The 46,108-nt window shown below is 62.1% G+C and carries 43 protein-coding genes, 1 tRNA gene and 2 pseudogenes; 25 read left to right on the forward strand and 21 right to left on the reverse strand.

All coding sequences use genetic code 11. From position 1 onward, the window contains the following. Positions 1 to 78 precede the first annotated feature (78 nt). Positions 79 to 660: pseudogene (locus tag NH195_RS10655) on the forward strand (transposase); the annotation flags it as partial. Between the two features lie 279 nt (positions 661 to 939). Here NH195_RS10655 and NH195_RS21875 read toward each other — a convergent pair. Beyond that, positions 940 to 1,023, reverse strand: a complete 84-nt coding sequence (locus tag NH195_RS21875; protein ID WP_081423884.1) for a topoisomerase DNA-binding C4 zinc finger domain-containing protein — start codon at positions 1,021 to 1,023, stop codon at positions 940 to 942. A gap of 128 nt (positions 1,024 to 1,151) precedes the next feature. Between NH195_RS21875 and NH195_RS10660 the strand changes: the two genes are divergently transcribed. Next, positions 1,152 to 1,367, forward strand: a complete 216-nt coding sequence (locus NH195_RS10660; protein ID WP_066706576.1) for a hypothetical protein — start codon at positions 1,152 to 1,154, stop codon at positions 1,365 to 1,367. Between the two features lie 65 nt (positions 1,368 to 1,432). Here the strand turns inward: NH195_RS10660 and NH195_RS10665 are convergent, their stop codons facing one another. From NH195_RS10665 to NH195_RS10675, 3 genes are all read right to left on the reverse strand, one after another. Beyond that, the gene (locus tag NH195_RS10665) at positions 1,433 to 2,737 is read right to left on the reverse strand and encodes a type II toxin-antitoxin system HipA family toxin (RefSeq protein WP_066706579.1); all 1,305 of its coding nucleotides are present in this window, start codon (positions 2,735 to 2,737) and stop codon (positions 1,433 to 1,435) included. Continuing rightward, on the reverse strand, positions 2,737 to 2,982 hold the full coding sequence (locus NH195_RS10670; RefSeq protein WP_066706583.1) for a helix-turn-helix domain-containing protein: 246 nt from the start codon (positions 2,980 to 2,982) through the stop codon (positions 2,737 to 2,739). Before NH195_RS10670 ends, NH195_RS10665 begins: the two co-directional genes overlap by 1 nt. 132 nt (positions 2,983 to 3,114) lie before the next feature. Further along, positions 3,115 to 3,405: a hypothetical protein gene (locus tag NH195_RS10675; protein ID WP_066706586.1), complete on the reverse strand. Its 291-nt coding sequence runs from the start codon at positions 3,403 to 3,405 to the stop codon at positions 3,115 to 3,117. 190 nt (positions 3,406 to 3,595) lie between these two features. Here NH195_RS10675 and NH195_RS10680 point away from each other — a divergent pair, with 190 nt between their 5' ends. Further along, complete coding sequence (locus NH195_RS10680; RefSeq protein ID WP_066706589.1) at positions 3,596 to 5,032, forward strand: UbiA family prenyltransferase; 1,437 nt, start codon at positions 3,596 to 3,598, stop codon at positions 5,030 to 5,032. Then, positions 5,029 to 5,451, forward strand: a complete 423-nt coding sequence (locus tag NH195_RS10685) for a GtrA family protein (RefSeq protein WP_066706590.1) — start codon at positions 5,029 to 5,031, stop codon at positions 5,449 to 5,451. Before NH195_RS10680 ends, NH195_RS10685 begins: the two co-directional genes overlap by 4 nt. A 3-nt stretch (positions 5,452 to 5,454) precedes the next feature. On the opposite strand, the gene NH195_RS10690 is transcribed toward NH195_RS10685, so the two are convergent. The 5 genes from NH195_RS10690 to NH195_RS10710 form a co-directional block, all read right to left on the reverse strand. Beyond that, positions 5,455 to 6,858 (reverse strand): dihydrolipoyl dehydrogenase, encoded by a 1,404-nt coding sequence (locus NH195_RS10690; protein WP_066706592.1) that lies wholly within the window; start codon positions 6,856 to 6,858, stop codon positions 5,455 to 5,457. Positions 6,859 to 7,012: 154 nt separating this feature from the next. Continuing rightward, positions 7,013 to 7,945 carry a putative B6 ABC transporter permease subunit 1 gene (locus NH195_RS10695; RefSeq protein ID WP_066706594.1) on the reverse strand — a complete coding sequence of 311 codons (933 nt, stop codon included), beginning with the start codon at positions 7,943 to 7,945 and terminating at the stop codon, positions 7,013 to 7,015. Position 7,946: 1 nt separating this feature from the next. Next, positions 7,947 to 9,014: a putative B6 ABC transporter permease subunit 2 gene (locus NH195_RS10700; RefSeq protein ID WP_202906499.1), complete on the reverse strand. Its 1,068-nt coding sequence runs from the start codon at positions 9,012 to 9,014 to the stop codon at positions 7,947 to 7,949. Between the two features lie 11 nt (positions 9,015 to 9,025). Beyond that, the gene (locus tag NH195_RS10705; protein ID WP_066706598.1) at positions 9,026 to 10,609 is read right to left on the reverse strand and encodes a putative B6 ABC transporter ATP-binding protein; all 1,584 of its coding nucleotides are present in this window, start codon (positions 10,607 to 10,609) and stop codon (positions 9,026 to 9,028) included. 78 nt (positions 10,610 to 10,687) lie between these two features. Beyond that, a complete protein-coding gene (locus tag NH195_RS10710; protein WP_202906500.1) occupies positions 10,688 to 11,725 on the reverse strand; it encodes a putative B6 ABC transporter substrate-binding protein in 1,038 nt (345 codons plus the stop codon). A gap of 105 nt (positions 11,726 to 11,830) precedes the next feature. On the opposite strand from NH195_RS10710, the gene NH195_RS10715 reads away from it, so the two are divergent. The 8 genes from NH195_RS10715 (at position 11,831) to NH195_RS10750 (ending at position 20,300) form a co-directional block, all read left to right on the forward strand. Next, on the forward strand, positions 11,831 to 12,316 hold the full coding sequence (locus tag NH195_RS10715) for a hypothetical protein (protein ID WP_066706600.1): 486 nt from the start codon (positions 11,831 to 11,833) through the stop codon (positions 12,314 to 12,316). Between the two features lie 598 nt (positions 12,317 to 12,914). Beyond that, entirely contained in the window at positions 12,915 to 14,408 is a 1,494-nt protein-coding gene (locus NH195_RS10720) for a 4-hydroxyphenylacetate 3-hydroxylase N-terminal domain-containing protein (protein WP_066706602.1), read from the forward strand. 63 nt (positions 14,409 to 14,471) lie between these two features. Then, positions 14,472 to 14,873 carry a nuclear transport factor 2 family protein gene (locus NH195_RS10725; protein WP_066706607.1) on the forward strand — a complete coding sequence of 134 codons (402 nt, stop codon included), beginning with the start codon at positions 14,472 to 14,474 and terminating at the stop codon, positions 14,871 to 14,873. Positions 14,874 to 14,876: 3 nt separating this feature from the next. Continuing rightward, a complete protein-coding gene (locus NH195_RS10730) occupies positions 14,877 to 16,316 on the forward strand; it encodes an amidase (RefSeq protein ID WP_066706608.1) in 1,440 nt (479 codons plus the stop codon). Continuing rightward, entirely contained in the window at positions 16,313 to 17,617 is a 1,305-nt protein-coding gene (locus tag NH195_RS10735; RefSeq protein WP_066706610.1) for an amidase, read from the forward strand. Before NH195_RS10730 ends, NH195_RS10735 begins: the two co-directional genes overlap by 4 nt. Continuing rightward, positions 17,614 to 18,735: an AbrB family transcriptional regulator gene (locus tag NH195_RS10740; RefSeq protein WP_066706614.1), complete on the forward strand. Its 1,122-nt coding sequence runs from the start codon at positions 17,614 to 17,616 to the stop codon at positions 18,733 to 18,735. The genes NH195_RS10735 and NH195_RS10740 overlap by 4 nt, the downstream gene beginning before the upstream one ends. Then, on the forward strand, positions 18,732 to 19,250 hold the full coding sequence (locus NH195_RS10745) for a flavin reductase family protein (protein WP_202906501.1): 519 nt from the start codon (positions 18,732 to 18,734) through the stop codon (positions 19,248 to 19,250). The genes NH195_RS10740 and NH195_RS10745 overlap by 4 nt, the downstream gene beginning before the upstream one ends. A 12-nt stretch (positions 19,251 to 19,262) precedes the next feature. Then, on the forward strand, positions 19,263 to 20,300 hold the full coding sequence (locus NH195_RS10750) for a 2,5-dihydroxypyridine 5,6-dioxygenase NicX family protein (protein ID WP_066706617.1): 1,038 nt from the start codon (positions 19,263 to 19,265) through the stop codon (positions 20,298 to 20,300). A gap of 64 nt (positions 20,301 to 20,364) precedes the next feature. Here the strand turns inward: NH195_RS10750 and ppaT are convergent, their stop codons facing one another. Then, positions 20,365 to 21,549, reverse strand: coding sequence for a pyridoxamine--pyruvate transaminase (gene ppaT, locus NH195_RS10755; RefSeq protein ID WP_066706618.1), 1,185 nt, complete (start codon positions 21,547 to 21,549; stop codon positions 20,365 to 20,367). Between the two features lie 268 nt (positions 21,550 to 21,817). Here ppaT and NH195_RS10760 point away from each other — a divergent pair, with 268 nt between their 5' ends. Then, positions 21,818 to 22,480 (forward strand): FadR/GntR family transcriptional regulator, encoded by a 663-nt coding sequence (locus NH195_RS10760; protein ID WP_066706620.1) that lies wholly within the window; start codon positions 21,818 to 21,820, stop codon positions 22,478 to 22,480. Continuing rightward, positions 22,470 to 24,026, forward strand: a complete 1,557-nt coding sequence (locus NH195_RS10765; protein WP_066706623.1) for a GMC family oxidoreductase — start codon at positions 22,470 to 22,472, stop codon at positions 24,024 to 24,026. The genes NH195_RS10760 and NH195_RS10765 overlap by 11 nt, the downstream gene beginning before the upstream one ends. A 58-nt stretch (positions 24,027 to 24,084) precedes the next feature. Here NH195_RS10765 and NH195_RS10770 read toward each other — a convergent pair. Next, positions 24,085 to 24,161, reverse strand: a tRNA-Arg gene (locus NH195_RS10770). A gap of 71 nt (positions 24,162 to 24,232) precedes the next feature. Then, entirely contained in the window at positions 24,233 to 24,544 is a 312-nt protein-coding gene (locus tag NH195_RS10775; protein ID WP_066706626.1) for an ETC complex I subunit, read from the reverse strand. Between the two features lie 400 nt (positions 24,545 to 24,944). Here NH195_RS10775 and uvrB point away from each other — a divergent pair, with 400 nt between their 5' ends. Next, entirely contained in the window at positions 24,945 to 27,140 is a 2,196-nt protein-coding gene (uvrB, locus tag NH195_RS10780) for an excinuclease ABC subunit UvrB (RefSeq protein ID WP_066706629.1), read from the forward strand. A gap of 14 nt (positions 27,141 to 27,154) precedes the next feature. On the opposite strand, the gene NH195_RS10785 is transcribed toward uvrB, so the two are convergent. From NH195_RS10785 to NH195_RS10795, 3 genes are all read right to left on the reverse strand, one after another. After that, complete coding sequence (locus NH195_RS10785; protein WP_066706633.1) at positions 27,155 to 27,700, reverse strand: NYN domain-containing protein; 546 nt, start codon at positions 27,698 to 27,700, stop codon at positions 27,155 to 27,157. A 109-nt stretch (positions 27,701 to 27,809) separates the two neighbouring features. Further along, entirely contained in the window at positions 27,810 to 28,418 is a 609-nt protein-coding gene (locus NH195_RS10790) for a rhodanese-like domain-containing protein (protein WP_066706636.1), read from the reverse strand. Next, entirely contained in the window at positions 28,418 to 28,735 is a 318-nt protein-coding gene (locus tag NH195_RS10795; RefSeq protein ID WP_066706639.1) for an antibiotic biosynthesis monooxygenase family protein, read from the reverse strand. Before NH195_RS10795 ends, NH195_RS10790 begins: the two co-directional genes overlap by 1 nt. Positions 28,736 to 29,154: 419 nt before the next feature. Between NH195_RS10795 and NH195_RS10800 the strand changes: the two genes are divergently transcribed. From NH195_RS10800 to NH195_RS10810, 3 genes are all read left to right on the forward strand, one after another. Further along, positions 29,155 to 29,847, forward strand: a complete 693-nt coding sequence (locus tag NH195_RS10800) for a response regulator transcription factor (RefSeq protein WP_066706642.1) — start codon at positions 29,155 to 29,157, stop codon at positions 29,845 to 29,847. Positions 29,848 to 29,953: 106 nt separating this feature from the next. Then, positions 29,954 to 30,838 (forward strand): type IV pili methyl-accepting chemotaxis transducer N-terminal domain-containing protein, encoded by an 885-nt coding sequence (locus tag NH195_RS10805; protein ID WP_066706651.1) that lies wholly within the window; start codon positions 29,954 to 29,956, stop codon positions 30,836 to 30,838. Positions 30,839 to 30,961: 123 nt separating this feature from the next. Then, a complete protein-coding gene (locus tag NH195_RS10810) occupies positions 30,962 to 31,459 on the forward strand; it encodes a HugZ family pyridoxamine 5'-phosphate oxidase (RefSeq protein ID WP_066706654.1) in 498 nt (165 codons plus the stop codon). A gap of 51 nt (positions 31,460 to 31,510) precedes the next feature. Here NH195_RS10810 and NH195_RS10815 read toward each other — a convergent pair whose 3' ends face one another. Next, positions 31,511 to 33,799: a glycosyl hydrolase family 28-related protein gene (locus NH195_RS10815; protein ID WP_066706658.1), complete on the reverse strand. Its 2,289-nt coding sequence runs from the start codon at positions 33,797 to 33,799 to the stop codon at positions 31,511 to 31,513. Between the two features lie 276 nt (positions 33,800 to 34,075). Between NH195_RS10815 and NH195_RS10820 the strand changes: the two genes are divergently transcribed. Then, positions 34,076 to 34,963: a CHAD domain-containing protein gene (locus NH195_RS10820; RefSeq protein WP_066706661.1), complete on the forward strand. Its 888-nt coding sequence runs from the start codon at positions 34,076 to 34,078 to the stop codon at positions 34,961 to 34,963. A 64-nt stretch (positions 34,964 to 35,027) separates the two neighbouring features. Here NH195_RS10820 and NH195_RS10825 read toward each other — a convergent pair whose 3' ends face one another. After that, complete coding sequence (locus tag NH195_RS10825; protein ID WP_066706664.1) at positions 35,028 to 36,671, reverse strand: lysine--tRNA ligase; 1,644 nt, start codon at positions 36,669 to 36,671, stop codon at positions 35,028 to 35,030. 113 nt (positions 36,672 to 36,784) lie between these two features. On the opposite strand from NH195_RS10825, the gene NH195_RS10830 reads away from it, so the two are divergent. Together NH195_RS10830 and NH195_RS10835 are read left to right on the forward strand one after the other, a co-directional pair. Continuing rightward, on the forward strand, positions 36,785 to 37,219 hold the full coding sequence (locus tag NH195_RS10830) for a tellurite resistance TerB family protein (RefSeq protein ID WP_066706667.1): 435 nt from the start codon (positions 36,785 to 36,787) through the stop codon (positions 37,217 to 37,219). A gap of 8 nt (positions 37,220 to 37,227) precedes the next feature. Then, complete coding sequence (locus NH195_RS10835) at positions 37,228 to 38,676, forward strand: class I adenylate-forming enzyme family protein (RefSeq protein ID WP_066706671.1); 1,449 nt, start codon at positions 37,228 to 37,230, stop codon at positions 38,674 to 38,676. Between the two features lie 67 nt (positions 38,677 to 38,743). Here the strand turns inward: NH195_RS10835 and NH195_RS10840 are convergent, their stop codons facing one another. The 3 genes from NH195_RS10840 to NH195_RS10850 form a co-directional block, all read right to left on the reverse strand. Beyond that, positions 38,744 to 39,358, reverse strand: coding sequence for an outer membrane protein (locus NH195_RS10840; protein WP_066706674.1), 615 nt, complete (start codon positions 39,356 to 39,358; stop codon positions 38,744 to 38,746). A gap of 108 nt (positions 39,359 to 39,466) precedes the next feature. Next, entirely contained in the window at positions 39,467 to 40,966 is a 1,500-nt protein-coding gene (dacB, locus tag NH195_RS10845) for a D-alanyl-D-alanine carboxypeptidase/D-alanyl-D-alanine endopeptidase (RefSeq protein ID WP_066706677.1), read from the reverse strand. 103 nt (positions 40,967 to 41,069) lie between these two features. Then, positions 41,070 to 41,675, reverse strand: a complete 606-nt coding sequence (locus NH195_RS10850) for a nicotinate-nucleotide adenylyltransferase (RefSeq protein ID WP_066706680.1) — start codon at positions 41,673 to 41,675, stop codon at positions 41,070 to 41,072. Positions 41,676 to 41,795: 120 nt separating this feature from the next. On the opposite strand from NH195_RS10850, the gene NH195_RS10855 reads away from it, so the two are divergent. Then, positions 41,796 to 42,671, forward strand: coding sequence for a helix-turn-helix domain-containing GNAT family N-acetyltransferase (locus NH195_RS10855; RefSeq protein ID WP_066706683.1), 876 nt, complete (start codon positions 41,796 to 41,798; stop codon positions 42,669 to 42,671). Between the two features lie 35 nt (positions 42,672 to 42,706). Here the strand turns inward: NH195_RS10855 and NH195_RS10860 are convergent, their stop codons facing one another. Next, positions 42,707 to 43,078 carry a helix-turn-helix domain-containing protein gene (locus tag NH195_RS10860; protein WP_066706685.1) on the reverse strand — a complete coding sequence of 124 codons (372 nt, stop codon included), beginning with the start codon at positions 43,076 to 43,078 and terminating at the stop codon, positions 42,707 to 42,709. On the opposite strand from NH195_RS10860, the gene NH195_RS10865 reads away from it, so the two are divergent. The 3 genes and pseudogenes from NH195_RS10865 to NH195_RS20825 form a co-directional block, all read left to right on the forward strand. Beyond that, on the forward strand, positions 43,077 to 43,607 hold the full coding sequence (locus tag NH195_RS10865; protein ID WP_162265868.1) for a lecithin retinol acyltransferase family protein: 531 nt from the start codon (positions 43,077 to 43,079) through the stop codon (positions 43,605 to 43,607). The two genes, NH195_RS10860 and NH195_RS10865, sit on opposite strands and share 2 nt — an antisense overlap. Positions 43,608 to 43,699: 92 nt before the next feature. Then, positions 43,700 to 45,355: an energy-dependent translational throttle protein EttA gene (gene ettA / locus NH195_RS10870; protein WP_066706690.1), complete on the forward strand. Its 1,656-nt coding sequence runs from the start codon at positions 43,700 to 43,702 to the stop codon at positions 45,353 to 45,355. A 244-nt stretch (positions 45,356 to 45,599) separates the two neighbouring features. After that, positions 45,600 to 46,108 (forward strand): annotated as a pseudogene (locus tag NH195_RS20825) (transposase); the annotation flags it as partial.

Below are 46,108 nucleotides of genomic sequence, written 5' to 3' on the forward strand. Positions count from 1 at the left end.
TATTTTGTTGAAAAACTCGTGCTTGATCGGTGTGTGATCTGCTGTTTCAATTCTTCCAACGGACGGGAGGATTGACCGATGATGGGTCCGAGGCAGGAAGCGCAGGCATCGCTGTTTTACGAGTTCTCGCTTGAGGATCACGTCCCTCAGGATCATTTGCTGCGGTCGATTGATCGGTTCGTCGACTTGGGCAGCATCCGTGCTCATCTTGCTGAGTTCTACAGCCGCACGGGCCGGCCTTCCGTTGACCCCGAGCTGCTGATCCGGATGCTTCTGGTCGGCTATTGTTTCGGCATCCGGTCGGAGCGGCGGCTCTGCGAAGAGGTGCATCTGAACCTCGCCTATCGCTGGTTCTGCCGCCTCGATCTGAACGACCGGGTGCCTGATCATTCGACGTTTTCGAAGAACCGGCACGGTCGTTTCCGCGAGAGCGAGCTGCTGCGCCATCTATTTGAGACAACGGTGGCGCGCTGCATCGAAGAAGGCCTGGCGAGTGGCCAGCGCATGGCGGTGGATGCCAGCCTGATTGAGGCAGATGCGAACAAACAGAACTCGACGTCAAAGGAAGACTGGGATGCTTCAACCATCGAGCCCGCTGATGCGCCTCGTGCCGTACGCGAGTATCTCGACACCCTTGATGAGGCTGCATTTGGCGCATCGCGCCGGAACGCATCGCCGATGTGGTGGCCTTCGCGCTCTCTCTGCCGGAAGATACGACGGTAAATGAATTCACCGTTGGACCTGCCAATCAACCTTGGTGAGCGGGTATCGCCGGACTTGTGATAGAGTCACATATGCTCTGACTTTGCAGTCGAGAATTGGGCGCGCGGTCTGTTCGTGCGCCCAAAAATCACTGTGCCGATAAAACGTTGTTCTTCCTGTCGTTCGAAACCGACCTTCGCTGCCTTATCGGCAAACGACAGCTATGGGCCGAAATGGTTACTTCCGCGTCCCTCGGCACTTAGGATAGCGCGAGCATCCCCAAAATTTCTCACCATTTTGTCGGTTCGTGCGCTCAACCATTGCCGAGCTGAAGGCACGGGTGCGAGACTGGGCACATCTCAATCAGGCCGCAGAGGAGTTCGTGAACGGCGCGCCATGAGCGGCTGTGCTCGCTCTTCGAACTTCAGTTGTTGCCAGGCAGGACCAATATGTCGAAAGCCAACCCCGACAAACCGTTCCGGGTGAAATGCACGCTCTGCGGCACCATCGCTGAAAGCTGGCACTATGCAGCTAAAGCGCCGAAAGGGGCGAACAAAGGCATGGCGTCTTGCGAATGTGGCAACATCACCGTCGATAGCTTGGGCTACAAGAAGCTCGGGCGGGTTTTCGAAAAGCAACCAGGCACAGCAGAAGGCGTAGAGTGATCCGCTATTCTCCGCATCTGGTGCGGAGAATAGGCCGCGTAATCTCCGCACCCCGCCCAACAGGGTCACAAGTCGAAACTGGCTACCCGCGCCCGAATGCAATTTGCGAGAACCTCAATTAGCACGGAGGGGAAGTCCTTGGGCAGCGCGGCCTGCGTTTCCGCCAGCGCCCCCTCCACACGCCCGGCAACCTCTGCCAATACCTCTTCCGCCAGCGCCACGCCAAACCCCGCCGCTTTGGCGGCTTGCAGGAAGTGACGCGGCACCACCTCGTTGATCCGGTAGTGCCCATCCACCGCCATGGCGAGGCGCATCCGGTTTTGGCGGATCTGCCCGCCATCCACGGCCCTTTGCGCGCTCAGCACATCGTAGAGCGGCGTCATGCGGAAACCGCCGGGGCGCAGCGCGATGCTGAAATTCTTGGCATGGCCGTCCGTCGCGCCCAAAAGCCAGAACAGAACCTGCGCGCGGAAGAAAGCGCGTTGATCGGCCAGCGCATCATCGCTGCCTGCCAAAAGGCCGATACCCTCGATGATCCCCGGCCCGCCATCCATCTGGTATTTCTGACTGGGCGGCACCGAAAGCGCCTGACAAAAATCCTCCTGTGGCAGGCGGATCAGCCGCCCGTCAGCGGTCCAGCGCCGGTCAAACCGTGTCACCACAAGACTGCGCACATCCTCGAAATCGACGATCTCGACCTCGGCCACATCCGCCCCCATGGCGCGACAGAAGCTCATGCAGAAGAACTCATTTTCGACGCTGTCCGATAAGTTGATCCCGTTCGGCAGTACGCCAAGCTGGGTTTTCAATATATGGGTTGTGGGCGTCAGACCCGAGGGTCGAATCCATTCGCCGTTATGACGTAAAAGCGCGGTTTTCTCCTGCGCACCGGCAATGGAAATGCGGAAATCGTCGTCCTCGTCGAGGCCAAGCGGGGCGCTCGCCAGATTGCGCAGCAGGGTGGCGATCTGAGCATCCGTGACCGGCTCGCCCTCCAGCCCGCCTGCCTCGGGCACCTCACCCGAGACGAATTGCAACGCCCCCACACAGTCGCGCCCGATCTTCTCCAGCATGTGCCAGGCATCCGTGCCGCCCGCGCGCACCCGCGCCGCCACACGCTCGCGGATCGCCTGATTGTCAGGCAGCAGGTTTTCCAGATAAGCGATGACCGGCGCGCCCTGATGTGCCTCTTCGCGCAGGGGCAGCGACAGCGAGATCGGTATGGCATGTTCCCACGCCAGCCAGCCCAGATCATAGGCGAAACTGATCGCGCCAGAGCTGGCAAGGCGCAGATGCCCCACCAGCCGCCCGTTCAAAAGCACCTGCATTGTGCCGCTGCGCCCGCGCCGGTTTGATTTTTTGCGGGCCATCAGAAGATGTCCTCAATCTCAACCGAGCCGCCGCGCTCAACCAGCCGGAACTCCAACCCGAGTGCTGCCATAACAGCCAAAAGCGTCGCCAGTTTGGTACCCGCATCGCCGTTTTCCAGCGATGAAATCGTCGCGACGCGCAGGTTGGTGCGCGCGCTGATATCGCCCTGTGTCCAACCGCGCGCCTTTCGCGTGCGCCGGATCGCTTCACCGATCTGTTCGGCAGTTCTCGCTGAGAGGTCCATGATGCGGCTCCTTTTACTGCAAAGCGTAAATCAAAACGAATTACGCCTCAACGTAAATTTTCAATATTTACGCTAAAGCGTAACTGCCCGATTAGATGACCGGCGAAAGCTATCCCGTCGCTCAACGCCCGCTTAGTCTGCTTGCAACACCCGAAACATCCGCCCATTGTAGCGGGCGAGATTCGACAGGCCGGGGGCACTCCAGCGGGTGATGGTTTCACCTTGCGGCACCACGATCACCACGCGGTTGCGGTAGGGGACCAGATCGAACCCGATTTGCTGCCGCAGCTCTGCAAAGTGTTCCAGATCGGCGCGCGCTGCATCGCGGTCGGCACCAAGCTGCGCCAAATCGGCACCCATCGCCTCGATATTGGCGGTCAGCACGGCCTCACGGCTTGCCAGCCGATCTGCGAGGGCCTGCAAAGCTGCTTCGCCTTCGGCCCGCGCCTCGGCAATCTCCTGGGCGTTCTCGGTGCGGATGTGGGCGGCCTCGGTTTGTGCTTCATGGACTATGCGGCTGGCATCCGCCTCCGCGTCCCCGTTGCGGCATTGACATGCTTCCTCCCCGCCTTCAGTCTCGGCGCCAACTCCTCTCGTTGCCCGGAAAAGCTTTTTGGAACAAGCCCCTCAGCTCCCTATCCAGACCCTCGCCGTCGATCTCGACGGCACAGTTCTGCGCTCGGACATGCTGCATGAAACCTTCTGGTCCGGCTTTGCCCGGGACTGGGCTTTGCCGTTTCGGGCGCTCGGGGCGCTCACCCAGGGCAAGGCGGCGCTCAAACGGATTCTGGCGGAGCGCTCCGATGTCGATGTCACGACCCTGCCCTATGACGAAACCGTCTTGCAGCGCCTGCGCGACTGGCGTGCACAGGGCGGGCGCACCGCGCTTGTGACCGCAAGCGATCAAAGGCTCGCGGACCGCATCGCGGAACACCTCGGGCTATTCGATCTGGTGATCGGGTCCGACGGCACCGACAACCTCAAAGGTCCGGCCAAGGCGGAGCGTCTGATCTCGGAATTCGGCGCGGGCAATTTCATCTACATGGGCGATCATGCGGCGGACCTGCCGGTCTGGCAGGTGGCGGGCGGTGCGATCACGGTGAATGCCAGACCGGCACTACAGGCGGGCGTCGCCTGCAACGGGCCGGTCGAACATCTGACGCCCTACAACCGCGACCTGCGCCCCTATGCCAAGGCGATCCGCCCGCATCAGTGGCTCAAGAACCTGCTCGTCTTCGTGCCGATGCTGGCCGCACATGACCTGAGCTTCGGGGTGTTTTTCCTTGCCTGCGTCGCCTTCATCTCCTTCAGCCTCATCGCCTCATCGGTCTATGTGCTGAACGATCTTCTCGACCTGAAAGGCGACCGGGCGCATCCCCGCAAGCGGCTCCGGCCCTTTGCCGCAGGCACGATCCCCATCGCGCGCGGCACTGTGATGGCGGCCTCGCTGCTGATCGCGGGGCTGATCCCGGCAATCCTTCTTGGGCCGCATTTTCTCGCGATCATGATGGTCTATTACGTGCTGACCATGGCCTATTCGCTCTGGCTGAAACGACAATTGGTCATCGACATTTTCGCACTCGCCGGACTTTACACCCTCCGCATTCTGGCGGGCGGCACCAGCGCGAGCATTCCGATGTCGGTCTGGCTGCTGGCTTTCTCGATCTTCTTCTTTTTCTCGCTCGCCGCCGTGAAACGTCAGGCCGAGCTGGTCGACGGCCGCAATTCCGGCAAGCTCACGGCCCATGGCCGCGGCTATCATGTCGCGGACGTGCCTATCGTGACGATGATGGCGCTGGCTTCCGGCTATGTCTCCGTCCTCGTCATGGCGCTTTATATCAGCGCGCCGCATGTTCTGGAGATGTATCCGCAGCCGGGCTTTCTCTGGGGGGCCTGTCTGGTGCTGCTCTACTGGATCAGCCGCATGGTGATGACCACCCATCGCGGTCAGATGAACGACGATCCGGTGCTTTATGCCGCGAGAGACAGCGTCAGCCTGATTTGCTTTGGCCTCATCTTCGCCCTCGGGGTCGCCGGCACCTTGCTATGAGCGCGACACCGCTGCCCCTGCCCGCGCTATTTTTACGCTATGGGACCTTTGCCGCCCTTGCCACGCTTGCCAATCTCGGGGTGCAGCGGCTCGCGCTTGTGCTGTGGCCCGGCCCCGGCGCGCTGCTTGTGGCGCTCATCGCGGGCACCGGCATCGGGCTCGTCATCAAATACCTGCTCGACAAGCGCTGGATCTTCTATGACCGGGAGACCGGCGCGCGGGCGCATGGCCGCAAATTCGGACTTTACACCGCCATGGGGCTGATCACGACGGCGATTTTCTGGAGCATGGAGGTCGGGGCCTGGGCGCTCTGGCACAGCACGGCTGCCCGCGAGGCCGGTGCAATCCTCGGCCTCGCCATTGGCTATGTGATCAAGTTTCAGCTCGATCGGCGCTATGTGTTCCGGTCGAACCAATAAACCTTAAGCGAGCGTCAGGCCCGGCGGGTGCGGCAGTTTATGCCCGCTATTCGCCAGACAGCTCATCAGCGCATCCTGCAAGGTTTCTTCGAGCACCGGGTGATAGAACGGGCTTTCGAGACAGGCGTCCACCGTCAGCCCCTGTTCGATCGCCAGCGCCAGCCAATGCGCCATATGCTCGCCCGCGCCAATCGCCAGGGTCGCGCCCAGAAGTTTCAGCGAGCTCTTGTCGGCATAGACCCGGATCGTGCCTGCCGTCTCGGCCTTGACCTTCGAACGCCCGTTGCCCTCCGCCGAGGCGACGCCGATGGCGATCTGCTCCGGATCGAGCGTGTCGAAAGACGCACCCACCGTGGCGATCTGCGGGCTGGTGAAGGCCACGCCCAGCGGCACGCGGCGGCGGAAGGGTTTGCGGCTGCCTGCGATAATATTGAGCGCGGCGATCTTGCCCTCGTCCTTGGCCTCATGCAGCAGCGGCCGGTCCGCGTTGGCATCCCCCGTCAGATAGACCGGCAGATCGCCGATCTGTAGCGTTTCGCGGTCGTAAGCGGGCATGCCGTGGCCGTCCAGCTCGACACCGAGCGCCTCAAGGCCCAGACCGGTGACATTGGGGCGTCGCCCGATGCTTGCGAGCACGCGCTCGACATTCACCGTCTTGCCGCCCGCCGTGATCGTCACAGTGCCATCGGCTTCGAGCTTCGGCTCGACGCTCGCGCCCAGGGTGATCGACATATCCCGCCCAAGCCACTCGGCAGCGGCTTCCGCCACCACCGGGTCCTTGATCCCGGCAATCACCGGCGCGGCGTCAAAGCCGTGCACCTCGACACCCAGACGACCCAGCGCCTGACCGATTTCGCAACCGATCACACCAAGACCCACGACCGCGATGGATTTCGGCAAATCCGGTTGTTCGAAAAACGTATCCGTGGTGACCAACGCCTCGCCCAGCGCGCGAAACGGCGCGGGCAGAACCGGGGTCGATCCGGTCGCGATGAGGATCGCCCCGGCCTCGATCTCCTCACCATTCACCTCGACACGGTTCGGGCAGAGGATCGTGGCGTGACCGTCGATGAACTGGGTCTCGTCGAGATGTTTGTGGGTGCGCGTGATGAAGCCGTTCACCAGCTTGTCGCGGATCGCCCGCACCCGCGCCATAACCGCAGGCCCGTCGACGGCAAGCGCCTCCGTGCCGCTCAGGCCGAACGCCTTCTGGCGCTCCCGGTCATGATAAAGCGTCGCCACCTCGATCAGCGCTTTCGACGGCATGCAACCGACCCGGGCGCAGGTGGTGCCTTCCGGCCCGGAATTGATCAGAACGACGCTCTTGCCCGCCCTGAGCAAGGTGAAAAGCGCCGTCACACCGGCGCTGCCGGCCCCGAGAATGGCCACATCGACTTTGCGTGTCATGAATCATGTCCTTTATATGCTTCTGCGAAACCGCACAGAGACCGGGGTCTCCGCACGGCTTCGCTCAACCTGATGATGTCATAACATGTATCTGTCGCGGAACAATCGTCGCGCCACGCGACAAGACGACACCCGTGCGCCCTCTCCCGGTATCTTAGCGCTCCCCCCGCACATAGGCCGCCCCCAGAGCGGCGGGCAGTTTGGCGTTGCGCCCGGCGATCAGCAGCACCAGCATGACCGCCACGAAAGGCAGCATCTGCACCACATCGGTCGGAATATCGACACCTGCGACCTGAAGCGCGGTGGCCGCCGACAAGCAGGCGCCGAACAGCACCGCCCCGAACAGCACCCAAAGCGGACGCCCGCGCGCCAGCATCGCCAAAACGATGCCAATGAAGCCGTTGCCATGGGTCATGAAGGGTACGAACACCCCGGCCCCGACGATGGACATGAAAGCCCCGCCAAGCCCGACCATCGCGCCACAACCCAGAACGGCAAAGCTGCGAATGGCCAACACGCTCTGGCCTGCAGAATCGAGCGCCGCCGGTTTATCCCCAGCCGCTTGCACCGCAAGGCCCAGATGGGTGCGACGATAAACATAGACGAGGATCGGCACCAGCGCGACGGCCAGATAGACCACGGGTTCGCGGTCGAACAAGGCCGGGCCGATGATCGGAATATCGGCCAGACCGGGAATGCGCCATGTGGCGACATCGGAAAGACGCGGGTAAAGACGGCTGAACTGCACATGATGCAAAAGCGCCGTCGCCCCCTCGGCCCCGAGCGTCAGCGCGATCCCGATGACGATCTGGTTGAGCCCCATGCGCACGCAAAAGAGCACCATGAGAGAGGCAACCAGCATCCCGCCCAGAATGCCGCCGAGAAACCCGAGCCCGGTGCTCTCCGTCGCCCAGGCGATGTAAAATCCGAGATAGGCACCGCCGAGCATCATGCCTTCGATGCCGACATTGAGCACGCCGGCTTTCTCGGAAAGCTGTTCGCCAAGGCCCGCAAGCAGGAGCGGCACGCCCGCCGCGGCGATCCCTGCGATCAGGGCGATCAGGAAAGTGTCCGTGAACAGGGTCATGTCAGGCTCCCGCTTTCTGGCGCTTGGCGCTGTAATATTCGGAGACCGCGAGCATCACGAGCAAAATGCCGATGGTCACGAGGGTAAAATAATTCGGCACGCCTGTGCGCCGCGCCGCACTTTCCGCACCGATCGAGAGGATCGAAAACAGGCCGACAAAACCGATGGCGGCAAAGCCGTTGAACCGCGCGAGGAACACCAGAGGCACGATGGACAGCGAATAGGCCGGATTCCAGTCGGCGCGCACATTGCCGTATTGGCCGAGGATCGCGACCCCGCCCGACAGCCCCGCCAGACCGCCCGAAATGGCAAAGACCGCGATGGTCAGAAGCGGCACGGCAAGGCCCGCGTGCACCGCCGCACTGGCATTGCCGCCCACGACCCGAAGGCGCAGCCCGAAAGCCGTGCGGGTCATCATGAAATGCACCGCCAGAATGGCGACAAGCCCGATGATCAGCCCGCTCGAAATCGTCGTCCCGAACAGTGTCGGCAAACGGTCCTCGACGGCAAGGGTGCGGGTCTGCGGCACGGTGGTGGCCGGGTCGAGGAAGACGAGTTTGACCAGAACCGAGGCCAGGGAAATGCCGAGGAAGTTCATCATCAGCGTGGTGATGATCTCGTTGAGCCCCTGATAGGCACGCAGGAAAGCGGGCACCAGCGCCCAGAGCGCGCCGAATATGGCCGAAATTGCTGCGCCTGCCAGAAGACCGAGCCAGATCGGCACATGCGGCGCCATCAAAGGCGTGGCCGCGGCACAGAACACCGCACCGACCAGAAATTGCGCGTCCCCGCCGAGGTTCCAGATCCCCGCCCGAAAAGCGACGATCAGCGCCGCAGCGATCAGCAGGAGCGGCCCCATGCGCGTGAGCGTCGCCTGCACACCCGTCGGCGACAAAAGCCCGCGCCCGAAGACATAGCCGTAATAGGAAAACGGGTTCACCTTGAGGATCAGAAGGATGACGCCCGAGAGGAGAAAGGCCATCAGGACCGGCCCGAGGCTCATCATCAAAACGCCGCCGATGGCACGCAACCTCTGGCCTGCATCGGTGGTTTGAACTGTGTCTGTCATGCTCTGTGTGCTCATTTTGCGGCCCCGCTCATCAAGGCCCCGATGGTGTGGCGGGCGCCGTCTTCATTCTCGACGATGCCCGCGATCCGGCCCTGATCCATCACGGCGATGCGGTGGCTCAGCGCCAGCAACTCGTCGAGTTCGGTGGAAATCAGGATCACCGCCGCCCCGCTTTTGGCCGCCTCACGGATGCGCATCTGGGTCGCGGCGATATTGGCGAGATCGAGCCCGTAGGTCGGTTTCTCGAAAATCACCACCCGGGAGCTGCCCGCCAGCTCGCGTGCCAAAAGCACCTTCTGGATATTGCCGCCCGACAGCTTGCCCACCGGCGTGTCGATGGAAGGCGTGCGGATGTCGAAGTCCGTCACCTTCCGGCGGGCGTTTTCGCGGATCGCCTCGGGCTGCTCAAGACCGCCGCGCCAATAGGGGGCCTGTCCGATTTCCTTGAGCAAGAGATTGATCGACATGGGAAACGTGCCCACGGTTCCCTCGCCCAAGCGGTCGTCGGTCACGTAACGCACCCCCTTTTCCCGGCGCTGACCGATGGTCATCCTGTCGATGTAAGCCCCGTCCAGAACGATGCGCCCGTCCGACACCGGCGCCTGCCCGGAAATGGTTTCCGCCAGTTGTTTCTGGCCATTGCCGTCGATCCCGGCGATGCCGAGAATTTCCCCCGGCCAGACCTTGAATTCGATATTCTGAAGCGGTACGCGCCCGGCTTCGGCATAAACGGCCAGAAGTTCGAGCGTCGGTTTCGCGGCGCGGTCGACGGTCGTGCTGTCGGGATGCGCCTCTTCCGCGCCCGAGGCGTCGCGCGTGCCGAACATCAGCCGCACCACCTCATTGGTGGCCTCCTGAGGATCGAGCGTTTTGAGCGCGTCAGGCGCGAGCCCGCCGACCTTCTTGCCGAGGCGCAGCACAGAGATCCGGTCGCCGTAAGCCACCGCCTCGTTGAGTTTATGGGTGATGAACACCACCGCCATACCCTCCGCTGCCAGACGCCGCATCAGCTCGCCCAAACGGGCGGCATCGTTGGGCGTCAGCATCGCGGTGGCTTCGTCGAGAATGAGGAAACGAGCCCCCCGCATCAGGGCGCGGGTGATCTCCGCCTGCTGGCGTTCGCCAAGGGACAGATCGCCGGTCACGGCCATGGGATCGAGGTTCACGCCAATGCGTTCGGCGGCGGCCTTCATCGCCTCCGCTGTGCCCGCGCGATCCGGCTTCTGCCACCATTTTCGCCCAAGCGTGGCATTTTCCACCAAGGTCAGGCTGGGCACCAGCATGGAGTGTTGAAACACCGTCGAAATCCCGATTTCCAGCGCCTCCGACGGCGAACCGATGGGCCGTTCGACACCGTCGATCAGGATGCGCCCGCCGTCGGGCTGTTGCAGGCCTGAGAGCATGGAGACGAGGGTCGATTTGCCCGCGCCGTTCTCGCCCAGAAGCACATGCACCTCGCCCGCGCGGAATTCCATGTCGATGCTGTCATTGGCGATGATGCCCGGATAGCGTTTGGTCACCCCTTCAAAGGCGACAATCGGCGGGGCCTCCGTGCCGGAAGGGCGGGCGGTTGCGCGGGTCTGTGCGTCTAACATATCGGTCTCCAGAGTTCTGGACGGACCCTCGACGGGCCCGCCCGATCATTTCCAAGCGTCGGTTTAAACGCTTACAGGTCACTCTCCGGTGACGAGCGCATGCACCGATTCCGCATCGAAATGCGGCTCGACCACCAGCGCGCCGGACACGATCTCGTCCTTGACCGCCATCACCTCGGCCCAGACATCCTCGGGGATATAAGGCGATTTCAGCAGCGCCACGGAGCCATCGGCCAGATTGATGCCGTAGTTCCGGGTGCCGAACGTATCGGCACGGATGTCTTCGATCATTGCCTCATAAACCGGTGTCAGGTTCCAGAGCACGGAAGACAAGAGGTAGCCCTTGTCGATCGGGGTCTTGTCGCCAATCACGTCGATGAACATGACCTTGCCACCATCGGCGGCGGGCGTGGTTTCCACAGCCTGCAACATGCCAAAGGACGAACCGTTGCCCTGACCGAAGATGATGTCCGCCCCTGCAGCAATCAGGGATTCGGTCACGCGCTTGCCGCCCGCAGCGTCGGAGTAAGCAGCCGGGCCAATTACCGCATAACGGATCACCAGCTCCGGGTTGGTCGCCTTGACGCCCTCGGCGAAAGCGGCGGATTGCGAGTTCCATGACGGCGGCTCACCGGAGGTGACGATGCCAACGGTGCCGGACCGGGTCATCTTCGCGGCAAGCACGCCAGCGAGATAGGCGCCTTCGTGGCCGGAGGCGGTGTAATCGACCACCGCACCTTCGCTCAGCGCGCTCGGGCTGTCGACGATGGCGACTTTGACACCGGTTTCGGCACCGATCTCGGGGGCGGCCGTGTTGTAACCGCTGGCATGGGCGATAATCAGGCCCGGCTCTTCTTCCGCCAGTTCGCGCAGGGTCGGACGCACATCGCCATAGCCGAGGTTCTCGGCCACGATCACCTCGACGCCCATCGCCTCTCCGGCGGCTTTCGCGCCGTCGATGCCTTGCTGGTTCCAGCCGTAATCCGTCCCGGTTTCCGGCGTCAGAATGGCCATGGAAGTGATTTCTTCGGCCAGCACGGCGGTGCTCATGCCCGCCGTGAAAGCGAGCGCGGTCATCAGCCGCAATGCCCCTTTCGTCGTCTTTGTCATCGTCATATTTCGCTCCATCTGTTGACAAATTTTATTTTTAGTCTTCCGTTTCCGGCACACTCGCCGTGCTCTTGCACCGCGAATTTCTCTCCCCCAACCGAGGATTCCATCGTGTCCCATCTCCCCCGCACGCTCGCGCCCACAGCTCTTTGCCTGTCGCTTTTCGCCTCTGTTTTCAGTGGCATGTCTGCTAGCGCACAGGGCCACGGCCCGACGCCGAAACGTGGCACCGACGGGCTTTCGCCTGTGGCCTTCGAGATTGCGAACACCGGGGAGATCGCGCTGTCGTGCAGCGTGAAGCTGGCACATTGGTATTCTCTGGAGCTTGGCCAGGCCGCCCATGGCGTCTCGCTCTCTGCGATGCTCTGGTCGAACCCGGAGACCGGCGAGGTCTTCATGCTCAACCCGATCGGCGACCAGATGCCGGTGGAGCGGTTGTGGTGCGGGGTGAGCGGGCGTAGCTGGGACACCCGGTTCGAAATGCCGCTGCTGCGGACCGCCGGGCGCGCCGAACCCGATCTGCGCTTCGATTGCGCCGCCGATCCGCTGGGTGCCGTCCCCGAAGAGGCAAGCGCAACGCTTTGCACAGCGCGGTAATCTGGCCCATCACTTGGCACGGCCCCGTCCGCCTCCCCCAAACGGGGAGGTGACCGGCCCCAAGCGTTTCTACGGTCCACCAGCCTCTGGTTCACCATCGACATCCCTGCCATTCGCGTTCCTGAAAAATCCGGACACCGAGCCATTGGCCAAGCCACCGGAATGTGCGTGGGCTGGCTGTTCTGCCTGTCGCCTCTCTGCGGAGCGATCACGCGCCGGGACAACCCGACCAAAACAACCAATCTCGACTCAACCATAACGCCGATCAAACAGCCGTCAACAAATCTCAACCGTTTTATTGGTTGTTTTCTCAACCAAACCAAACCAAGCCACCCAAAAGCACAAATTTCAGACGAACGGTGCAAAATTCGCTGTATTTAGGGTATTTTTTCGGCATCTTGCGAAAAAATACTGCTTATCCCTGCTGATATTCTACGCAACCCACTCCAAAATTTTTAAAAATATGACTCAACCATTCTTTTTTGGTTGCGCATAGTTGGTTGCGCGATCTAGCGTAACTCATCAGTCGGCGGTCCGAAACATCTCGACTCGGATGACAACGCCAGCAGCCCCACCAACAGGGACTTCAGGAGAAGCAATGACAGTGCAAGATACATCCACCACGGCGAGCAAACCCGCGCACCGGCTCAAGACCGGCGCCGAGTTCAAAGCCTCGCTCGATGACGGTCGCAACATCTGGATCGGCAAGCGCAAGCTCGACAAGGTCACCGACGAACCCGCGCTCGGCGCCGGTGTCGACCTTCTGGCCGAGATGTTCGACGATCAGTTCAAACCGGAATTCGAGGATGCGACCACCTATCTCGACCCCAAATCCGGCGAGATCGTCAGCCGCGCCTGGCAGGTGCCGACCACCATCGAAGAGCTGGCCGACCGCCGCAAGATGATCGAATACACCAGCCTCAAAACCGCTGGTACCTTTGGCCGCCCGCCGGACCTTTCGCCCGCAATCGTCGCGGGTCTCATGGCCTATCAGGATGTTTTCAAACAGAAAAAATCCATGATCGACGGCTGCAACCCGGATTTCGCGGAAAATATCGAAGCCTATATGGACTTTGGTCGCAACACCAACCTCACCGCCTCCGAGAGCCTCGCCGGTCCGCAGACCGACCGCTCGAACCCGAAGGCGGCGGAGATGGCCTTCCTGCGTGTGACCAAGGCGCAAGCCGACGGCATCTATGTCTCCGGCGCGAAAACCGTTGGCTCGATCGCGGCGCAGGCCAATGACATTTTCTTCACCAACCTCGGCGGTCTGACCACCACCCCGCCGGAGGCCTGTGTCTGGGGCGCCGTTCCGATCAATGCCGATGGCATCACCATGATCTCGCGCGAGATGGTGTCGCAACCCGGTGCCAACAAGTTCGACCATCCGGTCTCCTCCATGGGCGAAGAGGCCGACCAGTTCATCGTCTTCGACAATGTCTTCGTGCCGAAAGAGCGCATCTTCAACCTCGGCGATCCGGACGGCATGTCCTGGTATGGCCGCGCCACGGTGTTCGCACACTGGCATGTGCTGACCCGCATGGCGGTGAAATCCGAGCTTTTCGTCGGCGCCGGTCAGATGGTGCTCGACGTGCTCGGCACCGGCAATATCCCCGCCGTACAGCAGATGCTGGGCGAGCTGATCCAATATGCCCAGACGCTCCGCGCTTTCGTGATCGCCGCTGAAGCCAAAGCGACGCAGCTCGCCTCCGGCGTTGTCACCCCCGATGTGTCGATGCTGACCGCCGGTCGCCTCTACTCGATCGAACATTACCCGCGGATCATTCATATCCTTCAGGAAATGTGCGGTCAGGGTCTCGTCATGCGCTTCGGCAAAGACGCGTTTGAGAACCCCGAAATCGGTCATTACCTCAATGACTTGCTGCCGGGTCACGGCGTCTCCGCCATGCAGAAAGAACTGTTGATGAACTTCATCTGGGACATGACCAGCGGGTCGCTTGCGGGTCGCGTGGCGCTCTTCGAGAACGTCAACTCCTCGCCCGCCCCGCGTCTGCGTGCCCGCCTCTTCGACGAAGTGAGCCGCGAGGCCTTCGTCGATCAGGTGAAAACCATCGCCGGCATGGACTGGTAACCCCGTCCCCTACGGGCGCGCCTGCCCTCTTCCGGGCGCGCCCTCCTTCACAAGAGCAGACTGATGACCGATTGCCCCCTCATCGACGCGTTTTACGCCGCCTATAACCGCCACGACGCCGAGGCCGCCACCCGGCTTTATGCGACAGAGGGGCGCCATGACGAAATCGCCATGGGCAAGAGCCGCACGGGGCATGAGGCCCTGCGCGACGGGCTGACCGGGTTCTTCAACATGCTCCCGGATGTGACATGGACCCCGCACCAGACCGTGCGCTCGGCGGATCACATCGCGGTATTCTACCATATGACCGGCACGTTCACGCCGCGCCCCAGCGACAAGGCCCCGGACCCCGCCCCGAAACCGGTGGCGCTCGACGGGATGCATCTTTTCCAGCGCGCGGGCGATGAGATCGTGCGGACACAGGACTATTGGGACAAGGACGCGTTCCTGGCCCAGATCGGATAAGACATGCGAGACGAGTACGACAGGCTGGACGCCACCGCGATCGCCGGATTGGTGCAAAGTGGCGAGGTCAGCGCCAAGGAGGTGTTCGACGCCGCCATGACCCGGATCGAGGCGCTTGAGCCACATCTCAACACCATCGTGCATCCGCATTTCGATCTGGCCGAAGCGGATATCGACGCGGGCCTGCCCGACGGTCCGTTCAAGGGCGTACCCTTCCTGATCAAGAACACCGGCATCGCCGTGCGTGGCATGGAAATGTCCACCGGGTGTCGGCTGTTCAAAGGCCATGTGGATCAGACCGATTGCACCCTCGTGGCGCGCTACCGCGCGGCGGGGCTGGTGATCCTTGGCAAATCCAACACGCCGGAATTCGCGCTGAGTTTCGCCACCGAACCGCGCGACTATGGGGTCACACGCAACCCGTGGAACCTCGATCACGGCCCCGGCGGCTCCTCGGGCGGCTCGGCGGCGGCGGTGGCCGCAGGGCTTGTGCCCTTTGCCAACAGTTCGGACGGTGCGGGGTCGACCCGCCTGCCCGCCGCGCACACCGGACTGTTCGGGTTCAAGCCCAGCCGGATGCGCAACCCGCTTGGCCCCGTCGCCGTTGAGGGCATCGCGGGCATGTCCACGCCCCATGCGCTGACCAAATCCGTGCGCGACAGCGCGGCGCTTCTGGACATTTCCGGCGGTGCGGACATCGGCGATCCCTATGCGCAGCCGGTGAAAACCGAGAGCTATCTCATCTCCGTCGGGCGTGATCCGAAACCGCTCAAAATCGGTCTGACCCTCGCTTCGCCTCTGGGCACGCCGGTCGATCCGGAGATCCTTGCCCGCACCGAAGAGGCCGCCAAGCTGATGGAAAGCCTCGGCCATCATGTCGAGATCGTCGAAAGCGCGGGCTATGACGCCGAGGCGCTCAAGACCGCGTGGCAGGTCATTCCCGGCGTCAACGTCGCCACCGCCGTTCTGGCCCGCGGCAAGGCTTTGGGGATCAAAGATCCGATTGCCGAGTTGGAACCCGCCAACGCGGAATGGATCCGCAAGGCTCTGACCCTCACCGGCATGGATTACCTCGCCTCCGTCAACCAGCTTCACGCCACCGCGCGCGGGCTTGGCCGCTTCTTCGAGCGTTTCGACATTCTGATGAGCCCGACCAGCGCCGAATTGCCGCCGAAACTCGGAACGATGTCGAGCCAGACCCAGAGCCTTGACGCCTTCTACGATCAATTCTGGGCGCACAGCCCTTTTACCTGCGCTTTCAACGCCTCGGGTTTCCCGGCGATGAGCCTGCCCTTTGGCCTCTCGACATCCGGCCTGCCGATCGGCGTCCATTTCGGCGCGGCTCTGGGCGGGGAGAACCTTCTGTTCTCGCTCGCCGGTCAGGTTGAACGCGCCGCCCCCTGGGCCGATCTGCGCCCCGATCTTTCGGAGTTTCTGTCATGAGCGATCTCATTCAATACGATGCGACGGATCTGATCGCGAAAGTCTCCTCCGGTGCGGTGAGCCACCGTGAAGTGGCTGAGGCCTATCTCGAACGGATCGCCGAAAAAGACGGCGAAATCGGCGCCTATATCCATTGCGACCCGGAGCTGGTGCGCCGCACCGCCGATGCCCGCGACAAGGCGGGCGCAGGGCCGCTTGCCGGTCTGCCCGTGGGGGTCAAGGATGTGATCGACACGGTCGACATGCCGACGGGCTATGGCTCTGCCGCCTATGAGGGGTGTCAGCCCTATTGGGACGCGCCCTGTGTGACGCAATCCAAAGCCGCCGGTGCGCTGATCATGGGCAAGACGGTTTCGACCGAATTCGCCATGGCCAGCTCCGGCAAGACCCGCAACCCGTGGAACCTTGCCCATACGCCGGGAGGCTCCTCCTCGGGGTCCTGTGCCGCCGTCGCCGCGGGCATGGCGCTGATGGCCTTCGGTACCCAGACCGCAGGCTCGATCATCCGCCCGGCCTCCTATTGCGGCGTGGTCGGTTACAAGCCCTCTTTCGGGCTTCTGGAGCCCGCCGAGATCAAGGTTCTGGCCCATTCGCTCGACACGCTGGGGCTTGTGACCCGCACTGTGCGCGACGCGGCCCTCACCGCCTCCGTTCTGGCGGGCGGTCCGGGTCTGGCACTGTCGGGCGATCTGCCCAGCGCGCCCAAGGTGGGCCTGTTCCGCACCCCGCCCTTCGATCCTGCCGAGCCTGCGACCGTGGCCGCGCTCGATCTGGCCGTGGCCCGGATCGAAGCCGCCGGTGGCACGGTGGTCGAAATCGACGTGCCGGACACTTTCATCACCACACATGATCTGCATGCCGCCGTGATGGGCTGGGAAGTCAGCCGCGCCCTGTCCCATGAGCGCGCCGCGCTATGGGACCAACTCACGCCCGTGACCCGCGATTTTCTGACCGAAAAGGCACGGATCGATGCCCCCGCCTATGATGCCGCCCGCGCCGCTTTGCCCAAGGTAGCCGCCGATCTGGCAGAGGCCATGGCCGATGTCGATGTGCTTCTGGCCCCTGCGGCCCCCGGCACCGCCCCCGAGGGCTTTGCCAGCACCGGCGCACCGATGTTCAACACCCCCTGGACGCTTCTTCACATGCCCGCGCTGAACGTGCCCGCCCTCATGCACGACGGCCTTCCCGTCGGCGTTCAGGTCATCGGGCGGGTCGGCGAAGATGCGAAAACCCTCGCCATGGCCGCCTTTATCGAAACCTGTCTCGACACGCCCTTCGATGCCCTGCGAGGCCATCCATGAGGGGACAGAACCCGCTTGAACGCCTGAGCAGTCGCGATGTGCGCCAGAGCCTGCAATGGTCCGCCCTGCTCGCGGCGGCCATCGGGCTGGCCTCGCTCCTCGGGCTGATCCATTTCCCCGCCGCCCCGCTTCTGGGCGCGATGATCGCGGGCATCGCCTTTGGCGCCAGCGGCAGCCACCTGCGCGTGCCCCGCCCCGCCTATGTGCTGGCGCAGGGCGCGGCGGGCGTGTTCATCGCCACCTCCATGTCCCCCGCCATTCTCGTCGATGTGGCACAGGACTGGCCGCTGCTTCTGGCGATGACCGGGGCGACGCTTGTCGTCGCCTTCACCATCGGCTGGCTGATGAACCGTGTCACCGGGATTTCCGAGGATGTCGCGGTTTACGGCAGCCTGCCGGGCATGTCCGGCGCCATGGTGATCATCGCCAATGAGCGCGGCGCCGATGCCCGCATCGTGGCGCTGATGCAATATGTGCGCCTCGCGTCGGTGATCCTGTCCGTCGCGCTCTTTGCCTCGCTGCTGCCCGACAGCCCCGAGGCCAGCCTGCCGGCCCGGGACATCTCGCCGCTCTCGCCGATCCTCGCCCCTGCCCTCGCGGCAATCTCGCTCATTGCCGTCAAGCTCAAGCGCCTGCCCGCCGCCGGCATGCTGATCCCTCTGATTCTCTGTGCCGTGATCGAGGCCACCGGCCTCTTGCACCTGCAAATGCCGCATGTCCTGATCCTCGCCACCTTCGGAGTGATCGGGCTCGAGGTCGGGCTCAAATTCACCCGCGAGGTGCTCGGCCATGTGATCCGGCTGATCCCTGCCGTTCTGATTTCTACCATCGCCCTCATCGCGATCAGCGCCGGGTTGGGCCTGATCCTCTATGCCCTCACCGATCTCGACGTGAAAACCGCGCTACTGGCCTCCGCTCCCGGCAGCATCGAAACCGTCGCCCTCGTCGCCATCGCGACCAAGGCCAATGTCGCCGCCGTCATCGCCTTTCAGACCGTGCGGATGTTCACCGTGGTCCTGTTCGGCCCGTTTCTCGTGGACCTGCTGATGCGCCTGCCGATCTGGTCCCCCTCCCTGCGCATAGATGCCGCCAAACCCGCTTCACGGAGTGAAACATGATCATGCCGATGATTTTTCCCCAAGCCGATGCCGTCGAAGGCCTCAAGGCCGCCATGCGGTTCTACCCCGCGGGCGTCACCGTTATCACCGCCGGTCGTGGCGACGCCCGGCGCGGGCTGACCGCCACGGCCTTTACCTCCGTCACGATGGAGCCGCCAACCGTGCTCGTCTGTGTCAATCGCAACGGTGCCGCGCATCGGGCGATCACCGAGAACCGGCATTTCTGCGTCAACATCCTGTGCGAGCAAAGCCGCGATCTCGCCGAGAGCTTTGCCGGTATGACCGGCAAGACCGGCGCCGATCAGTTCGAGGGCTTCGAATGGGTCGAAACCTGTGTCGGTGCCCCCGCCTATGCCTTTGCCCAGGCTTCCGTCGCCTGCGACCTCACCCAGGCCGTCGAGGCCGGATCTCACAGCATCTTCATCGGGGAGGTGCGCGAAGCCGCGCTCAACCCCGACCGTCACCCGCTTTTGCATTACAACCGCGGCTTTCACGCCGTCGGTGCAGCCAGATAAACAGGAGCTCCCATGGCGATCAGCAACGCAGATTTCGTCCTCGCGTGGAAAAACGTGTTGGAACAATGCCAACTCAAACCCGGCGAACAGGTCGCGATCCTGACCTCCGACGACAGCAATATGCAGATCGTCGAATGCGCGCGCACGGCGGCGGGGCTTTTGGGCGGGATCATCACCATGATCAACCTGCCGATGATCAATGGCGACAAGGCGCTGTCGCGCGACAAATCGGGCTATGTCGGCCAGACCACGCAGCTTGGCGTCAACACCTCGGCGCTTGCCGCACTGAAGGCCGCCGATCTGGTGATCGACACGCTTCAGCTGCTTTTTTCCCACGAACAGGAAGAGATCCTGAAAACCGGCACACGCATGCTTCTGGCCGTCGAACCGCCGGAAACAATGCTGCGGATGATCCCCTCGCCGGAGGCCAAAAACAAAGTCATCGCCGCCAATAAATACATGGACCCCGCCAGGGAAATGACCGTCACCTCGAAAGCCGGGACGGATTTCCGCTGCAAGCTCGGCCAGTACCCGGTGCTCCTGCAATACGGCCTCGCCGATGAGCCGGGGCGCTGGGATCACTGGCCGAGCTGCATGATTGCGCGCTGGCCCGATGAGGGCTCCGCCGAAGGGATCATCGTGATCGACGAGGGCGATATTTTGCTGCCCTTCAAACGCTACGCCGCTGACAAGATCTATCTCACCATCGAGAAAGGCTTTGTCACCAAGATCGAAGGCGGCTGGACCGCCGAATACATGAAGACCTTCATGGACAGTTTCAACGACCCGGACGCCTATGCCATGGCGCATGTCGGCTGGGGGCTTGAGAACCGCGCGAACTGGACCACGCTCGGGCTTTACGATCGCGAGGCGGCGCTGTCGATGGATGCGCGCTGTTTCGCCGGGAACTTCCTGTTCTCCACCGGACCGAACACCGAAGCGGGCGGCACCCGCGACACACCCTGTCACCTCGACATCCCGCTGCGCGGCTGTTCTCTGTCGCTCGATGGCGTGCCGATGACCCGGGACGGTGTGGTCGTCCACGACTGATCCCGCCTCGTTCACGCACGAAAAAGGCGGTCGATCTGGCCGCCTTTTTTTGGTGATCAAGCTTTTATCCGCGCATCACCGCCTCTGCCGCCGCCACCGCGGCCCCGATGTCGAGCGGCTTGCCAAGCAGCTCACCCATCGCGCCACCCAGCGCGGTCAGCGCCAGAACGGTATAGAGCGGGAAAGCCGTCGGCCCCATATGCCCCACCCGCACCAGCTTGTTGAAGGTCTCCGCCCGGCCCGAGGAAATCACCACGCCGTAGCGCACCTTCATCAGATTGCGCAGCTCGGTCTCGTCCACCCCATCGGGCAATTTGATCGTGGTGCAGGTCGGCGAAGCGATCTCTTCGCGCGCGGCCCAAAGTTCAAGCCCCATGGCCTTCACCCCTGCCCGCATGGCTTCGGCGGTCTTGGCGTGGCGCGCCCAGACATTGGCCGGGCCTTCCGACAAATAGCGGTCGATCCCGGCTTCGAGCCCGTAAATCTCCGACACCGACGGCGTAAACGGAAATCCTTCCGTCGCCCTCCACGCGTCCTTCCAATCGAGAATCGACAGGATCGAGGCGCGCGGCGCCGCCGGATTGGCCGCCATCTTGGCCCAGGCCCTCTCCGACACCGTCAGGATCGACAGCGCAGGCGGGCAGCCAAGGCATTTGTTCGGCCCCGTCACCAGAAGGTCGATGCAGCAGGCCTCGACATCCACCTCGACCCCGGCCCAGGCCGACACACTGTCCACCACGTAAAGCGCGCCGTGTTTGCGCACCACCTCGCCGATCTCCCTGATCGGGTTGATCGTGCCGGAGGGCGTGTCGTGATGACAGACCGCAACCAAACCAACCTCTGGATGGTTGGTCAGGAATTCATCGACCGCAACCGGATCGACCACATCGTTATAGGCCACGCGAATCTCGTGGAATACCCCGGCCCTCGGTTTGAGCCATTCACCGTACCCCGCGCCGTAAACCCCGGAGGCGAGGTTGAGAACCGTGTCCTCCGGCGCGACAAGGGAATAGGCCGCAGCCTCCAGCCCCAGAACTGGCTCGCCCTGCAGGACAATCGGCACATCTGAGGTCCCGAGCGCCACCGCCAGCTTTTTCATAACCTTCTCGTAATAGGCCATAAATGACGGATCATAATCATAAAAAACCGGTTTCCCGAGGGCTGAAAGCACCTCGGGATAACAGTTCACCGGTCCTGTCGTCAGGGTGAAGAGCGCGGGGGCATTCACCGCGGCCGTCTTGTCGTTCATTGTGCTAAGTCCTGTGTTCTTGCGCCGGGGGCAGCCACGGATCGCCGGGCAGCGCCCCTCACTGCAACCATGCAACCACAGGGCGGCAACCGCTTGCAACCAAACTTTGACCATTTTCGATTTTTTGGTTGCATTGCGCATGGGTTTCGCACAAATTCAGGCAAACAGATGTCAGAGTGAGCAGGAGGGCGCGCGGAGAATGAGCGGGGATATGTCATCGGCACAGGGGACAAAACGCGACGCGGCCCCTCGGACAGACAAGTCGGCCATGGTCGACGACCTGCTGGAGCATCTGCGCGGCCTGCTCAAGACCTCTGATGAATTGCCGCCCGAACGCGTTCTGGCCGACACGCTTCAGGTCTCCCGCCACAGCCTGCGCAAGGCACTCAAGGTGCTGCGCGACAATGGCGAGCTGACCTCCGCCAAAAGCGGGCGCCGGGCGCATTCCGACACCAATCCCACGCCGCCCAGCAGCGCGCGGCTGGTGCAATCCACCAACCCTCTCGAAGTCATGGAAATGCGCCTGATGATCGAGCCCGCGCTGGCCCGTTTGGCCGCGCTCCGTGCCTCGCCGGACGAGATCGCCCAGATCCTGCGCACCGCGCATTCCCCCGCCGATCTGAGCCCCGCGCAGGCCGATCAGGATTTCCACCGTGCCGTCGCCGCAGGCTCGCGCAACAGCCTCGCCTCCGAGCTTCACATCCTGTTGCACCGGGTTCAAAACGACGCCCGCCTGCGCTTCACCGATGCGGACAGCGACGAAAACACCACGGTCGAACGGGTGAAAGCCCGCGACCTTGAACACCAGAAGATCGCCGAAGCCATTGCCTCGCGCGATCCGACCACCGCCGAACGGGCGATGTTCGACCATCTCGAACGCACCCAACGCAAACTCATGGGACTTGGATTGAGACCGGGCGATGCCGCATGACTCTGACGCTTTGAGGAGCGACATCCTCATTCTGGGCGGCGGCTCCGCCGGCTGCATCCTCGCCAACCGCCTGAGTGCCGACCCGAGTGTCAAGGTCACACTCCTCGAAGCCGGCGGATGGGCAAAAGACCCCGACATTGCGAAACCCGACATGTGGCCCTTTATCCAGGGCCGCGAGTTCGACTGGGATTTCGAAACCACACCGCAGGCGGGCACCGCAGGCCGCGTACATCGCTGGGCCCGGGGCCGTGTGCTGGGCGGGTCGAGCAACCTGCACGCCATGTTCCATGTCCGCGGCCATCGCGCGGACTTTGCCCGCTGGGCCGAACTGTCCGGCGATGCGCGCTGGAGCTATGACGGGCTTTTGCCGCATTTCAAGGCGACCGAGACCTGGAACATCCCCGAAGACGCCCTGCACTCCAGTGACGGCCCGATGCCGATCATGTTGCCCGACGAGACCCAGAGCCATCCTTTGGTGAAGGACTATATCAAAGGCTGGGTGGCGCTTGGCATGCCGCGTCTGCGCGACCATTGCGGCGAAGAACTGATCGGCACCGCGCCCAACGCCCTGATGATCCGCGACGGCAAACGCGTGACCACGGCGGATGCCTGGCTGACGCCCGATGTTCTGGCGCGTCCGAACCTCACCATCGTCGAACAGGCCCCCGTGCGGCGTCTGATCCTCGACGGCACGCGCGCGGTCGCCGCCGAAGTGCATCACGGCACGGAGCTTCTGCGCTATGAGGCCGATGAGATCATCCTCTCCCTCGGCGCCATCGGGAGCCCGACGACCCTGATGCGCTCTGGCATTGGAGATCCGGAGCGGCTGGCCGAGGCCGGTGTCGACTGCCTGATCGCACGGCGCGAGATCGGCAAGAACCTGCACGATCACTTGCTCGCTGCGGGCAATATCTACCGCGCCGCCAGGGACATCATCCCGTCCAAGCTGCAAATCTCGGAATCGCTCAGCTATCAGGCCGAGGATCCGACCCGGACCGAAGGCCGCCCCGACATCGTCGTCGGCTGTGTCGTCGCCCCGAGCGCCTCGGAGATGTTCGACAACGCGCCCGAACCGGGCCATGGTTTCACCCTTCTGTTCGGCGTCACCAACCCGACCAGCCGCGGAGAATTGACCATCACCGGGCCGGAGCTTTCCGATCCCGTCACCATCGACCCGAATTACCTCGCAACAGAACGCGACCGGCATCTGTTCCGCGTGGCGCTCGACCGTGCCCGCAAGATCGGTCAAAGCGCCGAGCTTGCTCCCTGGATCGCCGAAGAAGTTCAGCCCACGCCCGGAGACCTGACCGACGAAGCCGCGATGGATGCTTTCATCGCCATGGCCGCGATCACCCATCACCACCCCGTGGCCACCTGCCGGATGGGGTCTGACGGTGCGGCCATTGTCGATTCCAATCTGAAAATGCGCGGCCTCGACAACCTCTGGATCGTCGATGCCTCGATCATCCCGGAAATCACCGCCGGCCCGATCCACGCCGCCGTGATGGCCATCGCGGAAAGCTTCGCCTCGGCGCGTCTCGGCTGACACCGCGACCTGAAAAGACGCAGCTTCAGCGCCGCAAAGTGATAATTTTCGCGAGAAGTGGCGATCCCTTGAGGACTCGAACCCCAAACCTGCTGATTAGAAGTCAGCTGCTCTATCCAGTTGAGCTAAGGGACCGCGCTTGGGCCGCTCCGGCCATAAAAGAGGCGCCGTAAAACCGGCGCCGTCTCAAAGCGTATCGCACCGGATCAGTGAGTCCAGGGCGCGCGTCTGTTGGTGGCGAAGTTTTCGCCATAACCGCCCGCACGCACGTTGTGCTGACGTTTGTGCGGCTCTTGCACCACATATTCGATGCCATGCTCCTTGGCATAGGCGATCGCATGTTCCTTGCTGTCGAATTTCAGACGCACCTGCGTTTGCGTGTCATGCGACGAGGTCCAGCCCATCAGCGGATCAATGTCACGCGCGGAGGCCGGCGCATAATCGAGATGCCATTGCTTGGTCTTGCCTTGCCCGGATTGCATGGCATTGCGGGCGGGCTGATAGATACGAGCGCGCATCGGGTGACTCCTTTTTGCCTTGCGCCGGTTATCCCCGTTTCCGCACAGCGTTTCAAGCCCTTCACGCATCCCTGCGGGTCTCAACCATAAGAAAACCCGCCATGTGTATCAAGGCGGGCGGATCGGGATCGTTTAGGGTGACTGCCCGACCGGCTGTGTGGGAGCGAGGGGTGGGGTGGGTGGTACACGGCCAGCCGGGTCAGTCTTTTCTGCTGCTTGCAATGACAGGTTAGGCCTGAACACGGTCGTGGCACAAGGGAAAATATCGCATTGGTTGTAAAATTTACTAAAAAATTCTCCTTAAAGTAGTAACCCTTTATTAACCTCAGCTCTCTTGCCCACAAGACTTGAAAGGTGAACAAAAAGGGATCATCTGTTAACAACTCCCAAAGACCAGCCGATGGAAAGGGCCGCCATGGATCCGCGCCTGATGACAGACCCGCCGAAGGAGCTGAAACACCGCCCGAAACTCGAAGGCGGTAAGAAATTTGTCATGCACAGCGCCTTTGAGCCCTCCGGCGACCAGCCGACCGCCATCGCGGAGCTCTCGGCGGCCATTGAGGCGGGCGAGCGCAATCAGGTTCTCCTGGGCGCCACCGGCACGGGCAAAACCTTCACCATGGCCAAAGTGATCGAGGCGACCCAACGCCCGGCGATCATCCTTGCCCCGAACAAAACCCTCGCCGCCCAGCTTTATGGCGAGTTCAAGGGCTTCTTCCCGGAAAACGCCGTCGAATATTTCGTCTCCTATTACGACTATTACCAACCCGAGGCCTACGTCCCGCGCTCCGACACCTTCATCGAGAAGGAAAGCCAGATCAACGAACAGATCGACCGGATGCGCCACGCCGCCACACGGTCTCTGTTGGAGCGCGATGACGTGATCATCGTCGCTTCCGTGTCCTGCATCTACGGCCTCGGCTCGCCCGAGCTTTACATGGCGATGACCATCGACCTGATGATGGGGCAAGACTACGACCAGCGGCAGTTGATGGCCGATCTGGTCGAGCTGCAATATCGCCGCAACGACACGGCTTTTGATCGCGGGTCGTTCCGGGTGCGGGGCGACAGTTTGGAGATTTGGCCCGCGCACATGGAAGACCGGGCGTGGAAGCTTTCGTTCTTCGGCGAAGAGCTTGAGAGCATTACGGAATTCGACCCGCTCACCGGTAAGAAAACCGACACGCTCGAACACGTCCGCATCTACGCCAACAGCCACTATGTGACGCCGAAACCGACGATCCGGCAGGCCATTGCCGGGATCAAGAAGGAGCTGAAACAGCAGCTCATCAAATTCACCGACGAGGGCAAACTCCTTGAGGCGCAGCGGCTGGAGCAACGCACGAATTTCGATCTCGAAATGCTGGAGGCCTCGGGCTTTTGCAACGGGATCGAAAACTATTCGCGCTATCTGACGGGCCGCGCGCCGGGGGAGCCGCCGCCCACCCTGTTCGAATTCATCCCCGACAATGCCATTGTGTTTGCCGACGAGAGCCACGTCTCCGTGCCGCAGATCGGCGGCATGTATCGGGGCGACTATCGGCGCAAATTTACCCTGTCGGAACACGGTTTCCGCCTTCCCTCCTGCATGGACAACCGGCCTTTGAAATTCGAGGAATGGGACGATATGCGCCCGCAATCGGTCTTCGTCTCGGCGACGCCCAAAGACTGGGAACTGGAGCAATCCGGCGGCGTGTTTGTCGAACAGATCATCCGTCCGACCGGCCTATTGGACCCCGTGGTGGAAATCCGACCCGTGGACACGCAGGTGGACGATCTGTTGGACGAGGCCAGGAAAATGGCCGAGCTGGGCCGCCGCGTTCTGGTCACGACGCTGACCAAACGCATGGCCGAAGACCTCACCGAATATCTCCACGAACAGGGCGTCCGGGTGCGCTATATGCACTCCGACATCGACACCATCGAGCGGATCGAAATCCTGCGCGACCTGCGGCTTGGGGCCTTTGATGTGCTCGTCGGCATCAACCTGTTGCGCGAAGGTTTGGACATCCCGGAATGCGGCCTCGTCGCCATTCTCGACGCCGACAAGGAGGGCTTCCTGCGCTCGGAGACCTCGCTCATCCAGACCATCGGTCGCGCCGCGCGGAACGCGGAAGGGCGTGTGATTTTGTATGCCGACAAGATCACCGGCTCGATGCAACGCGCCATGGACGAAACCGACCGCCGCCGCGCGAAACAGATGGCCTATAACGAGGAACACGGCATCACGCCGCAGACCGTCAAGAAGAACGTCGATGACATTCTGGCGGGGCTCTATCAGGGCGACGTGGACATGAACCGCGTGACCGCCACCATCGACCGGCCTGCGGCGGGGCAGAACCTTCAGGCCGTGCTGGAAGGCCTCAAAACCGACATGCGCGTGGCCGCCGAAAACCTCGAATTCGAAGAAGCCGCGCGGCTCCGCGACGAGATCAAGCGGCTCGAAACCGTCGATCTGGTACTGCACGACGATCCGCTGGCGCGGCAATCGGCGGTGGATGATGCGGTGGCGGATGCCAAGGCGAAAAGCGGGCGGTCTACGGCGGGGAGACCCGGGATGCGGGGCGGCAAGGCTGGTCGGGGGAAGAGGAAGTAGCCCGCCTCTACGACCTACCTCAACGTCGGCAAATCCTTCAACTGAACCCGCCCGCGCGCCCAGTAGCCGCGGACAAGCAAACTGCCTTTTCGCAGGATCGGAAAGTCCTCCTGCCAATCCCGATAGCGGTCGTTGGTCACGATCAGCGCCTTTCGCCGTTGCGCCATGCGCAGAATCAACGGATCGGCGGGCGTGCCGCTCGGCGACACCATGACCTGTTGCGCAGGCAGGCCCAGCGCGCGCGCCAGTCGAACCGGCCCAAGATAGCCGTCCGATACCAGATAACCGACATTCGCATCGAACCAGACAATCGGCGCATAGCCCTTTGCCCGCGCGACGTCGACCGCCGAGCGCACGGTTCTCAGATCCGGCACCTCATTGTTCCAATACAGGATGTTCGAACCATCGAAGACGACAAGCGGTTCGCGCCTGCGAAACAGGTTCAGAGTCCCAGCAAAAAGCAGGGCAGCGAGCAAAAAGGCAAACAGAACCTGCCAATATTCAAGCCCGTATTGTATGAAGAGTTGAAACCATTCCTGAGCGTAAATTTTTTCAAACACCTGAAAACACTTTCGACACCGTCATAATCGCTCAAAATATGAAGACCCGGGGCAATAGAGACAAGTCTCCACGCCCCGAGTCACCAAACAAAATTCTCAGCTTGCGAAACTACTCCGGCACCACCACCGTCAGCCCCAGCATCCGCCAGACCTGCATCCCGCCGCGGTAATAGAAAATCTTCTCCGCCGGAAAGCCCGCCTCGATCATCCGCCGCGCGGCCGTTGGCGACTGGCCGCACCACGGCCCGTTGCAATAAAGCGCCACGGTCTTGACCTGATCGCCCTCGCAGATGAAGCCTTCGAAATCCGGCTCACAGCCGAGTTCCCCCAGCCGGTCCGCCGCTTCTGTGTAGGGCATATGCACCGCGCCGGGAATTGCCCCGCCGTCGAAATCCGGTTTCACCCGGCTGTCGAGCACCATTGCGTCCGGGTCCTGCAACATCGCGATCAGTTCCAGTTCGCCGATCGTGGTCACGCCCTCGGCGGGCGTCATCGGCTGGATGCAGAAATTCGGGCAGGGCCGCGAGGTCTGCGCCCAGACGCCGCTCACCTCGTTGGCGTTATCCTGAATCCGGGAAATCTCCACCGGGCCTGCGGGCGTCTCCACCGTCGCAGCCATCATATCCGGCGTGATCCCCACCGGATCGGCAAATGCGCCCCCGGTCGTCAAAACCAAAGCCGTCGCCCCCACAACCGTCGCAGTCAAAATCTTTTGCATCAGTACACTCCTTCCACGTCATACATCACCGGTTCGAACGACTTGCACATGCCGTTGATCACCCGGTTGCGTTTGCGCATTTCCTCGGTGCGCAACATCGCCTGATAATCCTCGCGCCGCTGCCATTGCGAATAATTCGCGATCCGGGTCTGCGCGTCGTTGATATGCAACGCCGCCGATATGAACCCCGGCTGTTGTGAAATCACTTCCGCATAGGCGGCCTGCAACGCCTCCATCAGATCCTGCGCCACGCCGGGCGTCGTCTCGAATGTCGTCAGAACCGTCTGACAGGTCGTATCCTGTGAAATAACCGGCATCGTCTCCTCCCTGATCTGAGCCAATGTCGTCAGTGTAAGACTGTCTCGCATTTTAGCCAGTCCGGATTTGGAGAATCACCTCCGCCCCGCTAGTCCTTTCGCATTCCGCAAAACGCCGCCCGGGGTCTTCCCTCTCCGTTAACCAGAGTTTTTCGGACATTCTCCCAAGTCAAACCGCGCTTTTGCCCAAGCCTCGCCGCATTCCTTTCCGGCATCCCGAGTCCCTTCGATTTTCTCGCGTTCTCAGGATGTTAACCATAACAAATCCTTGCCAGAGCCCCACATGGTTTAGCTAAAATTCAATCCATCTCTCATCGAGGCGCAAAAAACGGCGCCCGGACAATGTCCAGAACGGACCCACTCCCCGACCGCGCAACCGAGGAATGTCGCGTCGGGGGATGCCCCGAAAGGATATTGATATGCGTGTGCTGCTTGCCGAAACCAACTGGAACGCCATGACTGCCGCCGCCGGTCTGACCGAGGCCGGGATGCTCGTCACCCGGGTCGACGATGGGCGCGAATTGATGGATTTCGCCGATTTCGGCGAACAGAGCGCTGTCGTGCTCGACCTCGACATGCCCGACATCAATGCGCTCAAACTGATCGCGCAACTGCGCCGCAAGGATGCCTTGATGCCGATCTATGCGCTGACCGAAGACGCAAGCTGGGAGACCCGCAAGAAAGCCTATGACATGGGCGCGGACGATGTGATCTTCGGCCCCGTGCAGCCCGCCATGCTGGCCGCCAAGATCAAGGCCGCCGTGCGCCGCACCGGGGGCTATGCCAGCAGGGAACTGCGGGTCGGCACTCTGGTGCTCAACACCGAGACCATCTCCGCCGCGGTCGGGGCCAAGACATTGCAACTGACGCGCAAGGAATATGAGATCCTCGAAATGCTGATGCTGCATCGCGAACGCCTCGTGACCCGAGAGGCGCTGATGAACCATCTTTACGCCTGGGACGACGAGCCCGACGCCCGCATCATCAACGTCTATCTGAGCCGTATCCGGCAACAGATCGAGACCTGCGGCGGCGACCCGGAGCTGGTCGAAACCGTCTGGGGGCTGGGCTACCGCATCGCGGCGGAGCAAACCGCACGACAGGCGGCCTGAGCGGCATGTCCGGGCGCCGCCATTAAGAGGCTGTCAAACCTTTTGGCCTAACCTGCCCGCGAGTCATTGCTCGCCAGATCGCACCAAAGACCGAAAAGGCCTCTCCATGCCCCGATTGCTGTCGCGTCTCCTCGGCCACCTGCTCCTGTTCTTACTGCTCGCCCCTTTGCTGCCGCAGACCGCGCTGGCCGACACGGAATTGCAGGTCAAGCTCGACGTCGCCGGGCGTCAACGCATGCTGAGTCAGCGCATGATGCGGGCCATGTGCAATGCCGGGCTGGGCATCGACGCCATGGCGAACAAGAAAATCCTGCTGACCTCGGAATTTACCTTCAAAAGCTCGCTCAAGGCCCTGAAAGACGGTGGCGGGCCAGCGGAATTCTCGCCGGAGACCGGGACCGAAGCCCTTGCGACCCTCGCCCGGATCGAGGAGATCTGGTCACAGTTCGAGACCGGGATCGACCGGTTCAACACCGGAACACTCACGGACTATGACGATTACGCCGCGCTCTCCGATCTGTCCCTCGAACTGCTCAAGGCCTCCAATGCCCTGGTGCAACAGCTCGATGCCCGCTACAAGGCGCAAGCCACGAACACCGACCCGGCGCTGGGCCGGATGATCAACATCGCCGGACGACAACGCATGCTGATCCAGAAAGCGGGCAAGGAAGTGTGCCTGCTGCAAATGGCGGACACCGCCCCCGGCGCCCCGGATCAACTGGCGCAATTGCAACAGACCCTCGCCCTGTTCAACAGCTCCGCTTTCGGCCTGACCTTCTCCTCCACGGTGATGCAGTTGCCGCCGCCCCCCACCGCGGACATCGAGCTGGACAATTTCAATCACTGGCAGGAGTGGAGCAGCCTCATCACCCTGTTCGAAGCGGCGCAGGTCGAGCGGCTCGACCCCATGGAACTGCACGAGATTTCCGTGAGCGTGGAGTTCTTTCTGAAGGCGCTGAACACCACGGTCGGACGTTACGCCGCGCTCTGACCTCGATGGCTCAGACAGCGCAGGAAACGCATGCAAAACATATGCAGGGCAGCCCGCGCAAATCCTGACAATAAAGCTATGTTTTTTCTGGCCAGACGTGGCTTTGCCCTTTAGAACAGCGCCATGACAGAGGACAAACCTTCCCCGATCCGCCCGACCGACGCCGAGGCCCGCGCCATGGCGCAGGAGTTGATCCGTGGCGCGCGCATCGCCGCCCTCGCCGTGCTCGATCCCGACAGCGGCGCCCCGCATGTCACCCGCATCGCCTTTGGCCTTGGGGGCAACAACGGCTGGCTGACGCTGGTCTCCGATCTCTCGGCCCATACCAAAGCGCTGCGCGCCGCGCCGCGCGCCGGGCTTTTGCTGGGCGAAGCGCCCACGAAAGGCGATCCGCTCGCCTTCCCGCGCCTCTCCGTCGCGGTGGAAACCCGCTTCGTCCCGCACGGCACCGAAGAGCATGCCGCACATCGTGCCGCCTGGCTCACGCATCACCCGAAAGCCCAGCTTTACATAGATTTCGCGGATTTCACATTTGTCAGTTTCATGCCCCTGTCCGCCGATCTCAACGGCGGCTTCGGCAAGGCCTATCGCCTCACACCGGACGATCTGAGCCTGACATAAAAAACCGGGCCGCCAAAGCCGCCCGGTTTTCCGCCTCTTCTCTGACAGCCCTCAGATCGGCCGATCCATCCGGGCGATCATGTTGACCGTGCCCTTCACCGCCTGCGGGAAGGTCAGCCGGATCTGGTTGTTCGAACTGCCATAGTTCACCGTCACATAGGGCGTCGCGGACACCGCATTGCCCGAGGCATCTGTCAGCGCATTGCGGAACACCAGGCTCTCCACCACGCGTGCCCAGCCGCCGAACGGCAGATAGGCCGACGGATCGAGCACCCAGTCGGTCGACGCCGTGCTTTGCGAATATTCTGCCGAGACCGGGTTGATCGTAAGCTTGCTCACGCCGTTGAACGTGTTGCCCTCGAAGGTCACGTTGCGCGTCGAATTGTACGCGAGATCGGCAAAGGTGGTGTCCACCTTGTCGACCCGGTCGATGAAACCGTTGAGCGATTTGAACACGTTGTTCTGCACCGCCAGCCCCTGAAGGAAGTGACCCGGCCCATAGGGCTTGATCACGATCCAGGAGAAATAGCTCGCCGCGTCGTTCACCGTGAAGATATTGCCCGTGACGGTCAGCCCGCCAAAGGAATATTCCGACGAGAAATCCGGCGCGGCATCGTGCTCGTTCGTCATCTCGATGAAGGAGTTGTCGATATAGTTGCCCGTCACGATGGATTTCACGTTCGGATAGGTGAACACCAGCCCCGCCATGCGCGGGCTGTCCGTGTCCTCGTCGCCCTGGAACCAGTGGTTGCCGACAAACATATGCCCGTTGCCAAAGACGATGCCGGTGTGACCGAACCGCTGGAACCGGTTGTCGCGGATCTTGCAGTCGTTCGAGTTGATGTTGAACGCCACCGACTGCCGATCCTCCGCCCGCACCGTCTGTTCGTTCGACACGAAAGAACAGCGGTCGATGTGCAGATCCTGACAGCCGCCGCCGATCGAGGTCACGCCGCGATTGAGCGGCGATTTGATGTGACAGTCGCGGAGCTGGAAATTGTTGCCGCCCGGCGAGAGCATCACGCCCGAGGCCCGCCCGTTGCACAAAAGCTCGACATCGGAGAGCTGAAACTGCGACAGTTTCGAGAGCCCGGAGAAATCGAACATGTATTTGAACCGCGTGAACGTGTAGGTCTGGCTCGTATTCGGCGCGTAAAGCGGCTGGCTGAGCGTCAGCGACTGGTTGCCGACATTCACCGCCTGAACATAGACCTCACGCCCGACGCCGGTGCCGGTCACCAGACTGCCGACCTTGATATTGGCGATATTCGTGACATTGCTCAGGGTCTTGGGCGAAGCCACGCTGTAGCTCGCGGTCGAAGTCGCCACCTCATTGTCCCAGTTGCTCGACGCAACCGTGGTGATCTGACCGTTGCGGATCACCCGGCGCACCTCAAGCGACGTCGCCCCGGTGATCTCCGCCACATCCAGCGGCTGATCCAGTTCGACCCGCCGCCCGCGCATGTCGAGACTGTCGTGATCGGTATAGTAGAACATCGCCTGAATGGCGCGTTTGAGCCCTTCGACCTCGTCGCCAAAGGCGTCGATATAGGCGTTCAGGTGGAAATTCTTGCGCAGAACCAGACGGTTCGCCGCCGGCATGATCACCGTGCCGTCAAAAGTCACTTCTTCGGTGAAAGAAACCGTATCGCCGAGGTAATAGGTTCCCTCCGGCACAATCACCCGCCGCCCTGCGGCGGCGGTATTGGCGGCGTTGAACGCCTCGTGATCGTCGGTCACCCCATCGCCCAGAGCGCCGTAATCGCGCACGTCGATCGAGCCGGAACTGTCGACCAGAAACCATTCCGAGACATCCTCGATCACGATATCGTCGATCCGCACCGTGCCGCCATTGGCCCCCGTCAGATCGAGCCCGAAATGACCGTAGACCGGCTCGATCCCCCAGGGCATGTCGACCCCGCCACGCTGGCCGGAGCCGACGATGGCCGTCACCTCGACCACCTCGCCATAGGCGGTAAGCGCCGTCTCCGCGCCGATCTCGGTCAGCCCGGCGACATGAGCGAGCGAGCTGTTCCCGGCCCACCCCGCGATGCGCACCGACGGCAGGTTGCCGGCAATCGCCTTCACCTTCGCCCTGATCTGAAGATACATCCCCGGCACGAGCGGCGTCTCGCCCATGTAGCGCAGCTTGGTCAGAGTGTCGTTCTTGACGATCTCGAGACAACTGCCGAACTCCGCATCCGCCACCACAAGAGAGGCATTCGCCGCCCCGTCATAGGTCGCCGAGCCGGGTGTGCCGTCTTCGCTGGACCAAACGTCCAGACCGTTCTCGAACGCCGGCGGCATCAGCACCAGCCCATCTGTTATGGCCTTGTTCATCCGAACCCCTTTCAATCCTTCAATCCGATGCGCACCGATCTGCATGACGGCACCCCGCGCCTCCGGAGCCCCGGACGCGCTCAATCGCAATGTCTCGTCATGGAAACCCAAGGCGCGCGCATATGCCCTGAGATGCAAAATATCTATCTCAGGGGGCTAACGACGCTGTTAACCCTGCGGACGCCCACCGCCCTCTACGCGCAACATCGCCTGTCAAGGCTCAGGTGTCATAGACGGGTCACATATCCTGTCCTATTGTCGGCAAGAGAGGTGATCATGAGCTACCGCATCCGCCCGAAAGACCCCGACATGAGCGCCGCGCTCCGGCGCATCGCCGAGGATCGTCTGACCCGCGCCATCGAAGTGACCAGAGCTGTAACGCCCGAAGCCCGGATGCTGGCCGTGCACGACATTCGCAAGCGTCTCAAGGAGATGCGCGGGCTGATCCGTCTCGTGCGTCCGGATTTCGACGGCTTCAAACCCGCCGATCAGGCCCTGCGCGACATCGGGCGCGGGTTGTCCGCCCTGCGCGACATCAAGGTGCGCTGTGACACACTCGGTCATGTCGCGGATTATGCCGCCCTGCCCGACGATCCTCTGGGGCCTTACCTCGCGGAGTTGGGGACGCGCCGCGATGCCGCCTATGGCGATCCGTCCGTGGCCCTTCTGCGCGACACCGGCGCGGCGCTTACTGCGCTCCGGGACAGTTCCGCCCAGTGGTCCCTGCGGCACAGCGGGCGCAGGGCGATCTTTCCCGGCCTGTCAAAGACCTATGCCGAGGCCCGCGACGCGATGGAGCACGCCCGCGAAACCCACGCCCCGGAGGACTTTCACGCCTGGCGCAAACATGTGAAATACCATTTCTACCATGCCCAGATCCTCGCCCCGATCTGGCCGGAGGCGATGGCCGCGCATATCGCCGCCGCCGAAGCTCTGGGCGAGCTTTTGGGGAAACATCACGACCTGCATGTTCTGGGCGAAGAGGCCCGCGCCGCAGGTCTTGCCAAAGCGCCGCTCAAGGTGTTGGAGCAGGGTCTGACCGACCGCATCGAGATGCTTGAGAAACAGGCCTTCCTCGATGGCGCACGGCTTCTGGCCGACACGCCCGAGACCCTGTCGCGCCGCTGGTCCGTCTGGTATCGGCTCTGGCGCAATTCCAACTGAAACCCCACATATGAAAAGGGCCACCCCGGAGGGCAGCCCTTTGAAAACACCTCTGAAACAAGGCTTACGAAAGTTCGCCCGACAGCCCCTTGTCGATCAGCGCGATGGTCTCGGTCACGCCGTAAAGCGCCGCGAAGGAGCCGAAACGCGGACCTTGGCTTTGGCCCAAAAGCACCTCGTAGAGCGCCTTGAACCAGTCGCGCAGGTTCTCGAACCCGTGGTTCTTGCCGACCGCGAAAACGATGCTCTGGAGGAAATCGCCATCCGCGAAATCCGCCTCCGGCAGCGCCTCGTCGTTGCCCATATCCGCGTTCTTCCTGGCAATCGCGGCCAAAGCCACCTCGGACGAACCGAATGCCGTCTTGAGATCTTCCATCGCCGCACGTTCCTGAGCGGTCGGTGCGCGGAACACTTTCTCCGGCTTCACGAAGTCATTGTAATAGCGCACCGCATAGCCCGCCGCCGCATCGAGCTGCGGGTTGGCCTCGGGCGACGCGTCCGGCGCATAACGCTGGATAAAGCCCCAAAGCTGCTCTTTCTCTTCCGCACCCGCGACAGACGCGAGGTTCAGAAGCATCGAGAACGGCACCACCATATCGGACAGTGGCACATCCGCGCCGTGGATGTGGAACACCGGGTTCGCCGCCTTCTGCGCCGCATCCTGCCCCGGATAGGCCCGAAGCTGCTGGTGATATTCGTCCATCATCCGCGGGATGACATCGAAATGCAGCCGTTTCGCGGTTTTCGGCTTCTGATACATGAAATAGGCGAGGCTCTCGGTCGAGGCATAGGTCAGCCATTCGTCGATCGACAACCCATTGCCTTTCGACTTCGAGATTTTCTCGCCATTGGCGTCGAGGAACAGCTCATAGGTGAAGTGTTCCGGCTTCTTGCCGCCGAGGATTTCGCAAATCCGGTCGTAGATCGGCGTGTTGGTCGAGTGATCCTTGCCGTACATCTCGAAATCGACATCGAGCGCCGCCCAGCGCGCACCGAAGTCCGGTTTCCATTGCAGTTTCACCGCCCCGCCGGTGACCGGCAGCGTCCATTCGCGACCGTCCTCGTCGTCGAACGTGATGGTGTAATCATCCCGGTTCACCGATTTCATCGGCACATAAAGCACCCGCCCCGTCTCCGGGTGGATCGGCAGGAAGATCGAATAGGTCTGCTGCCGCTCTTCGCGCAGGGATTTCAGCATCACTTTCATCACGTCGTCGTATTTCTCGACGGCGCGTTTCAGGATCTCGTCGAACTGGCCGGTTTTGTAAAACTCGGTCGCCGAATAGAATTCATACTCGAACCCGAACGTGTCGAGGAACCGGCGCAGCATGGCGTTGTTGTGATGGCCGAAGCTCTCGAACTCCTCGAACGGGTCCGGCACCGAGGTCAGCGGTTTATGCAGGTTCTCGTGCAACAGCTCCTGGTTCGGCACGTTCGACGGCACTTTGCGCATCCCGTCCATATCGTCCGAAAAACAGATCAGCCGCGTCGGCACATCCGAGATCACCTCGAACGCGCGGCGGATCATCGTCGTGCGCAGCACCTCGCCAAAGGTGCCGATATGCGGAAGACCCGACGGACCGTAGCCGGTCTCAAAGAGCACATAGCCCTTCTTGTCCTTGGATGCCTCATACCGCTTGAGTACAGTCCGGGCCTCTTCAAAGGGCCAGGCTTTCGAGCTCATACCGGCATCACGCAGGTCCGTCATTTTCAGCAATCCTTTTGTCGCGCGGGTCTCTCCCGCAAGGCGCAACTCCTATTGCCCCTCCCCTCTTCCGTCAATATTGTTTGACCGCACATGCCCCATGAGGAGCCAAGAAAATGAACGATATTCCCCATTCCCTGACCCCGCAGGACTGTCTCGTCGCCGTGATGATCGCCCAGTCCATGTCCGACGAGAACATCCGCACCGCAGAGCTTGTCACCATCGAGAATATCGTCAATCACCTGCCGGTGTTCGGAGAATACGACACCGACCGGATCAAGGTGGTCTCCTCCACCGTCTTCGACCTGTTCTCCGAAGAGGACGGGCTCGACGCGCTCTTCGGCCTCATTCGCGACAACCTGCCGGAGTATCTCCACGAGACCGCTTATGCGCTGGCCTGCGATGTCGCCGCCGCCGATGGCCACACCTACGAGGCCGAACTGCGCCTTCTGGAAGAAATCCGCTACGAGCTGAACATCGACCGGCTGCACGCCGCCGCCATCGAACGCGGCGCGCGGGCCCGGTATATGCTGGTGCATCCCATCAACTGAGGCCCGCCATGAGCCTGATGTCGGACCTTGCGGAGATCGCCGCCGAGCAGCCGCAGAAGATCGCCCTGATCACCGAAACCAGCCAGATGAGCTATGCCGATCTGCTGGACCTGATCCAGCGGCTCGACGGACCGCTGGCGATGAAGGGCCTGCGCCCCGGCCACACCCTTGCTCTCGACACCAGCCGCGCCGAGTTCGTCATCGCGGCGATCTTCCTCGCCAGCCTGCGCGGGCTGACCCTCGCGGTCGCCCCCACGCTGCGCTGCCGGGACGCCGGCCTGATCCCCGATTTCAGCCTCGTGCACAAACCCGATCCTGTCCTGCCCCGCGACACGCAAATCGTGATCGAACCGGGTTGGTTCTCCACCCCGCTGCGTCAACGCGCCGACTATCGCGGCTTGGGCAAGGACAACGCCCGCTACGCTTTCCAGTCCTCCGGCTCCACCGGCCAGCCGAAACTCGTCATCGCCGAAGAGACCGAATGGCGCGTCGCCATGGCCCATGCCATGAGCCTCGGCACCGATCCCCAACGCGGACAACGCCTGCTCTCCACTCTCGCACCGACCACCAACTGGGCGGCGGGATGCAATATCGAGACCCTGCTCAGCGGCGGCAGCGTCGTCAGCCTCGGCGCCCAAAGCGACAGGCTGCTGCAATATATCGACCTCTATCGCATCGACACCCTGGCCACCGCGCCGGGCATGGTGCCGAAGATCCTCGAGATGCCCCAGGCCGGGCAATATCTCGCCTCCCTGCGCGATGCGATCTTTGCCGGTGCGGTGGTCAGCCCCGCCCTGCTCGATCGCTTCGCAAAGCTCACCACAGCGCGGCTCCATATCGACTACGGTTCGACCGAGGTCGGCGTTTGTTTCCGCGCCGTCTATCGTCCCGGTACGCCGCAAGCACCGGGCCATGTCGGTCGGTTGGTGCGCCCCGATCTCGAGGTCCTGTTCTGCGACGACAGCCTCACCCCCGCCCCCGAGGCCACCGAGGGCCGTATCGCTTTTCGCCGCCCCGCCGGGCAGATGCGCAGCTATCTCCGGCAGAGCGGACCGGATGCGTCCGGCGCGGGTTTCACCCATGACGGGCTGTTCCTGCCCGGCGATCTGATGCGGCGCGAGGGGGAGGAGTATTTCATCCTCGGTCGGGTCAAGAACATCGTCAATTGCGGTGGCAACAAATACCGGCTCGAGGACATTGCCGAACTGCTCGAACGGGCCTTCCCGGACAGCCAGATGGTACCGCTGATCGACACCGGCGCCGATGGGCTCGAAGCCATCGCACTGGCCTATCGCGCGCCTGAAGAGATCGCCCCCGCCGCAATCACCGCGGCCCTCAAACCGCGGTTTCGCGGCCTCGCGCTTCTGCGCGCCCAGCGCCTCGACGCTTTCCCGCTAACCCCGACCGGCAAGATCGACCGCCGCACCCTTACGGAGCTGCTTGCGGCGAACACCTGATCAAAACCTGGCCCCGACACCAAAACGGGCCCCTGAAGGGCCCGTTCAAGTCGAAATTTCGTCCCGCTCAGAACCGGAAGCCGACCCGCACGGAGGCCGTGGTCAGCTTGTCGATCCCGACATAATAGGGATCGGCGTCGCCACCATAGACCGTGCCGCCCACCTCGAGATCGCGGCTGAGCAATTCCAGACCGACGAAGGCATTGCCTTTCAGCATCGTCTCGACGCCGAGACCGTAGTTCATACCTTCCGCATCGACGCCCTTGGCATAATCGCCGTAGATCCCCGTGTTCGGATCGCCCTTGCTGTAGCCCAGAATGCCGTAGACATAGGCATTGCCGAAGACACGACCGAATTTCGCCTTCAGGTCGACCATGTTGTCGATGCCCGCACCGTCGATGTCGTCGAGATCCATGCCCCCGTTGAACGCCACTTCGGCGCCGACGATCCAGCCGCCGAGATCGGTGTTGTAGCCGGTGAAGAACCCCGGCGCAACGCCGGACAGGTCATCCGTCTGGTTGTAATTGTAGGTCATTTCCGAATCAAACGGCAAAGCCCCGGACAGACCGGCATAGAACCCTGTGAAATCCTGCGCCATTGCCGGCGCGGCAAACCCCAACATCGTGGCCCCGCTCGCGAAAACCACGCTACCGATGGCCGTACTGACTGCCTTGTTAACCATGATGCACCCCCTTTATGAAATAAATTTCAATGGGTCCATTTTACCGCCGAAACCGCCTTTCGGGCAAGCTCTGTCGCAACGTAAGGCGCGGGGAGGTGTTGCGCCTTCTCACCCCGCATAAACCCCCGCCCAGCGCTCGATCAGCGCCTGCTGGAGTTTCTTCGCGCGGGTGTTGAACGTCCGCGCGCCCTGTGGACGCTCTTCCGCCCCCGCCGCCTTCGCCGCTTCACGGCGCGGCACATCGGCGGCGAAGATCGCAAAGGCCATCCGCGCGCCACCCGGCGCATCGACATAGCCCGCCAGAGCCGAGACGAAATCCAGCGTCCCGGTCTTGGCGTGCACGCTCACCCGGCTGTTCTGGATCACATTGCCTTTCGCATCGCGCATCGGGATCGGCTTCATCAACGGGGCAAGCGTCGCCTCCACCCCCGGGGCGCTCAGCATATGCACCATATCCACCGTGGTCACTTTCGACGCGCCGCCAAGCCCGGAGTGATCCACCAGCGCCACATGCCGCATGCCCAGCGCCGATTGCGCCCACTCACTCATCGCCATAGCCGACCCAGCAAGCGTGGCGGGCGCCAGCCCCCGCGCCTTGCTCGCTGTCAGCCCGATCGCCTCCGCCGTCAGGTTGGTCGAATATTTCAGCATGTCGCGCACCACGACACTGAGCGGCGCGCTCTCGATCCGTGCCAGTTCCGTGCCGCTCCCCATGCCATTCACCGTCCCGCGCTGCCCCTGCGGCAGGCGCACCCCCTGTGCGTTCGCCACCGCCTGAAACACCTCCGCCGCATAAAGCCCCGGCAGCCGCACCGGCAACCACCGCGCGCCGCCATTGCCCAAGGCCCCCCGCGCCACGGTCCATTCATCCCGCCCCTGTCCCGCGACATGATCGAACACCGGCAGGTCCCGCGCCGCCACGCTGATCCGCGCGATCCGCACATCCGGCGCATAGCGTTCCGCGCGCGCGTCCATCTTGAGGCTGTAGTCCTCGCCCTGCCGCTTCCACTCGAAATGCACCCGGTTGTAATTCAGGTTCAGCCCGGAAATCGTCGGATTATACCCCGCGTATTCCACCTGCTCGCCGTCGATCTGCGCAATCCGCGGCAGCGCCGTATCGTCGACATAGAACTGCCCTTTGACCCCGGTGATCCCCGCCTCGCGCAGCTTGCCCGCAAGCACCCCGAGCCCGTCTGTGTCGAGCGTCGGATCGCCGCCGCCGACCAGCACCAGATCGCCCTGCACCACGCCGTTCACGACCGGCCCGCTCGCCAGCACCCGCGTCACGAACCGGTGCTCCGCCCCCAGATGATGCAGCGCGTAAAGCGCCGTCACCGTCTTCGCCACCGAGGCAGGCGGCAGGCGCAGCAACGGCTCATGCACCTCATGCAGGTCTCCCGTCGCACTCCCCGCCACGGCATAGCTCACCTCGCCCGAAAGCCCCGCCGCCGCGATCAACGCCTCCCCCGTGGGGATCGAGCGCCGATAAAGATCCGCCGGGCGCGGTTTCGGGATCACAGAGGCGACCAGCCCCTCCGCTCCCGCCGCCTGCGCCACGACCTGTGCCGCGCCGCCCAACAAGAGCCCAAGCGCCTTACGTCGGTTCATTCGAGAAAAATCATGTCCAGTCATGGCCGCGAGTTAAGCGCGGCTTGGCGATCCGGGCAAGACGGGAAATCATGGCGTTCGCTCCCCGCAACACTTTCGAGGATCAGCCCCGCACCCAACCGCCCCGTGCCCGGATCTCCGTCGAGGAGGCATCCGACATCGGCACGTTGATGAAACACCAGCACGGCGCACCGCAGCGCCTCAGGAGCCGCGAGGCGCCGGGCGCCAGTTTTGCATGGGCAAAGCTCTGCGCCGCCACCGAATTGCGCGCCGCGCCCCGCTTGCCGGGCCGGGCAATCACGCCGACGGGTGTCGTCGCCATGATCTCGCGCCAGTCCTGCCAGAGATGAAACTGCGCAAGGTTATCCGCCCCCATCAGCCACACGAAGGTCACACCGGGATAAAGCCGTTTGATCGCCTTAAGCGTCGCCGCCGTATAGCGCGTGCCGGTCCTGGCCTCCAGATCCGTGACTTCGACACGCGGGTGCTGCATGATCTGCCGCGCATGGGACAGCCGCCGCTCCATCGACGCAGGCCCCTGTTCTTTCAGCGGATTTCCGGGGCTCACAAGCCACCACACCCGATCCAGGCCGAACCGTTTCAGCGCCATCTTGGTGATATGCACATGGCCTTCGTGAGCGGGATCGAACGATCCCCCCAGAAGCCCGATCACCTGACCGGGGCGGGCATAAGGCAGCTCATATCGCATGGGTCTTTGCATGGCGTTCTGCATGGCGGCAAGCCGGACGGCTGTCAATCGCTCTTGCTTGACTTCAAATTTCACCTGACTAAAGTCAGAAGAAATAACAGACCTCAGTCAGACATCACCATGACCCTTTCGCCCATCGCCCGCATCCGCCGCTTCAACCGCGCCGTGACCACCGAAACCGGCGTGTTGGACCAGAGCTTTCTCGGCCGCGGCCGCCCGCTCGGCGCCGCCCGCGTGCTCAATGCCATCGGCCCCACGGGCCGCGCCGTCTCCGACATCCGCGCCTTCCTCGATCTCGACACCGGCCTTCTGTCGCGCCTGTTGCGTAGTCTTGAGGACGAAGGCCTCGCCTCCGTCACCGAAGACCCCGCCGACAAACGCCGCCGCATCGCGCACCTGACACCCGAGGGCCTGCGTGAATACGCCGCTTACGAAAGCCTCTCCGACACCCGCGCGCAGGCGCTTCTGGACCGTCATCCGCATCCCGAAGCGCTCCTCGCCGCCATGGACCTGATCGCCTCCGCACTCGGCCGCGACCGGATCGAGATTGTGGAAAGCGATCCGCACAGCGCCCCCGCCATCTTTTGTCTCGAAAGCTACTACGCCGAACTGGCCGCGCGCTTCGCCATGGGCTTCGACCCCGCCAAAGCCGCCCGCCTCGACAGCGACGACATGCGCCCGCCGCGCGGCGTGTTCCTCGTGGCCTTGTCCGATGGGCTGCCCTCCGGCTGCGTCGGCCTCAAGGGCACAGATAAAGGCTACGCCGAAATCAAACGCCTCTGGGTCGCGCCGTCGGCGCGGGGACTGGGACTGGCAAAACGCCTGATGTCAAAGGCCGAAAGCTACGCGCGAGAGATGGGCATCACCACGCTCAGGCTCGACACCAACTCCGCCCTCCCGGAAGCGGCGGGATTGTATCAGCGGTTGGGATGGAGTGAGATCGAGCGGTTCAACGACGATCCCTACCCGGATTTGTTTTTTGAGAAGCGGGTGTGAGGCTGGAGCAGCAACCACGACCATCTAATCACTTGTTACTTGCTCTTCAAAGCAGCCGCCAACAAGACAGCCAATGCCGCGACCCCAACCAAGCCTAAAGCAGCGTCCGGTGTATTAACCTCTTTCTTAGAAGCCACCATGACACCTTGTTCCCTAAGCTGGCGCACAGCATTTTCGTAAGTCTGAACAAGATCAACCAATGTCATGCTCAGCGCATTCGCCAAGCTTTGCAGCGCAACAAGATTGGCACTCGCCTCACCTCTTTCTAAGCGCGATAGCGACGCACGGCTCATGCCTGAATGTTCGGCGAGCTGCCCCTGCTCGAGTCCTCTTTGCTTGCGCAGCGTCACAAGCACCTGTCCAAAAACAGTATCAGCGACTGCAAAACGTTCACCACTACTTGACATGAGAGATCCCTTCCGTATATTTCCGATTATCGTAAATATAGCAATTCAGCTAATTTGTCAAAAAGGAGTATACTCAAAAATGCTAGCTGGCACGATCATTAAAACACTTAAATTCCCCGTAACCCACTACGGCATCTACATCGGGAATGGACAGGTTATTGATAATTCACCAAAACGCGGGGCCGTTGGGGTGACAACTATTTCAGACTTCAAGCGCGATGGCGTCTGTGAAATTGTGAATGCTCCGCCTTCTACTCAAGAAGGATCACGTCGATGCGGCCTAGCGCACCAAAGGATTGGTAAACCCTATCATCTTCTCCAGCAGAATTGTGAGCATTTCGTAACCGAAATCATGACTGGTACTGCCAAATCTACTCAAGTGGCTATTGCTGCCACAATCGGCATTGCAGCATTTACGCTCTCCAAGGGCGATCTACCTCAAAAAATGGCAACTTCTGCACTGGCGGCTTCTGGCGTTTTGTTGCTGATGAGCGCAATCAGCCCAACCCAAAGCCTAAAGAAGGTATAAAGAGGAAGAGGGGACGATGACTCCCCCTTCCCATCCCCCCTCTTCCCACGCTAAACCACCGCCCAAACCATTCCCCCCAAAGGAGCCCCCAAATGGCAGCCTATCAATACGTCTACCACATGGACGGCGTGTCCAAGACCTACCCCGGCGGCAAGAAGGTGTTCGAAAACATCCGCCTCTCCTTCCTCCCGGGCGTGAAAATCGGTGTCGTCGGTGTCAACGGCACCGGTAAATCGACCCTCATGCGCATCATGGCGGGCATGGACAAGGACTTCCAGGGCGAGGCATGGGCCGCCGAGGGCGCCAAGGTCGGCTACCTGCCGCAGGAGCCGGAACTGGACCCCTCCCTCGACGTGCGCGGCAACGTGATGCTGGGTGTGGCCGCCAAGAAAGCGATCCTCGACCGCTACAACGAACTCGCCATGAACTACTCCGACGAGACCGCCGACGAGATGGCCAAGCTGCAAGACGAGATCGACGCCCAGAACCTCTGGGATCTCGACAGCCAGATCGACGTCTCCATGGAGGCGCTCCGTTGCCCCCCCGATGACGCCGATGTCACCACGCTGTCGGGCGGCGAGAAACGCCGTGTCGCGCTGTGCAAGCTCCTGCTCGAAGCCCCCGACATGCTGCTCCTCGACGAACCGACCAACCACCTCGACGCCGAGACCATCGCCTGGCTGCAACAGCACCTCATCGAGTACAAAGGCACGATCCTGATCGTCACCCACGACCGCTACTTCCTCGATGACATCACCGGCTGGATTCTCGAATTGGACCGTGGCCGCGGCATTCCCTACGAGGGCAACTATTCCGCATGGCTCGAACAAAAAGCCAAGCGCCTCGAACAGGAAGCCAAGGAAGACAAGACCCGTCAGAAAACCCTTGAGCGCGAACTTGAGTGGATGCGGCAGGGCCAGAAAGCCCGTCAGGCCAAGCAAAAGGCCCGGATCGACCGCTACAACGACCTCGCCTCGCAATCCGAGCGCGACAAGATCACCCGCGCCCAGATCGTTATCCCGAACGGCCCGCGCCTCGGCTCCAAGGTCATCGAAGTGCATGGCCTGTCGAAACACATGGGCGACAAGCAACTGATCGAAGGCCTCGACTTCTCCTTGCCGCCGGGCGGCATCGTCGGCGTCATCGGCCCGAACGGCGCCGGTAAATCGACGCTCTTCCGCATGTTGACCGGCCAGCTCGAGCCCGACGCCGGCACCGTCGAATATGGCGACACGGTGAAACTCAGCTACGTCGACCAGTCCCGTGACGACCTCGACCCCAACGAAACCGTGTTCGAAGCGATCTCCGACGGGCAGCAAGTGATCGCCTTGGGCGACGCGGAAATGAACGGCCGGGCCTATTGTTCCGCCTTCAACTTCAAAGGCGGCGACCAACAGAAGAAAGTCGGCGTCCTCTCCGGCGGTGAACGCAACCGCGTCCACATGGCGCGCCTGTTGAAATCCGGCGGTAACGTGTTGCTGCTTGACGAACCGACCAACGACTTGGACGTCGAGACACTTCGTGCCTTGGAAGACGCGCTGACTGAGTTCGCAGGCTGCGCCGTGGTCATCTCCCACGACCGTTTCTTCCTCGATCGGATTTGTACCCACATTCTGGCGTTTGAAGGCGACGCCCATGTGGAATGGTTCGAAGGCAACTTCGAGGATTACGAGGAAGATAAGAAGCGGCGGTTGGGTCCGGATGCGCTTGAGCCTAAACGATTGAAGTATAAGAAATTCTCCCGCTAAGCGGGGGAATTTCCTTCAATCTTTTGAGTGAAACCACATGCAAAAGCGCCTTCGGGCGCTTTTGTCATGCGCGCGAGGCAGCGTATTTTCAAAGAAAATGCGCGTTCGCGCCCCGTGGAGCAGGAGCGGAATGGCCGCAGCAGAAGCGCCTGAAGTATAAGAAGTTTAGTCGAAGGGTAATCCCCCCGAAATTTAGGGGCGTTTGAAAGTAGAATTTTCTCGAAAGATAAAAGAGGAGATTCTGATGAAGAAATCGAAATACAGCGACGCTCAGATCATGAGTATTTTGAAACAGGCCGAAGGCGGTGTGCCGGTTGCGGATCTGTGCCGTGAGCATGGGATGAGTTCGGCGAGCTTTTACAAATGGCGCTCGAAGTATGGCGGCATGGATGCGAGCCTGATGGCGCGGATGAAAGAGCTCGACGAGGAAAACAAGCGCCTCAAGCGCATGTATGCCGAGAAGAGCATGCAAAACGACCTGTTGAAGGAAGCGCTTGGAAAAAAGTGGTAAGGCCGTCTCAACGCAGAGAGATGGCCGAGTGGGCGGTTCGGCACCGGTCCGTCAGCATTGCTTTGGCCTGCCGAGCATTCAGCATCAGTGAGACGTGCTATCGATATCAGCCGACGCTCAGAGCTGAGAACGAGCTGATCGCCGATTGGCTTGTCGCGCTGACAACGGCCAAGAGGAGTTGGGGGTTTGGTCTGTGCTTTTTGCATCTGCGGAACGTCAAAGGTTTTGGCTGGAACCACAAA

It is taken from the genome of Celeribacter ethanolicus, assembly GCF_001550095.1.
GTDB classification, from domain to species: domain Bacteria; phylum Pseudomonadota; class Alphaproteobacteria; order Rhodobacterales; family Rhodobacteraceae; genus Celeribacter; species Celeribacter ethanolicus.

Coding starts and splice junctions, on each gene's coding strand:
- NH195_RS10825 (WP_066706664.1), bottom strand. CDS start 36,671: ATGACGGACCTGCGTGATGCCGGTATGAGCTCGAAAGCCTGGCCCTTT.
- NH195_RS10700 (WP_202906499.1), bottom strand. CDS start 9,014: ATGACAGACACAGTTCAAACCACCGATGCAGGCCAGAGGTTGCGTGCC.
- NH195_RS10725 (WP_066706607.1), top strand. CDS start 14,472: ATGACCGATTGCCCCCTCATCGACGCGTTTTACGCCGCCTATAACCGC.
- NH195_RS10840 (WP_066706674.1), bottom strand. CDS start 39,358: ATGGTTAACAAGGCAGTCAGTACGGCCATCGGTAGCGTGGTTTTCGCG.
- NH195_RS10745 (WP_202906501.1), top strand. CDS start 18,732: ATGATCATGCCGATGATTTTTCCCCAAGCCGATGCCGTCGAAGGCCTC.
- NH195_RS10860 (WP_066706685.1), bottom strand. CDS start 43,078: ATGTCAAGTAGTGGTGAACGTTTTGCAGTCGCTGATACTGTTTTTGGA.
- dacB (WP_066706677.1), bottom strand. CDS start 40,966: ATGAACCGACGTAAGGCGCTTGGGCTCTTGTTGGGCGGCGCGGCACAG.
- NH195_RS10815 (WP_066706658.1), bottom strand. CDS start 33,799: ATGAACAAGGCCATAACAGATGGGCTGGTGCTGATGCCGCCGGCGTTC.
- NH195_RS10705 (WP_066706598.1), bottom strand. CDS start 10,609: ATGTTAGACGCACAGACCCGCGCAACCGCCCGCCCTTCCGGCACGGAG.
- NH195_RS10685 (WP_066706590.1), top strand. CDS start 5,029: ATGAGCGCGACACCGCTGCCCCTGCCCGCGCTATTTTTACGCTATGGG.
- NH195_RS10710 (WP_202906500.1), bottom strand. CDS start 11,725: ATGACGATGACAAAGACGACGAAAGGGGCATTGCGGCTGATGACCGCG.
- NH195_RS10855 (WP_066706683.1), top strand. CDS start 41,796: ATGACCCTTTCGCCCATCGCCCGCATCCGCCGCTTCAACCGCGCCGTG.
- NH195_RS10790 (WP_066706636.1), bottom strand. CDS start 28,418: ATGCAAAAGATTTTGACTGCGACGGTTGTGGGGGCGACGGCTTTGGTT.
- NH195_RS10795 (WP_066706639.1), bottom strand. CDS start 28,735: ATGCCGGTTATTTCACAGGATACGACCTGTCAGACGGTTCTGACGACA.
- NH195_RS10850 (WP_066706680.1), bottom strand. CDS start 41,675: ATGCGATATGAGCTGCCTTATGCCCGCCCCGGTCAGGTGATCGGGCTT.
- NH195_RS10690 (WP_066706592.1), bottom strand. CDS start 6,858: ATGACACGCAAAGTCGATGTGGCCATTCTCGGGGCCGGCAGCGCCGGT.
- NH195_RS10660 (WP_066706576.1), top strand. CDS start 1,152: ATGTCGAAAGCCAACCCCGACAAACCGTTCCGGGTGAAATGCACGCTC.
- NH195_RS10820 (WP_066706661.1), top strand. CDS start 34,076: ATGAGCTACCGCATCCGCCCGAAAGACCCCGACATGAGCGCCGCGCTC.
- NH195_RS10835 (WP_066706671.1), top strand. CDS start 37,228: ATGAGCCTGATGTCGGACCTTGCGGAGATCGCCGCCGAGCAGCCGCAG.
- NH195_RS10830 (WP_066706667.1), top strand. CDS start 36,785: ATGAACGATATTCCCCATTCCCTGACCCCGCAGGACTGTCTCGTCGCC.
- NH195_RS21875 (WP_081423884.1), bottom strand. CDS start 1,023: ATGGTTGAGCGCACGAACCGACAAAATGGTGAGAAATTTTGGGGATGC.
- NH195_RS10765 (WP_066706623.1), top strand. CDS start 22,470: ATGCCGCATGACTCTGACGCTTTGAGGAGCGACATCCTCATTCTGGGC.
- NH195_RS10760 (WP_066706620.1), top strand. CDS start 21,818: ATGGTCGACGACCTGCTGGAGCATCTGCGCGGCCTGCTCAAGACCTCT.
- NH195_RS10800 (WP_066706642.1), top strand. CDS start 29,155: ATGCGTGTGCTGCTTGCCGAAACCAACTGGAACGCCATGACTGCCGCC.
- NH195_RS10810 (WP_066706654.1), top strand. CDS start 30,962: ATGACAGAGGACAAACCTTCCCCGATCCGCCCGACCGACGCCGAGGCC.
- NH195_RS10740 (WP_066706614.1), top strand. CDS start 17,614: ATGAGGGGACAGAACCCGCTTGAACGCCTGAGCAGTCGCGATGTGCGC.
- NH195_RS10730 (WP_066706608.1), top strand. CDS start 14,877: ATGCGAGACGAGTACGACAGGCTGGACGCCACCGCGATCGCCGGATTG.
- NH195_RS10665 (WP_066706579.1), bottom strand. CDS start 2,737: ATGGCCCGCAAAAAATCAAACCGGCGCGGGCGCAGCGGCACAATGCAG.
- NH195_RS10735 (WP_066706610.1), top strand. CDS start 16,313: ATGAGCGATCTCATTCAATACGATGCGACGGATCTGATCGCGAAAGTC.
- NH195_RS10775 (WP_066706626.1), bottom strand. CDS start 24,544: ATGCGCGCTCGTATCTATCAGCCCGCCCGCAATGCCATGCAATCCGGG.
- NH195_RS10695 (WP_066706594.1), bottom strand. CDS start 7,945: ATGACCCTGTTCACGGACACTTTCCTGATCGCCCTGATCGCAGGGATC.
- NH195_RS10750 (WP_066706617.1), top strand. CDS start 19,263: ATGGCGATCAGCAACGCAGATTTCGTCCTCGCGTGGAAAAACGTGTTG.
- NH195_RS10720 (WP_066706602.1), top strand. CDS start 12,915: ATGACAGTGCAAGATACATCCACCACGGCGAGCAAACCCGCGCACCGG.
- NH195_RS10865 (WP_162265868.1), top strand. CDS start 43,077: ATGAGAGATCCCTTCCGTATATTTCCGATTATCGTAAATATAGCAATT.
- NH195_RS10670 (WP_066706583.1), bottom strand. CDS start 2,982: ATGGACCTCTCAGCGAGAACTGCCGAACAGATCGGTGAAGCGATCCGG.
- uvrB (WP_066706629.1), top strand. CDS start 24,945: ATGGAAAGGGCCGCCATGGATCCGCGCCTGATGACAGACCCGCCGAAG.
- NH195_RS10805 (WP_066706651.1), top strand. CDS start 29,954: ATGCCCCGATTGCTGTCGCGTCTCCTCGGCCACCTGCTCCTGTTCTTA.
- ppaT (WP_066706618.1), bottom strand. CDS start 21,549: ATGAACGACAAGACGGCCGCGGTGAATGCCCCCGCGCTCTTCACCCTG.
- ettA (WP_066706690.1), top strand. CDS start 43,700: ATGGCAGCCTATCAATACGTCTACCACATGGACGGCGTGTCCAAGACC.